The sequence below is a fragment of the Serratia sp. Ag1 genome (assembly GCF_000743355.1).
Lineage (GTDB): Bacteria > Pseudomonadota > Gammaproteobacteria > Enterobacterales > Enterobacteriaceae > Chania.
Map to the genome: position 1 here is coordinate 228,898 of NZ_JQEI01000016.1, position 57,671 is coordinate 286,568.

46 protein-coding genes (2 of these 46 only partly in view) are annotated in these 57,671 nt (G+C 52.8%); 23 read left to right on the forward strand and 23 right to left on the reverse strand.

Annotated elements, in window-relative coordinates; translation table 11 throughout:
* The 18 genes from IV04_RS11185 to IV04_RS11270 all read right to left on the reverse strand — a co-directional run.
* Positions 1-956, reverse strand: the 5' portion of a protein-coding gene (locus IV04_RS11185; protein ID WP_037397850.1) for a beta-ketoacyl-ACP synthase. The gene continues 274 nt to the left of window position 1, outside the view; the window shows 956 of its 1,230 coding nt (coding positions 1-956); it begins with the start codon at positions 954-956; its stop codon lies off the left edge, out of view.
* Entirely contained in the window at positions 953-1,684 is a 732-nt protein-coding gene (locus IV04_RS11190) for a 3-ketoacyl-ACP reductase FabG2 (protein WP_037397853.1), read from the reverse strand. The genes IV04_RS11185 and IV04_RS11190 overlap by 4 nt, the downstream gene beginning before the upstream one ends.
* Entirely contained in the window at positions 1,681-2,157 is a 477-nt protein-coding gene (locus IV04_RS11195) for a 3-hydroxy-fatty acyl-ACP dehydratase (RefSeq protein WP_037397857.1), read from the reverse strand. Before IV04_RS11195 ends, IV04_RS11190 begins: the two co-directional genes overlap by 4 nt.
* Complete coding sequence (locus IV04_RS11200; RefSeq protein ID WP_037397862.1) at positions 2,154-3,323, reverse strand: beta-ketoacyl-[acyl-carrier-protein] synthase family protein; 1,170 nt, start codon at positions 3,321-3,323, stop codon at positions 2,154-2,156. The genes IV04_RS11195 and IV04_RS11200 overlap by 4 nt, the downstream gene beginning before the upstream one ends.
* A 1-nt stretch (position 3,324) precedes the next feature.
* A complete protein-coding gene (locus tag IV04_RS11205; RefSeq protein WP_037397865.1) occupies positions 3,325-3,912 on the reverse strand; it encodes a DUF3261 domain-containing protein in 588 nt (195 codons plus the stop codon).
* A complete protein-coding gene (locus tag IV04_RS11210) occupies positions 3,909-6,227 on the reverse strand; it encodes an MMPL family transporter (RefSeq protein ID WP_037397868.1) in 2,319 nt (772 codons plus the stop codon). Before IV04_RS11210 ends, IV04_RS11205 begins: the two co-directional genes overlap by 4 nt.
* Positions 6,199-6,804, reverse strand: a complete 606-nt coding sequence (locus tag IV04_RS11215) for an outer membrane lipoprotein carrier protein LolA (protein ID WP_037397871.1) — start codon at positions 6,802-6,804, stop codon at positions 6,199-6,201. The genes IV04_RS11210 and IV04_RS11215 overlap by 29 nt, the downstream gene beginning before the upstream one ends.
* Positions 6,801-7,223 carry a thioesterase family protein gene (locus tag IV04_RS11220; RefSeq protein ID WP_037397875.1) on the reverse strand — a complete coding sequence of 141 codons (423 nt, stop codon included), beginning with the start codon at positions 7,221-7,223 and terminating at the stop codon, positions 6,801-6,803. The genes IV04_RS11215 and IV04_RS11220 overlap by 4 nt, the downstream gene beginning before the upstream one ends.
* 2 nt (positions 7,224-7,225) lie before the next feature.
* Positions 7,226-8,926, reverse strand: a complete 1,701-nt coding sequence (locus tag IV04_RS11225; RefSeq protein ID WP_037397878.1) for a glycosyltransferase — start codon at positions 8,924-8,926, stop codon at positions 7,226-7,228.
* Complete coding sequence (locus IV04_RS11230) at positions 8,917-9,270, reverse strand: hydroxymyristoyl-ACP dehydratase (RefSeq protein WP_037397882.1); 354 nt, start codon at positions 9,268-9,270, stop codon at positions 8,917-8,919. The genes IV04_RS11225 and IV04_RS11230 overlap by 10 nt, the downstream gene beginning before the upstream one ends.
* On the reverse strand, positions 9,257-10,618 hold the full coding sequence (locus tag IV04_RS11235; RefSeq protein WP_037397885.1) for an AMP-binding protein: 1,362 nt from the start codon (positions 10,616-10,618) through the stop codon (positions 9,257-9,259). The genes IV04_RS11230 and IV04_RS11235 overlap by 14 nt, the downstream gene beginning before the upstream one ends.
* On the reverse strand, positions 10,615-11,196 hold the full coding sequence (locus IV04_RS11240) for a hypothetical protein (protein ID WP_037397888.1): 582 nt from the start codon (positions 11,194-11,196) through the stop codon (positions 10,615-10,617). Before IV04_RS11240 ends, IV04_RS11235 begins: the two co-directional genes overlap by 4 nt.
* A 5-nt stretch (positions 11,197-11,201) precedes the next feature.
* Positions 11,202-11,453: an acyl carrier protein gene (locus IV04_RS11245; RefSeq protein WP_037397891.1), complete on the reverse strand. Its 252-nt coding sequence runs from the start codon at positions 11,451-11,453 to the stop codon at positions 11,202-11,204.
* Between the two features lie 10 nt (positions 11,454-11,463).
* Positions 11,464-11,721: a phosphopantetheine-binding protein gene (locus IV04_RS11250; RefSeq protein ID WP_037397894.1), complete on the reverse strand. Its 258-nt coding sequence runs from the start codon at positions 11,719-11,721 to the stop codon at positions 11,464-11,466.
* Positions 11,702-12,472, reverse strand: a complete 771-nt coding sequence (locus IV04_RS11255; protein WP_369794904.1) for a lysophospholipid acyltransferase family protein — start codon at positions 12,470-12,472, stop codon at positions 11,702-11,704. The genes IV04_RS11250 and IV04_RS11255 overlap by 20 nt, the downstream gene beginning before the upstream one ends.
* A gap of 41 nt (positions 12,473-12,513) precedes the next feature.
* Positions 12,514-13,236, reverse strand: coding sequence for a beta-ketoacyl synthase chain length factor (locus IV04_RS11260; RefSeq protein WP_037397912.1), 723 nt, complete (start codon positions 13,234-13,236; stop codon positions 12,514-12,516).
* A 76-nt stretch (positions 13,237-13,312) separates the two neighbouring features.
* Positions 13,313-14,371, reverse strand: a complete 1,059-nt coding sequence (locus IV04_RS11265) for a class I SAM-dependent methyltransferase (protein ID WP_037397914.1) — start codon at positions 14,369-14,371, stop codon at positions 13,313-13,315.
* A 78-nt stretch (positions 14,372-14,449) separates the two neighbouring features.
* A complete protein-coding gene (locus IV04_RS11270; RefSeq protein WP_037397917.1) occupies positions 14,450-14,839 on the reverse strand; it encodes a lipoprotein in 390 nt (129 codons plus the stop codon).
* 1,028 nt (positions 14,840-15,867) lie between these two features.
* Here IV04_RS11270 and IV04_RS11275 point away from each other — a divergent pair.
* From IV04_RS11275 to IV04_RS11295, 5 genes are read left to right on the forward strand one after another with little or no spacing between them, the layout of a single operon-like run.
* Positions 15,868-17,622: a DUF2138 domain-containing protein gene (locus IV04_RS11275; RefSeq protein WP_152562860.1), complete on the forward strand. Its 1,755-nt coding sequence runs from the start codon at positions 15,868-15,870 to the stop codon at positions 17,620-17,622.
* On the forward strand, positions 17,619-18,275 hold the full coding sequence (locus IV04_RS11280; protein WP_037397920.1) for a DUF1175 domain-containing protein: 657 nt from the start codon (positions 17,619-17,621) through the stop codon (positions 18,273-18,275). The genes IV04_RS11275 and IV04_RS11280 overlap by 4 nt, the downstream gene beginning before the upstream one ends.
* On the forward strand, positions 18,209-22,837 hold the full coding sequence (locus IV04_RS11285) for an alpha-2-macroglobulin (protein WP_197062163.1): 4,629 nt from the start codon (positions 18,209-18,211) through the stop codon (positions 22,835-22,837). The genes IV04_RS11280 and IV04_RS11285 overlap by 67 nt, the downstream gene beginning before the upstream one ends.
* Positions 22,838-24,478: a DUF2300 domain-containing protein gene (locus IV04_RS11290; protein WP_369794901.1), complete on the forward strand. Its 1,641-nt coding sequence runs from the start codon at positions 22,838-22,840 to the stop codon at positions 24,476-24,478.
* A gap of 35 nt (positions 24,479-24,513) precedes the next feature.
* Complete coding sequence (locus tag IV04_RS11295; protein ID WP_051916760.1) at positions 24,514-25,314, forward strand: DUF2135 domain-containing protein; 801 nt, start codon at positions 24,514-24,516, stop codon at positions 25,312-25,314.
* 217 nt (positions 25,315-25,531) lie between these two features.
* Here IV04_RS11295 and IV04_RS11300 read toward each other — a convergent pair whose 3' ends face one another.
* The 3 genes from IV04_RS11300 to IV04_RS11310 all read right to left on the reverse strand — a co-directional run bounded on the left by IV04_RS11300 (position 25,532) and on the right by IV04_RS11310 (position 27,246).
* Positions 25,532-26,473, reverse strand: a complete 942-nt coding sequence (locus tag IV04_RS11300; protein WP_037397929.1) for a nucleotidyl transferase AbiEii/AbiGii toxin family protein — start codon at positions 26,471-26,473, stop codon at positions 25,532-25,534.
* Entirely contained in the window at positions 26,466-26,861 is a 396-nt protein-coding gene (locus IV04_RS11305) for a DUF6088 family protein (protein WP_037397932.1), read from the reverse strand. Before IV04_RS11305 ends, IV04_RS11300 begins: the two co-directional genes overlap by 8 nt.
* Before the next feature lie 181 nt (positions 26,862-27,042).
* A complete protein-coding gene (locus IV04_RS11310; protein ID WP_037397992.1) occupies positions 27,043-27,246 on the reverse strand; it encodes a CopG family ribbon-helix-helix protein in 204 nt (67 codons plus the stop codon).
* Positions 27,247-27,519: 273 nt separating this feature from the next.
* On the opposite strand from IV04_RS11310, the gene IV04_RS11315 reads away from it, so the two are divergent.
* The 4 genes from IV04_RS11315 to IV04_RS11330 all read left to right on the forward strand — a co-directional run bounded on the left by IV04_RS11315 (position 27,520) and on the right by IV04_RS11330 (position 41,070).
* Positions 27,520-28,161, forward strand: a complete 642-nt coding sequence (locus IV04_RS11315; protein WP_037397935.1) for a glutathione S-transferase family protein — start codon at positions 27,520-27,522, stop codon at positions 28,159-28,161.
* Positions 28,162-28,610: 449 nt separating this feature from the next.
* Positions 28,611-30,290: a ShlB/FhaC/HecB family hemolysin secretion/activation protein gene (locus IV04_RS11320; RefSeq protein WP_051916761.1), complete on the forward strand. Its 1,680-nt coding sequence runs from the start codon at positions 28,611-28,613 to the stop codon at positions 30,288-30,290.
* A gap of 26 nt (positions 30,291-30,316) precedes the next feature.
* A complete protein-coding gene (locus IV04_RS11325) occupies positions 30,317-40,711 on the forward strand; it encodes a hemagglutinin repeat-containing protein (protein WP_051916762.1) in 10,395 nt (3,464 codons plus the stop codon).
* 2 nt (positions 40,712-40,713) lie between these two features.
* The gene (locus IV04_RS11330) at positions 40,714-41,070 is read left to right on the forward strand and encodes a hypothetical protein (RefSeq protein WP_051916763.1); all 357 of its coding nucleotides are present in this window, start codon (positions 40,714-40,716) and stop codon (positions 41,068-41,070) included.
* A gap of 42 nt (positions 41,071-41,112) precedes the next feature.
* On the opposite strand, the gene IV04_RS11335 is transcribed toward IV04_RS11330, so the two are convergent.
* Together IV04_RS11335 and IV04_RS11340 are read right to left on the reverse strand one after the other, a co-directional pair.
* The gene (locus IV04_RS11335) at positions 41,113-41,478 is read right to left on the reverse strand and encodes a type I toxin-antitoxin system SymE family toxin (RefSeq protein ID WP_235212861.1); all 366 of its coding nucleotides are present in this window, start codon (positions 41,476-41,478) and stop codon (positions 41,113-41,115) included.
* A gap of 74 nt (positions 41,479-41,552) precedes the next feature.
* A protein-coding gene (locus IV04_RS11340; protein ID WP_152562861.1) for an IS3 family transposase occupies positions 41,553-42,718 on the reverse strand; the annotation gives its coding sequence in 2 pieces (ribosomal slippage) (positions 41,553-42,454 and positions 42,454-42,718; 1,167 coding nt in all).
* Between the two features lie 526 nt (positions 42,719-43,244).
* Here IV04_RS11340 and IV04_RS24670 point away from each other — a divergent pair.
* The 14 genes from IV04_RS24670 to IV04_RS11415 all read left to right on the forward strand — a co-directional run.
* Positions 43,245-44,279 (forward strand): PilZ domain-containing protein, encoded by a 1,035-nt coding sequence (locus IV04_RS24670; RefSeq protein WP_051916764.1) that lies wholly within the window; start codon positions 43,245-43,247, stop codon positions 44,277-44,279.
* A 4-nt stretch (positions 44,280-44,283) separates the two neighbouring features.
* Complete coding sequence (locus IV04_RS11355) at positions 44,284-44,643, forward strand: hypothetical protein (RefSeq protein ID WP_037403884.1); 360 nt, start codon at positions 44,284-44,286, stop codon at positions 44,641-44,643.
* Between the two features lie 310 nt (positions 44,644-44,953).
* On the forward strand, positions 44,954-45,757 hold the full coding sequence (locus tag IV04_RS26555) for a hypothetical protein (protein ID WP_197062207.1): 804 nt from the start codon (positions 44,954-44,956) through the stop codon (positions 45,755-45,757).
* A gap of 4 nt (positions 45,758-45,761) precedes the next feature.
* On the forward strand, positions 45,762-46,319 hold the full coding sequence (locus IV04_RS11365; RefSeq protein WP_051916765.1) for a hypothetical protein: 558 nt from the start codon (positions 45,762-45,764) through the stop codon (positions 46,317-46,319).
* 253 nt (positions 46,320-46,572) lie between these two features.
* Entirely contained in the window at positions 46,573-47,175 is a 603-nt protein-coding gene (locus IV04_RS11370; protein WP_037403883.1) for a hypothetical protein, read from the forward strand.
* Between the two features lie 121 nt (positions 47,176-47,296).
* Positions 47,297-47,692, forward strand: coding sequence for a hypothetical protein (locus IV04_RS11375; protein WP_231566321.1), 396 nt, complete (start codon positions 47,297-47,299; stop codon positions 47,690-47,692).
* Positions 47,693-48,010: 318 nt separating this feature from the next.
* The gene (locus IV04_RS11380) at positions 48,011-48,454 is read left to right on the forward strand and encodes a hypothetical protein (RefSeq protein WP_037403882.1); all 444 of its coding nucleotides are present in this window, start codon (positions 48,011-48,013) and stop codon (positions 48,452-48,454) included.
* Positions 48,438-48,830 (forward strand): hypothetical protein, encoded by a 393-nt coding sequence (locus IV04_RS11385; RefSeq protein ID WP_037403881.1) that lies wholly within the window; start codon positions 48,438-48,440, stop codon positions 48,828-48,830. Before IV04_RS11380 ends, IV04_RS11385 begins: the two co-directional genes overlap by 17 nt.
* Entirely contained in the window at positions 48,817-49,209 is a 393-nt protein-coding gene (locus IV04_RS11390) for a hypothetical protein (protein WP_037403880.1), read from the forward strand. Before IV04_RS11385 ends, IV04_RS11390 begins: the two co-directional genes overlap by 14 nt.
* Before the next feature lie 155 nt (positions 49,210-49,364).
* Entirely contained in the window at positions 49,365-49,802 is a 438-nt protein-coding gene (locus tag IV04_RS11395; RefSeq protein ID WP_037403879.1) for a hypothetical protein, read from the forward strand.
* A 425-nt stretch (positions 49,803-50,227) separates the two neighbouring features.
* Positions 50,228-51,100 (forward strand): phosphorothioated DNA-binding restriction endonuclease, encoded by an 873-nt coding sequence (locus IV04_RS11400; protein ID WP_037403885.1) that lies wholly within the window; start codon positions 50,228-50,230, stop codon positions 51,098-51,100.
* Positions 51,101-51,248: 148 nt separating this feature from the next.
* Positions 51,249-54,761 (forward strand): type I restriction-modification system endonuclease, encoded by a 3,513-nt coding sequence (gene hsdR / locus IV04_RS11405; RefSeq protein WP_037403878.1) that lies wholly within the window; start codon positions 51,249-51,251, stop codon positions 54,759-54,761.
* Between the two features lie 77 nt (positions 54,762-54,838).
* On the forward strand, positions 54,839-56,425 hold the full coding sequence (gene hsdM, locus IV04_RS11410) for a type I restriction-modification system methyltransferase (RefSeq protein WP_037403877.1): 1,587 nt from the start codon (positions 54,839-54,841) through the stop codon (positions 56,423-56,425).
* Positions 56,422-57,671, forward strand: partial view of a restriction endonuclease subunit S gene (locus IV04_RS11415; protein WP_037403876.1) — the 5' portion only. It continues 91 nt past the right edge of the window; only the first 1,250 of its 1,341 coding nucleotides appear in the window; it begins with the start codon at positions 56,422-56,424; its stop codon lies off the right edge, out of view. The genes hsdM and IV04_RS11415 overlap by 4 nt, the downstream gene beginning before the upstream one ends.

A 57,671-nucleotide genomic window follows, 5' to 3' on the forward strand; every position in this document is an offset into this window, starting at 1 on the left:
GCCGCCGTAGCCTGGCTTTCTGCGATATCTCCCCTGTCGGTGGCGGTGCCGTGGGCAGAAATATAGCCGATATCACGCGGGCTTAAACCGGCCATCTGGAGCGATTGCTCCATGCAAATCTGCATGGTTTCGCGTTGCGGCTGTGTGATGTGTGCGGCATCGCAGTTGGTGGCAAAACCTATCACCTCGCCGTAGATCGTCGCGCCGCGCGCTTTGGCGTGCTCCAACTCTTCGAGGACCAGCGTACCTGCGCCTTCACCAATCACCAGTCCATCACGCTGTTGGTCAAACGGCGAAGGCGTCGTATGGGGTTCATCATTACGCTGGCTGGTCGCAAACAGCGTATCGAACACGGCGGCTTCGGAAGGGCATAACTCTTCTGCACCCCCGGCAACCATTACCGTTTGATAACCGTGACGAATGGCTTCCCAGGCATAACCAATCGCCTGGCTCCCCGAGGTACAAGCGCTGGAAGTGGGGATCACCCGCCCGCGCAAGCCAAAGAACAAACCGGTATTAACCGCCGTGGTGTGCGGCATCATCTGCACGTAGGTGGTGCCGGTAATATTATTGGTGTGCTTCTCGGTCAACATGGTAGCGAATTCGCTTACCGGGCCAGTGCTGCCGGTGGATGAACCATAAGCAATGCCGGTCTGGCCGTTGGTCAGCACCGGATCGTCAATCAGCCCGGCCTGTTCCAGCGCCAACTCGGTTGCGCGGGTCGACATCAGTGACACCCGGCCCATAGAGCGGATCCGCTTGCGGGTATAGTGCTCCGGCAGCACAAAATCATCGATAGGGGCACCGAGCAGCGTGTGCAGGCCCGCATAGATTTGCCATTCTGGCATTTTACGCACGGCGTTTTTATAGGCCAGTAACCTGCTGGAGACCGCCTGCCAGTTCTCACCAAAAGCGGTAACGCCGCCCATACCTGTAATTACGACGCGACGTGTCATAACATCCCCCCGTTGATGGAGATCACCTGACGCGTCACGTAACCTGCAATATCTGACATCAAATAGCTTGCCAGCCCGGCAACTTCTTCTGCCTGGCCCATACGCTTCATCGGGATCATGGCCATCGCTTCTTGCCGTGCGGCTTCTTCCATTTCGAGCATGGCAGTGTCAATTAACCCCGGAGCAATACAGTTAACGGTGATTTTGCGCTTGGCCAGTTCGATCGCCAGCGCTTTGGTGGCACCAATAATGCCCGCTTTAGCCGCGCTGTAGTTGACCTGCCCACGGTTGCCCATCAGGCCAGAAACGGAAGAAAGTGTAATAATGCGGCCACCTTTGCGCGTGGCAATCATTGGCATGACGCACGGTTGGATCACGTTATAAAAGCTGTCGAGATTGGTGTGGATCACCGCATCCCAATCGTCATCGCTTAATGCGGGGAAGGCGGCATCACGGGCGATACCGGCGTTGCTGACGATGCCATACCACGGCCCGTGTTCGGCCATGTCCTGCTCGAGCACTTCCCGGCATTGCTGGCGGTTGCCTACGTCAAAGCAGAGCAGGCGGCTTTGCCCGCCCGCCGCGATGATCGCATCACGTGTTTCCTGGGCACCGGCCTCATCCCGATGGTAGTGAACACCGACCACAAAGCCATCAGCCGCTAACTGGCAGGCAATGGCGCGTCCGATACCCTTACTGGCGCCAGTGATCAGAACTGAACGACTCATGCTGTATATCCCTGATTAAAAAGTAACGTTAATTCTTCCGGTGCGGGCTGAAAGGTGTTTACGCGGCCAGTGGCCAGCGTGTCATTCCCTACGCGGATAGCGCAGTCAAAACTACCGAAACGTTGATCCTGCATCAGTAGCTTGACCTGAATATCCAGAGTCGCGCCTGCGGGCAGGCTGCCAGCGGCGCAGATTAACTCTCTGGCCCCGAGAACCATACCGAGGGCGATGCTTGGCTGGCCCTGCTGCTGACGATGCCAACCCGACCAGACGCCGATGGTTTGCGCCATCAATTCCAGCGCATACCAACCCGGCAGGTTGCCCTGAGCGTCGATAAAGGGGGCCAAGACACCGTCTGGCGTGACCGTGACGCGGCAATGCGCCTCTTCATCGGCGACGCTTACTACGTCTGCCAGCAGCAGCATAGGCGCGTCGTGCGGCAGATAGCTTGCTGGCGGTAAATAATGACTCATGCAATTCTCCCCAGCAGGATGCTGGCGTTATTACCGCCAAAGGCGAAAGAGTTGGACAAAATCACCGGGCGCTCCAGCGGCGCGGCGGCTTGCAGCACGCCGCAGGCGGGTAATGCCGGATCCAGCGGCGAGCGGCTGAAATCCTGCGGCGGCAATGGCAGATGCTGTTGCAGGATCAACGCGCTGATCGCCGCCTCGGTGATGCCAGCGGCACCCAGCGTATGCCCGGTCAGGTGTTTGGTGGAGCTGCAAGGGACACTTTCACCGAACAGTTCCTGCACCACTTTGGCTTCAATCTGATCGTTGAGTAACGTGGCGGTGCCGTGCAGGTTAATGTAGCCCACCTCTGCGGGTTTTAACCCGGCCTCAGTTAACGCCTGCTGAATGGCGCGGATGGCCCCTGCGCCCTGCGGATGCGGGGCTGAAATATGGTGGGCATCGCTGGATTCCCCCACCCCTAACAGCGCGATGGGCTGTGGTTCGCGGGTCAACACCATCAGTGCCGCGCCCTCGCCAATGGTGATGCCGCAGCGATCGCGGCTGAATGGCTGGCACTGCGTGGTGGAAAGAGACTCCAGGCTATGAAAGCCGTTGATCGGCATGCGGCTTAAGGTATCGGCTCCACCGACGATCGCGATATCTGCCAATCCTGCTTCAATCAGCCTGCGCCCGCTGATGATGGCACGTGCGCTGGAAGAGCAAGCGGTGGAAAGGGTAAATGCCGGGCCATTCAGCCCCAGCCAGTGGCTAAGAAAGCGTGACGGATCGCCCAATTCCTGCTGTGCGTATTGCCAACTTGGGCTCGGTTCACCATGGAGCCGGTGTTCAACGTGGCGATCGCCCTCATCCAGCCCGGAAGTGCTGGTACCCAGCACCACGGCGATGCGATCGCGGCCAACGCGAAGAATCGCTTCATCCACCACCGGCTGAATTTGCGCCAGTGCGGCCAGTAATAGCTGGTTATTACGGCTGCGGTGGGCAGCAAAGTGGTCAGGGATGGCGGGGAGTTCACCTTCCACCCCGCCTAACATCGCCTGCGGTGGGTTTTGCAACCAGCCGGTGCGGTTACGCATACCGGGTGCGATACCTCGCTGCAAGTTGGCCGCGATCTCCTGAGCTGACTGGCCCAGCGCGTTAATCATGCCGACGGCAGAAATGTAGATCATCTCAGTCACCCAGATATTGAATGGTGATGTGGTATTTAAAGACGTGCTGCTGGATGCTGATCGGTTCACGTTTACCTTTACGTTGCAGATAAACAATCTCGGTGATCAGTTTGCCGCTGGCATTACGCAGCTCACGTTTATCGCCCTGATCGATCAGCGTCCAACCCTGTGGTAACTGGCTCTGCCAGGCGCTGATTGGCCAATGGCTGAGCATCACGTCGGCCAACACCTGGCTGGCGGGCGGGAGCTGTGGCACTACGATCGATTGCTCGGAATGGATACCTTGCTGATCATAGGTGACCAGAAACAGGCGGATGCCGACAGAAGAAAGCCCGGCCAAGGTTATTTTATTGGCATCGGCATTCAGCATCACCAGCAAGGATTGCGTTTGCCCATTGAAGCTGCCGGTCAGCAACTGCTGGGAATTGACCGCCGGGGTGATACCCGGTGCTGGCAGCGTGACGCGCACGCCAGGTTCAAGCCAGGCCTGCGGTGCGCTTGCCTCTGTAGAGTGTGGCGAGCGGCTGCAGCCGGTGAGCAACAGCACGCCGAGCAGGGTGGCGGCGTGCCAAAAATGCGGTTTTATCATCTCTTTCTCTCTTTACGGCTTGGCATGGCCAGTGGGGAAAGCAGGAAAGCGGTAAAGATGCCGCTCACCAGCACAATCCCGAAACTGCTGATCGCCTGTGTGGCACTAAACACCAGCATGCCCAGTGTGAGTAATGTGGTCATCATCGCCAGCGTGATCGCCAGCAATGAGGTCAGGGGCGTGCCGCGTGGATTGCTGAAAAACAGCGTGTAATTGATACCAATACCCAGCACTAACACTAGCGCCAGTAGCGAGAACAGGTTCACCGCATGGCCGCTGAAGGATAAAGCCGCCAGCCCGCAACTGAGCGAGAGCAACGACGGCACCAGGCTGATAAGCCCTTTACGCCAGCCGAGACGCAGCACTGCGCCACAGGCAATCACGGCCAGTGCCACTATCAGCAGGCCGGTGAGTACTGCGCGATAAAGGGCGAATAGCGCGTTGAAAGTGTTTTTGCGATCGACCCACGCCACACCCGACTGTTGGGCCGCCAGTGCGTTCAGCGCAGCGCTGTCCGTAACGTCTTCAACCGGCACTAGCACGCCGCTTTCACCGTTGGGCAACGTTAGCCACATCAGGCGCCAGCCTTCGCTGGCCGGGCTGACGAGCCAGTCTTCCACGGTCACCGGCATCGCTTGCAGATTTGGGGCGACCGCCGTGAGCCCTGCGCCTTGCAGCACGCGGATTGTGGCAGGGGCAGCCTGTTGCAGCAGGGTAAGATCCTGCTGCTGGCGCGCCAGAGAATTGAGTGGGATTGAACGAAAGCCGTGTAGAGTTCCTGCTTGGCGCGCCTGTTCCAGCGCTGGGGTGAATGCCTCCAGCCGTTCCAGCGTTTGCTGCGGCGTGCTGCTATAAACCACAAACCATTTCTGATCGACGCTTTGCCCGGTCAGGTGGGTAATGGTTTTTTCCTGCGCCAGAATGCCCTGCGGCAGCGCCTGCAATTGGGCAATATCATCATCGACGTGCAGCGTCGCGATCCCCGCCAGCGAGATAACGGCCAGCGCAGTGGGCAAACCCAGTGACAGCTTTTTGTCACGCCGCCAGGCTGCCAGCCAACGTAACAGCAACACCATAGCGGGAATGGGCCGCACCGGTAACTTACGGCATAACCAAGGGTGCCAGAAGATCACCGTCAGGCAAGAGGCACTCAGCCCGGCAGCGGCAAACACTGCCATTTGCCGGATCCCTGGGAACGGCGCGAGCATCATAATCAGATAGGCTGCGACGGTGGTCAGCAGGGCCAGCAACAGCGCCTGATGCACTTTATGCAGGCTCTGCCACGGCGTCACTTCGCCGCCATGCACCATGCGTTCGGTGAGATAATAGAGCGTGTAGTCGGCAGAGATGCCGATGATGCTCATGCTCATCACCAGCGTCATCAGGTGCAGTTCGCCGAACAGCAACAAGGTGGTGACCGTTCCGGCCAGCGCGCCGATGCCAACCGAGAGCAGGCACAGCAACAGCGGGCGCAGCGAGCGGAACACCGCTACAATCAGCATTATCACGCCAAGAATGGTGGCCACGCCCAGCGTAGAGATATCCTGCTTCGCCTGTTGGCTGGCATGCTCGCTATAAAACACGGTGCCGCGTGAGAGAAGCTGTGCCTGCGGATAATGCGCTGTCAGTTGCTGCTCCAGCGCGCTCAGCGTGGTGACGACCTGATGGGTTTGCTGCATATCGAACGACGATCCGGCCAGTTCACCGTGCAGTAAATACCAATAGTTGCCCTGTTCGTCCTGGGTGACCAACCAGCCATCCATCAAGCGCAGGCGCTGGCCGTTTTGTGCCAACGCCAACTGCGAACCCCGCATCAGCATCAGCGGATCGTTCTGCAGTTCTTTGCCGTTCACGCCGGAAAACGCCGAATAGAGCTGTGAGAGGATCCACTGTGCTTGGGCTTCGCCGCCGTTTTGCAGGCGCGCCCGCGTGGCATGATCGATCAGGCCATTGCGATGCTGATAGAAGAAAGCCCCCCAAGCCTGCTGGTTTGCAGCATCCATCGGGCCTTTGACTTCGCCCAAGGTGTTGGACTGCTGCAGGAGCCTGAGCCAGTATTGCGCCACAGCCGGATCGGGCTGTTTGCCGGGGCTGACCAGCCACACCAACTGTTTGTCCAGGCGTTGCATAAAGCCGTCATTCAACGCAGGTGGGATGCTGCCCAATGCCTGCTTGGGTAACATTGCCAGTACGCTGCTGTTGATCCGCGCCTGCGGCAACAGGCTCAACAGCAGGCCGAGTAACACCAGGCATACTGCCCCCCAGATCAGCGCCGGGCGTTTGGCGTTAGTGAGTGGCAAAACGTTGGCGTTCATCGTCGGTCAAGGCTGTGGGCGTGAGTCGGTGTTGAGAAAAGGTAATCGTGGTGCGATCGCCTTGCTTATCGTTCAATTGGATGGTTTCCAGATAGTGTTGCCCGGCCAGCTCAAGGGTGGCAAAGATTTTATCCAGCGGGGTAGTGATGGGGGTCAGGTTTAATGCCCAACGGCCTTCGCCTTTATCTTGGAAATCAATGCGGAAGTTCTGCTCCAGCACGTTGCGATCGGCCTGGAACAGCGCGCGCAACAGATGGTTGAACTGGAACATCTGCGGGTTATTCTGGGCGGTAATCACCTGCGGTGCCTGGCCGTTAATGATCTGCACCATGCGTGAGTCGTCCAGCATCAGCGTCATCGCAAACGGTGTTGTCTGATCCCACAGCAATCCCTGTTCGCGGGCGATCAGCATTTCCCCCTGCGAACGCAGGGGCTGCGGCAGGTCTTTAATGCTGCGGATCTGCTCAAAGTGAGCACGCACTACCGGTTGCTGGGTAAAGCGCTGCTGTAACTCATCCAGCGTGATGGCGCTGGCAAACGGGCTGAGCAGCAGGAGCAGTAAAGGCATCAGTCTCATGGCGTCACTCCCATACGTTCAAACAGAATGTCAGGGCAGACGAAGCACATCTCACCGCTCTTTTCTTCGACCGCCACCTGAATGGTGTAACCGGTGGTGGTGCGTTTACCGCTGGCGGCATCAAAAATCTGATAGGCAATGCGCAAGCGGTTTTCATACTCTTCCAGCGTGGCACGCACGCGGATGCGTTGCTCAAAAGTCAGCACGCTGCGGTATTTCACCCTGGTATCGACCACCGGCCAGACGTAGCCAGAGGCTTTCATCTGCCGATAACCGTAGTCGAACTGGTTCAGCAGCGCCTCGCGGGCGATTTCAAAGTAGCGGAAGTAGTTGCCGTGCCACACCACCGCCATCATATCGACATCGTGGAAAGGAACGGTGAGTTCTACTTCGGCAGTAAAGCGGGGATCGTTCAGCACCTTTACTCCTTATCTGAATGTGGATCAGGCAGTTGCCAGAAATCGAAAAAGTTAAACCAGTCGAGCGGCGATTCCAGCGCATAATGCTCGAGGCGTTCGGCATAGCGATCGACCGCCTGCTGCAACGCTGCCTGGCGATCGGCGCGCGGTAACAGCAGCGGATCGGCGAAAGGTTCACAGTGAAAATGCAGCTTCCCCTGCTGGCGCAGGGCGTAAATCAGTAACACCGGGCAGCGCAAGACCGAAGCCAGAATAAACGGGCCTTGTGGGAAGGGTGCTGGCTGGCCCATAAAACGGCTCCAGATCACGCGCCAGTCGCCGCCGCGTTGCCTGTTCACCGCCACACGATCGCCGACGATCGCCACCCACTCGCCGCGATCCAGCTTCTCTTTCAGCAGCATCGCGGTATCCGGGCCGATATTGCTTACCGGGATCAGGTTCAACCCGGCCTGCGGGGCCATCTCGGCCATAATCTGTTTAAAGCGTTGGGCGTTGTCGCTGAATACCAAGGCGTTGATGGTCTTGCTGCCTTGCAGTTGCGCCAGTGCGCGGCAGGCTTCGACATCACCCAAGTGTGAAGCCAGCAGCAACTTGCCGGTTGCAGAGGCAAGATCCAGCGTGGCTTCGGCCCCGGGAGCAAATACCACATCGCGCCCCAGTTGCAGTTCACCGCGCCAACTGGCGATTTTATCCAGCATGGCATGACCAAAACGCAGGAAATGCTGATAACTGGTGCAGTTGGCAGGGATTGGGCGTGAACGTGCGGTTAATTCGCTGCGTACCCGCTGGATCCAGCTCTGCGATGCACGGCGCGCGCTATGCGCACTGAGCCAGTAGGCGGCCACCACCGGGTAGAGCAGCAGCGCGAAGGCTTTGCGGCCCAGCAAGCGCCAAACGGCCAGCATGATGCGCATCCCCCATAATCCTTTCACCTCTTTCTGCTGTGCCCAGTGCAAACTGGAGCGGCGAAACAGCAGGGAAGGAATGCGCGGCAGCATGCCGAAGAACAGGCGGGTGTGCATCAGCGAGATGCGGCAGTTGTCTTTTAGCGCGTCAAAGTGCGACAGGCCATCTTGCGGGTAGGTGACGCGGGTAGGCACAAAATAACTGCCGTTGCCCTGCCAATAGAGGCGCACCATCACTTCGGTGTCGAAGTCCATGCGTTTACCGAGCGTGGTCTTTTGCGCCAACCGCAGGGTGGGGGCAATCGGGTAAACGCGAAAGCCACACATGCTGTCTTTTAGCTGGAAAGAGAGGGTCTCGATCCACACCCAGAAGTGGGTGATCCAGCGGCCATAAAGGCGTGAACGCGGGATGGAGTTGTCATAAATCGGTTGCCCGGAAATCAAGGCCTCGGGGTGCTGCTGTGCCAGCCCAAGCAACTGGGGGATATCTTCAATGGTATGTTGGCCGTCGGCGTCAACCTGCACCGCGTGAGTAAAGCCCCGGCGTGCAGCCTCTTGCAGCCCGTAAATCACTGCGGCACCTTTGCCTGCGTTGTGCGCAAGGCGTACCAAGGTGAGATCGCGGTGGTTGGCTGTCAGGTGTTCAAGCTGCTGACGCGTGGTTTCGTCACTGCCGTCGTCCACGATCAGGCAGGGTAAGCCAAAGGGCTGCAAGCGTGCGATCACGCGTGCCATCATGGCACCGTGGTTGTAGCAGGGGATCACCACACAAGGGTTGAAAGCGGCAGTTAACGACATAGCCGGATCTTCCCGCTGCTGGCGGTATGTTTGGTTTCACCGTCATGGCGCTGATAGCTGAAGGTTAAGATCTGCCGCTCTTCCTGCCAGTTCAGCGCCAGCGTAACGATGTTCCCCGGCAATAACGGTGCCTGAAATTTGACGTTTGGCATGCTGTGGAACTGAAAACCCGGTGCCAGCAGCGTCGTGGCGTAATGCATCACCCAGTCTAACTGTGCTACGCCCGGTAATAGCGGTTGCGCGGCAAAGTGGCCGTTGAACCAGAAGAGGGCCGGATCGAGCCGCAGGACGATTTCGGCCTGCTGTGGCTGCGCCTGATGGCGTTCGATTTCATGAGGTTGCATGAAATAACTCCTGTAATTGCGCATAGACACGCTTATTCATGCTGTTCACCGGGATCTCATCGACCACGCGCCAGTAGCGCGGCACGGTGACCGGTTCCATTTGCGGCAGCAGTGCACGACGCCACGCCAGTTCCTGCGCAGTGCCGCCACTTTGTTGCCATTGCTGCCGTGTGTGCTCATCAAGCACCAGCAGGGCACCAATGCTTTGACGGCCCGCGTGGGTGACCGACAGAGCGGCGGCTTCGCGCACGCCTTCCAGCTCTAACAGGCGCTGTTCGATTTCGCCCAGCGAGATGCGTTTTTCTTCAATTTTGACGACCCGATCGCGGCGGCCTTGCAGGCGGAAGCGCCCGTCAGCGTCAAATTGCAAAATGTCATCGAGCAACAGGCCGTTTGCCTGGTGAATCAGTGGTGAAATAGCGCGGAACGCGTCGCCTTCGGCGGTGATATTCACCCCTGGGAAGGGCTGCCAGGCAATGTCTTCCTGTTGGCGATGGCACCAGGCCAGAATCCCGGTTTCTGTGCTGCCATAAATTTCGTCAGGCCAAACGCCTAACCAATCGGCGGTTGGAGCCACATGCTCCCACGGCAGCATGCCACCGGCTGAAAGCACCATGGCTACCGGCGGTGGCGTGAGCTGGTGATCCAGACGTTTCAGAAACGCCGGGCTACTGATAAAGGCATAGCGATGCTCATGGCTCAACGCGGCCAGTTGTTCGGTGTAGTAAAGCATCGCGGCGTGCAGCGGCAACCCTAATGCCATCGGCAAAAAGATGCGGAAGGTCAGGCCATACAGATGCTGTGGGACGACAGAGGCCACTACGCGGCAGCCTGCGAGCCGTGCAGCAAAACGCTCGGCGAGTAATGAAGCTTCGCGATCAAGGCAGGCGATCGGTTTCATTACGCGGCGTGGTTGCCCGGTAGAACCCGAGGTAAACAGCTCGACGTAGCGGGTTTGAGCAATGTCCGGCAGCGGTTCATGGTGCTCAGCGCTTTGAGAGGCGGACTGGATCACGAGAGTGACACCGCTCCATGCCAGCGGGCGATCTGACAGCACGCCGTTAAACAGTGCCTGCTGTTCTTCCAACAGCGAAACCCGGCTATGCCCAGGAATCACCGGCGTTTTGCCCGCATGCAGCGCTGCCAGCAACGCGACGATAAACAGATAGCTGTTTTCGAAGCACAGCGCCCAACGTTCGCCGCTCTGCTGTTGCAAGGCTTTTACCTGCATGGCAACGTCATAGCGTAGTTGCCCCAGCGTCCAGGTCTGTTCGCCAAGCCAGGCGATCGGCGTGTCGTTCGGGCGAGGCGCGCTGAGCCATTGCGCCAGCGGGAGCGGTTGACTCATGCTGCTGCCTGTTTTATCACTCGGCGACGCACCAACCATTCGCCCGCCATCAATATTCCCATCAGCAGATAGGCCATCACGCCATTCCACGCCGTCCATAACCACATATCACCATACAGAGCGGTAAAAAGTGCGATCGCACCGTTCAGAATAAAAAACACACACCAGACTTGCGTCACCTTGCGGGTATAACGCACACCAGCCGGGGGCAGATCCGGTTCGCGCAGCCGAGCAAGGCGCTCGACCAGCGGCATTGCACTCCACAGTGATCCGCCGAATGCCACGAGCATCACCAGATTCACCATCACCGGGTAAAACAGCAACAGCTGGTGCGTTTTCAACAGGTAGCTCGCTATGCATAAGCTGATACCCGCCAACGCAACGCCCTGCACCACCAAACGCATCGGGCCAGACGTTTTGCGCACCTGGCGCACGCGCAAGAGCAGCAACAGTGCCATCAACGGCAACAGCCAATGCAGGCCGTTGTGCGCCAGACCAAACCAGATCAGGAATGGCCAAGCCAGCAGCATCAGCGCCGTGAGCAGTTGCACACCTAACCGTGAACGGGAACCACGCATGGGGGTTATTCTTCTCGCAGCAGGTTTTCTACGGCATCAACCACATCCTGCACGGTACGCACAGATTTGAAGGTTTCCGGTTTGATTTTCTTACCGGTTCTCTTCTGCAGATGCACGATCACATCGACGGCGTCGATGCTGTCCAGTTCCAGATCTTCATACAGACGAGCCTCGGGTTTGATGTCTGCAGGATCGATCTCAAACAGTTTGCTCAGAATCGCGGAAACTTCCTGATAAATAGCATGTTGTTCGGTCATAGCGGATATCTCAGGCACGTTGAGCGTGGATGAAAGCGGCCAGCGTTGCCACGGAGTAGAAATGCTGGCGCATTTCTTCACTCTCGGCGGAAAGCATGACGCCATATTGGTTTTTCACCATCAGGCCCAGTTCGAGAGCATCGATGGAATCTAACCCCAGACCCTCGCCAAACAGAGCCGCCTCGGTGTCGATATCGTCGGCGGACAGTTCATCCAGATTCAGCGTATTGATGATGAGGTTTTTAATTTCAAGGTAGAGCGCTTGCATTATTCATTCCTGACAAAGGGGGTAAACCTGGTGATAACAGATGCAAAAGATGCCGATTGAGCTGCCTTGCGGCCAACGCCGGTTCTTGCGATTTCGCATCAAAAAAGTGTTTTATCTGCACCCGCTCGTGCACCACCACCTGAAACAGGGGTTTTCTCGGCGGGATGTCATACCATCTGCTCTGTTTATCCAGCAGATGCTCGCTGCAGTGGATGCGTACAACACGCAAATCACTGCCGCAGCGTACGGCAATATTGGCGGCGCCACGTTGCAGCACCATCTCTTCACCCTGGCGCGTGCGCGTGCCTTCGGGAAAGATCAGGATCGTGTCACCTTGTGCCAGGCGCTGTTGGCTGGCGGGCAGTAACTCATCGGCCTGGCTATTGATCAGGTAACCCGCCGCGCGGATCACGCCGCCAACAAAGGGGTTACGCAATAAGGCGCTTTTCACCAGACAGTCCGTTTCGGGCATCACCGACGCCAGCAGCACGTAATCAATCAGCGTCGGGTGATTCGCCACTACCAGACAACCGCGCTCTTGGCGCAAAAGCTCAAGACCATCAATGCGATAGTCGAGCACGCCCAGCGTTTTGGCCACCGCAAGAAAAAAACGAAAGCTGGCGGCAATGCTGCGCCGGGCCAGGCTACGGCGTTTGGCTCCGTTGCGATACAGCACCAACAGCAGGTTAAACCACACCAGCGACAGCAGCAGGCCACCGATGCCGAACAGGGCAAAGCACCCGCCGGTCATCACCAAGCGCCAAGCCCAGTTGATGCGCGCATACAGGCCGCTCACGTTCGGCTCCAGTGCCACATCAACCTCTCGCCAGAGATCGTGAACGTTGGCGCACCGTTTAAGTAATGCCGTAAAAATTGCAGGCTTTGCGGCAGTTTGGGTTCTTCACCCGGGTTGCCAGCCTGACTGGCGCATTGCAAACACTCACCAGCCTCAAACACCAGTGCCACCGCATGGGCCCAGGTCGGCATCTTCTCCGGCAGGTCAGAGTGATAAAACGCGGGTAGCATGCCGTCAAAATCCACCATCAGTACCCGCTGGTAACCGGCTTGTAGCAGGCACAGCACTTCGCACAACCCTTGCTGGAAGGTATCAATACCGGCAGAAAGCGAAGAGGAAACCACCGGCTGCTGCGCCGCGATGGTCAAATGGCCTACCGCAGAGTTGTGCACGGACATGGTGAAATCGGTGGGCGAGACCGGTTGCTCGGTCGCCATCGCTTCCAGAATGCGGTAATTGCGCTCAAGCTCACCGTGGCGGCTGGTATACAGCACCGCATCGATCTGATGGCGGCGCAGCATCGCCAGCCCGCACTCCACCGCCAACCGGCTGCCGGAAGCCAGGCGACGCGCGGTCATCATAGGGAGTTCGGTCAGCTTGGCCTGTGGCGCTGCAGGTTCGATAGCCCCGTTGCCCTGTGACCATTGGAACCATTGCGCAGCATCACTCAACCCCGGTGCTCTGGCCTGCCAGTCGATAAGATTTAAGGCAAATTTCATCGGCGCGCATCCGCAGCAAGTGGGCGACTCTGCCAAGGTTGCAGAATGAGTGTGCAGCGCAAATGCTGCCGTGGGCTTAGTGTTTTTGACATATCAGTAAGGTATGCCCGACCCCAAGGTTATCGAAGCGCTTTTCTACCTGGAAACCGGCCATTTCAAGATAACGATAAAACTTCTCAACGCTATAAAAACGGCTATTGCCGTTCGCCATGCAGGTAAAGTAAAGCGATGAAGCATTCAGGCTGAACGAGGCGGCTTCAAATTTTTGCGCATCCCAGAACAGTTCCATGATGCACAGGTGTGCGCCCGGCTTCATCACGCTGCCGACCTTTTTCAACATGGTCACGATCTGTTCGGGCGAGAAGCAGTCAAGGAACTGGCTCATCCACCAGATATCAGCCTCGCCGGGTAGTGGTGAGTCGCTGAGCATATCGACCGCATGGAAACCGATGCGATGTGAGAATCCCGCTTGTTCAATATTCTCGCGCGCTAACGCAATTTGCTGCGGCAGGTCTAACAGGGTAATGCTGACGCGCTCATCATACTGGCAGCAACGGAGCGCCCATTTCCCGGTATTACCGCCAACGTCGTATATCATCTTGGGCTGGTTGGCAAAGATATGCGGCAGGGCGGCGTTAAAGGCCCCATCTGAATAGTAATGGTCAAAAGCGAACCAACTTTCACGTGCTGCCTGGGGTAATTGCGAGAGTGCAGGATAGATGGTTGGCCATTCGCCAAACACTTTCAAACCGGTGGGTTTACCTTCCTTTAGCGCCTGCTCTAAAGAAAACAGCCCCTGATAACAGACATCCTGGGTGAAATCCATATTCACCCGCGTCATGGTATCGTGGAGCAGAAAATGCCCAACTTTGGCAATGAAGTAACATCCGTCTTTGTGGGTAACGATACGTCCGCTTAATCCCATATCCAGCAAAACGCTAACGGCATATTCATTCACGTTGCTGTTGGCGGTGATCTCTTCAAGGGAAGCGCCACACTTTCCTTGTTTATCCAGATAAGCCAGTACGCCAGTGTTGCGCAGACAAAGTGCGGTCTGAAACAGCATTGGCGCAAAAGCAATACGCTGTGCCTCAGTAATGGCATCGAGTGCACTGAGCGTGTCCTGTTCGTACATGTGTTAAACAACCTCTTAAACCGGGTACTGATGGTGTTATTGGGCCGTACTCGGCCCAATTTTAATCAAGGCTAAAGATTACAGCCCGGCACCTGCTGACAGGTTCAACTGAATATCTTTATCGAGATTGAGTACCCAACGGTTGTAACTCTTATGAATCTTGCCACCGGAGGATTGCAGATTGAGGCTGTTGGCGTAGTTGATGGAATAGCTGGTGGCGGAATACGTGACACGAATTTCAGCCACGTGATCGCGCGTCTGCAAGCGGCCATTAATCACGCCTGGGCCTGCTTCGGTCATAATCCATTGGCGTTGAACGCCTGCTTTCAGAATCGCGGTTCTTACCTGGGCGTCGGTATGGCCCGCGCTAACGGTAGTGTTGACCTGTGCGATCGGTGCGGTGCGCGAGCAGCCAGCCAAAGAGCCAACGATAGCGAGAGCGACAAACCACTTGGCAGTTCTTTTCATAATACAATCTCCGTTTGTTCAAAGTGTACGTTCCAATTAAAATAACCAATAAAATCAACGGATTTAATTATTTATAATTACCGTCTATTATCTTCTATCATTTTAAAAGAAGTGATTATTATTCATACTCATCGTGGCTGGTCACGCGGTTAACGGGCTCTGGCTTGCCTGTCGCATACCCTCCGCCTTCCTGCAACTCGAATTATTTTGGGTATAACAGTTTAAAGTGGCTAAAATCGCGCGAGTGCGAGTAAATACCAGCAATTAAAGCGAGTTTGTATACCCAAAATAATTCGAGTTGCTTGTAGGCGGCAACTGAATGAAGCCCCAGGAGCTTACTCAAGTAAGTGACTGGGGTGAGTGAAGGCAGCCAACACCCAAGCAACTTGAAGTATGACGGGTATATATCAAAAAATGCTTCCTGAAAAATATGGTTACATGCTTTCCCCCATTCCGTCAACAGCGGCAACAATAAACAGTTTGCCCCAGGAACGGTATATCCTGCTGCTCAATCAGTAATAGATTGATAAGGGTTAAAATTTATCCAGGTGCTAAGTTTTTTTGCAAAACCTTTAGGTTGAAATAGCCATGAAGCCATATCAACGGGTATAGAGAAATATCCTAGGATATAGATTATGACGAGGTGAATAAGATAAGTCAGAGATTCTCAGACTTCAGTCCAGAATGCCAAGTGTTATTAAAATGAGAATAGCAACGTTAAAAAGTAAGACTAATCCGCAAATATGGTTAAAAAAAAACCATTGCATCCTGTTGCATCCAGCAATGCTAAGCCTATCACATGCGCTGAAAAATAAGATTATTTGTTGTTCGACTCAAACTCTAGAGGTGGGTATACTGCCGCAATAATCAGAGCTTGTAGGTTTAAAGTTATTTCATATTTGCAATCATAATAATATGACCTGCAAGTTACTATTAGAGTAATGATTTTGGCTTTTTGTTGATTAATCTATTGGCGCAAGCTATTCGAGCACTGCGTTATATTTTATGCCTGCTGTGGAACGGCCATAATGACTGTTGATAACAAGAATGTGACATCTGTGGCAAAACAAAGCCGCAGCAAATATGGATTTTGGGCAGTGGCTATTATTCTGGTGATTTCTGCTGCTGTCTGGGGTGTTCAGCGATTTTTAATATTACCGCATCAGGTTTCTCCTCCTAAAGAACTGGTCTGGCAGAATGATTTACAGATAGATCTCCGCCACCCTGATGTACTCATCGAAAGCGAATCTTTGAGCCGGTTGCCCAAGGATCTGCTGGCGATCCCGTTTCTGCGCGACACTCTGACTGAGGATCTGGTTTTTTATTACCAAAACAATGCCGATCGTCTGGGCATTGTCGGTAGCCTGCGGCGGATTATCTTCGAGCATGAGTTAACGTTGCGCGATAATCTGCTGGAAACGCTCCTCGACCAACCGGCCAATATTGCGCTTTGGCATGATGAACGCGGCAGGCTCGATCATTTTATGGCGGTGATTAAGCTGAGTGGATTAGCGCGCATGCTGGAGCCTTTGGCCAAGGTGGCGGCAGATGATACTCAACTGGAACTGATGGATTTTGCCCCGTTCAAAGTCGGCAATGAGACGGTCTCGGTTTATCACCTGCGCTATGGTGGTAATAAATCGCTGTTGTTTGCCAGCCACGGCGACAATCTGTTGCTGTTTTCTGATATTGCCATGCTGTATGACCAGCAGGCTCCTTCACAGGACTCCTCGCAGGTCGCCAGCGCGTTGTTGAGTGGTGGCACGCCCTGGCCGGAAAGTTTTGGCCTGAAAGCGCGTGATGCCGCCAGCGATAACGCTGCTGACAAGGCTAAAATGCCCCACCGTATTGCAGTCAGCGCCAACTATCTCGGCTTCGGTTATCAGCGCTTTATCCCGGCGTTTGCCGGTATCCGTTTTGAGATGCAGCCGCAAGGCTGGGCGAGCTATCTGGCGCTGAACGAGCAGTCAGCGGCGGGTAATGCCACCTTTGATTTCAGCCCGGTCTGGAAAACCATGCCGATGGGGGCGAGTTTCTGTGTGGCGCTGCCAGTTTCGCAAAGCGTACCGGAATACCTGCTGCAACGGGTCGACGCTATCAGCGATAACGCCAACTCTGCTGAGCAGGCTGATGCCTCGTCGCTCGCCATGAGCGGGATCAGCGGTTTGTGCTGGTATCCTGATTCGCATCTTTATACGCCGCTGTTTGTCAGCCGATTAGAAAGCGCGGCAGATGCGCAGCTCGATAAAAAGCTCGCTGCACTGTTTGAGACGGTCATCGGTGCCAGAGAGAAACAGCCGGTTCCGGTAGTGGCGAGCACCAGGAATCAGGCCCTTCTGTGGCAGCGCGAGGTGAGTTCCCGCTACGGTCAGTACCCGAGCAGTGAATCTGCGGTGCAGCAAAGCCTGGCGGGTAGCCGGTTCTTCCGGGTTAGTTTGGCGCGCCATGAGCAGACCTTGCTGTTTTCACTGGATGATAAGCTGGTGAACAAAGCCTTACAGACGCTGGATAAAAACTTCCCACCGATCGCCGATGTATTGCCGCAGCAGGCGGTGGTGCCGGTTTATATGGCTCCAGAAGCCTTATCTGGGCTGTTTAAACAGGAAGTGTTCGCCAGCCTGCCGAAGAACCTCGAGCCTATCTTCCATAACGCCGCTCAAACCCTGCTGTTACCCAAGTTGGCCGCTTTGGCCGGGCAGCAGAGTTATGCCTTGGTACTGCCTGCGAATACTGAAGTGGGGGCGGTCTGGCAATGGCTGCCACTGAAATGGCAGGGGCTATGAAGTTAACAGTGGTAAGGCTACGCGCGTTGTTCCTGCTGGGCATAACGCTGCTTTTCACCTGGCGGGCACAGGCTGAAACCCCGGTTGCGCCGCTTAATCCCGAGCAATCCAGTGTGTTTCGCGCCTGGTTTGTGCGCATTGCTGAAGAACAGTTGAATCAGGGGCCCAGTGCGCGCTGGTATCAGCAGGACTGTGCCGGGCTGGTGCGGTTTGCCGCTAACGAATCGCTGAAAGTTCATGACAGCAAATGGCTGCGCGCGAACGGTTTATCCAATCGCTATCTGCCGCCAGAGTTGACCATCACCCCACAGCAACGCCAGTTTGCCCAGCGCTGGCAGCAGGGGGGCGGCCAGCAAGGCCCTTATGTGGATGCAATCAAGCTGATTCAGTTCAATAGCCAACTGCTGGGCCGCAATCTGCATCAGGCACAACCCGGCGATCTGCTGTTTTTTGATCAAGGCGATGAGCAGCATTTGATGATCTGGATGGGGCGTTATATTGCCTACCACACCGGAACAACCACCCCGACGGATAACGGAATGCGTGCGGTGAGCATGCAGCAATTGATGAAATGGAAGGATACCCGATGGATACCCGACGAATCGAACCCCAACTTCATTGGCATTTATCGCTTGGGCTTCCTGTCACGATGAAAAAATTACTCCGCCATTTTCTGCTCTGCTTGGGGCTATGGTTGCCGATGGCTTATGCACAGGCTGAAGATAGCCTGCCAGCGAGTGATTACTCGATCCCTAAACAATCCTTTTTCCTGCTTTCGGACAGCAGTTTTGCCAGTGATGAAGTGGCAAAAGTGCGCCTGGAAGCCCCGGGGCGCGACTATCGTCGTTTTGAGGTGGAACAATACGGTGGGGTGGATATCCGGCTGTATCGGATCGAGAAACCGATGGAGTTCCTGAAGAAACAGAAGAACTTGCATCGCATCATGCTGGAAGGCCAGTACCAAGGCGAAGGCTTGTCCAACACTCTGTCGTATCTGTGGGATAACTGGTACGGCAAATCGCGCCGCGTGATGCAGCGAGCCTTCTCCTTTGATACCCGGCAGGAAGTGACCAACGCGTTGCCGGAGCTGAAAATCGGCGAAGCTCTGGCTGAGCCGAGCAAATTCGTGGTTCAACCCCAGTTTGCCCCGCTGAAAAACTTGCCGCTGATTAGCCAATTCCGTTACCCGTTGTGGGATGCATTGCCGATCCAACCGCCAGAACAGGTCAAAATGGAAGGGTCATCCAGCCGCTTTATTGAACCATTGCCGGGTAACGTCTATATCCCATTGGGCAAGTTGAAGCCGGGGTTATATCTGGTCGAAGCCTTGATTGGCAGCTACCGCGCCACTACGGTGGTGTTTGTGGCCAATACCGTGGCATTAAGCAAAATTTCTGGCAATGAACTGCTGGTATGGACAGCTAACCGCCATGATGGTCAAGCGGTGGGCGGCAGCCAGATCCTGTGGAGCGATGGGTTGGGCATTTTGAACAGCGGCCAGACGGACAGCAATGGCCTGCTGAATCTGCGCCATATTGCGCCGGAGCGCTCCTATCTGTTGGGCGAAGACCGTGAAGGCGGGGTGTTTGTCTCAGAGAACTTTTATTACGACAGCGAGATTTACGACACCAAGCTGTATGCCTTTACCGATCGCCCATTGTACCGCCCTGGTGATTGGGTCGAGGTTAAACTGCTGGGGCGTGAATTCAAGAACGCGCTGGATTCTGTGGCGATCAAGCCTGCACCTGTGAGCCTGACCGTGCTGGATGCCAATGGGACGGAATTACAGACGCTCAACCTGCAGATCGATGGCAAATCGGGGGCGCAGGGGCGTTTCCAACTGCCAGAGAATGCAGTAGCAGGGGGATATGAACTCCGTACTACCTATAACAATCAGGTCTATAGCAGTTCATTCCGCGTTGCCAGCTATCTCAAACCACATTTTGAAATCTCACTGGCGATGGCGAAAACTGATTTTCGCACCAACGAGCCGGTAACCGGTGACATCGTGCTGCTCTACCCCGATGGCAAGCCTGTAGCCAATGCGCGGCTGGATCTTAGCTTGTATAGCCAGCAACTCTCGATGGTGAGCAACGATCTGCAATATCAGGGTAAATTTCCGGTTGCGCTGAAAACGGCACAACTGACTACCGATGATAAAGGCCATGCCAAGCTGGATCTGCCAGCGGTAGATAAGCCGAGCCGCTATCTGCTGACCATTTTTGCCAGCGATGGCGCGGCTTATCGGGTCAAAACCACCCGCGAGATCCTGATCGAGCGTGGGGCATCCCGCTATGAGATCGCGGCGCCAAGGCGTTTCAGCCAGGTTGGCGAAGAAGTCGCGTTCAGCTTCCGTAATGTGCAAGGTAACGACACCGCTCCGGCCAGCTATGAATGGCTGCGGTTGGAAGATCGCCAACTTGTAACTGCACCGCTCCAGGCAGCGGATCGGCCTTTCACCATTGCTTTTGAACAACCGGGTACTTACACCGTGACCCTGAGAAGTGAGCAGGGCATGATCCTGGGGGCGACCAGCCATACGGTCAGCGGTCCAGGTGAAAAAGCCGTACCAGGCAGCGTCGAGATCGTGATGGATAAAGGCCAATATCAGGTGGGTGAAGTTGCTCAGGCGTTGATCACTTTCCCGGAGCCGGTTGACCATGCGTTGCTGACGCTTGAACGCGATAAGGTAGAAAAGGTTGCGCTGCTTGCCAGCGGTGCCGAATGGGTCAAACTGCAGCGCTTGAGCGAGACGCAGTATCTTGCGCATATCACCGTGCAGGAGAATTTTGCGCCTAACCTCACTTTCTCGGTTTTGTACAGCAAAGGCGGGCAATACAGCTTCCAGAATGCCGGTATTAAAGTCTCGATGCCCAGCATTGATATTGGTATCAAGACCGATAAAGCGGTTTACCAGCCGGGTGATGTGGTGACAGTGGCGCTGGATACCCAGTTTGCCGGTAAACCGGTGGCAGCTCACCTCACCGTGAGCGTGGTTGATGAAATGATCTATGCGTTGCAGCCAGAGATCGCCCCGACTATCGACCAGTTCTTCTATCATCCACGGCGCAATAATGTGCGCACCAGCGCCAGTTTGTCGTTTATCGCCTACGATTTGGCGTTGCCGGGCTCGCTCACTGCGCCTGGGCGCGCCAACCGTAGCGATCGCAGTGTTAAGGTGTTGGAACGTCCGCGCCGTGAGGATGTGGATACGGCGGCCTGGCAGCCGGATATTGTTACCGATGCCAACGGCAAAGCCTCTTTCAGCTTCAGCATGCCGGATTCTCTGACCCGTTGGCGGATCACCGTACGTGCCCAGAATCCGCAGGGGCAGGTGGGGCAGAAACAGGGCTTTACCCGTTCGGAAAAACCGCTGTATCTGAAATGGAGTGGGGCGACGCAGTTCCGCCAAGGGGATCGCCCGCAGCCAGGGTTGTTTATCTTTAGCCAAAACAAGCAATCGGCACCGGTAGAACTGCGCACGCGCTATGGCGATCAGAGCCTGACTCAGTCGATCACCCTGCATGAAGGGGTGAACTATGTCAGCCAACCGGTAGAGGCGATGCATTCCGGGCGCTGGCTCTCCGAAGTGGTGAGAAACGGCAAGGTGTTGGACACCTTGAGCGTTGACCTGAAAGTCATCGAAGATCACTGGTCGGTGCCGCAGCAGCGGGATATCCGGCTGCACGGTGGCAGCAATAACCTGAATCTACCCGCCGGGGCCTATGACGTTCGGTTGCGCATCAATGGCGATGCGCAATCGCTGTTCCGCAGTAGCCTGGACGATCTGCTCAATGAGCCTTTCGGTGGTGTGATCAATACCGCTAGCCGCTTGTTGCCGCTGAGCTTGGCCTACAACATGCTGGCCAAAGAGGATACGCAACGGGGCAATACCTTGCGGCAGATCATGCAGAATAACCGCCAGCGCCTGATGCAGATGGCAGGGCCGGGGGCCAAGTTCACCTGGTGGGGCGAGGAGGGGGATCCTGATGCTTTCCTGACCGCTTATGCCTACTACGCGGATTGGTACGCCAGCCAGGCGCTAGGCGTGGCGATTCCGGCAGAACATTGGCAGCGGTTGCTGGATGTGTATGCGCAGCAGGCGGACGAAATGCCGATGCTGCATCGTGCTCTGTTGCTGTCATTTGCGCAGGAGATGCATTTGCCGGTGACCAGTCTGCTACAGGGGCTGGCGGAGTCGCTGCCGAATGCGACAGCGGTGGAAGGCAATGCGCTGGCAGAAACCGACAGCCTGGTCATGGCGGCTCCCAATTCCAAATTGGGGTTGGCGGTGGCTCGGGTGCTGACCTATTCGCTGTTACAGCAAACCCCAGGTTACCGGTTGCAGGAGCAGGAATTGCAGGCGTTAAAACAAAGCCAGCAGTTTATTGCCTATAGCCAGCATCCGTTTGCTTATGCAGCGATCTGGCGTACCAGCGGTGCAGATGCTGAGCAGGTCGCTTGGTTTTTACCACAATTGCTACCGTCGCAGCCCGGCCCAGAGCGCGCGTTAGCCTTGGCTTGGTTGTATGGTTCGTTGGGCACTGCCGCACCGCCGGTTGAGTTCAACCCGGGAGCGGACTGGTTAGCGTTACAGGGGACTCTCGGTGAGCGCTACTGGCAATGGGGAGGTAAAGAGCCTGTGCCACCGCTGGAACTACCGGCTGACTTGGCTCAACCCATTGATATTTCTGTCAACTTCAGCCTGCCGTTGAGCGCCGCTGGTATCGAACAGGCAAAACAGCCGCTGCCGGTTGGCATCAGCCATCGCTTACTGAAGTTGGTGCCTGGTGATAAAGCCTTTGAGTTTACGGTACTCCCGGTTGCGCCAAATGAAGCGCTTGCCAGCGATGCGCTGTATCTGGATGAAGTGACGTTAACCAATAAAAGCGATAGGCCGCAGCGTTATATGCTGCTTGAAGTGCCATTGCCACCGGGTGCAGACGTTGAACGTACCACCTGGGGGATTACGGTATCAGGGTTGAGCGGTAAGAATGGCATACCGTTGGAAAAAGCGCGTAATGAAATGGGCCAACTCTCCTATATAGTGCCGGTTGATGAACTGGTAGAAAGCAAAGTCTACCGGCATCTGATCCGTTTCTCACAGAAAGGGGAGTTCCTGTTGCCACCAATCCGTTACTCGCGGATGTATGCGCCGCAAGAGGCCGCAACGGAAAACAGTAACGGCCGCCTGAAGACCGTGACGGTAAAATAATTGATGTGGCGCTGGTGGTGGCTGATGTTGCCTGCGGTTGCATTGGCGGCTGAGCCGCAGATGCAACTGGCACTGCGGCAGGGGCAGGAAAATCAACTGCTGATCCTGAATCAGGAGCGGCAGCTTGCTCAACAGCCGTTGCCAAGCACGCTCACGACCCCGTTGGGCAGTATCTGGAAGCTGTTAGTGTATGCCTATTTAGTGGATACCCAGCAGCAGGAGCCAGATTATACCTGCAACGGCAGCCAGCCGCAGGAAGAGGTTTACTGCTGCGACGTGGGGCAGAAAGTAGCGCGCGATCGGGCTTTGGTGCAGTCGTGCAGCCTCTATTTTAGCCCCCAGCGCCTGCAACTGGATCCACAATTGTGGGCCAGCTACTGGCAACGACAACAGAGCCCCGGTTGGTTGCAGGATTTAGCTCAACTACAGCCTGCTAAACGAGTTCCGGTTGCTGAACTGCTGGGGGTTTTGGCTACGCTGCCTGGTCAGCAACAGGCGCGTAATGTGCTGTTGGAGGTGTTGCTGCCTGCTGAGGGCAAGCTGGTGGGGCAATTGGGCAGTCGGTTGCGGATAAAAACCTGGAGTTGGCACGACGAGCAGGATCCCGAACAACGTCAAGGCGGGTTTGCGGGGTGGCTGATGGACGGCACGCCGTTATGGGGGCAAGGCTCAGGGACCAGCAAAACGGTCCTGCAAAATTATGCCGAAGTGCTGAATCTTGTGTTGCCGCAGGCACAACCCGCCGATCCGCTGGGGTGTGTGGTAGTGAGAATGTTTGAGCGTTACCCGATCGTTGCCGTACGCCGTAGCGGTGCGCCAACACCGGTCGAACCGGGTGCGCTGCGTGGGCGCTATCAGGTTGAGTTCAGCAATGGCAATTACCAGACGATCGAAAGCCAGGGCGAACTGTTCTTACGCGCGGATGCTGGCCGCTTGGCCCTGACGGCTCGCCTTGAGCGGGAAGAATATGTCGCTCGGGTATTGCAGCGTGAGGCGGCAGCCCAACCAGTTGAAGCAGCGAAAGCGTTGGCGGTGGCGATCCGTACTTACCTGCTGCAAAACGCAGTGCGCGCTGGGGAATGCCTGACGATCGCTGACAGCAGCGCCGGCCAGCGTGTCGCCCCGGAGCCTGCTACGGCGGCGGCGCGAGAAGTTGCTGCCTGGAGCGCCGATTTGGTATTGGCCGGTGCGCCAGTGACTTACCATCTCGATCAGGCAGGTAGTAATCGTTTGTCGTGGCAACAGGCGGTGTCTCAGGCCCAACAAGGGATGCGCTATGATGCGATTCTGGCCCACGCTTACCCACGTGCCAACTTGGGGCGCTGGGATAAACCAGAAGCGGTATGTCAGGCAATGCCGGAAGCCGAAACATGGTTAGCAGGCCAACAGAAACGCTGGCGTGAAGCCTTAGACGCTCAGCCGGGTTACGCACCTGTGGGGCAGTTCACCGTATGCCGGTTACTTTCCGGTAAGCCCCATGTTGATCGCATGTACAGCCGTATCTATGTTCGGGATCTCTATTCACTGCAAGACCGGCTGGATTTGACTCATGAGTATTTACACTTGGCGTTTGCCGCCCACCCACGGGGGCAGGATGAAGAGTTTGTTGAGCAGCTTGCTCGCCATCTTCTGCTGGACTAGGGCAAGAGTTTTACTAAAGGATTTAGGGTCATTCTATGATTATTAATCGGTTGTGTTGTATAGGTTCGTCATTGCTCATGGTTGTGGCTACCTCAGTATTTGCTGAACAGCGCGTTGAGATTGATACACCGCTTGCCGGGTGGCATAGCACTTCTGGCGAGGGGGCTGAGTTTTCGCAACAGGTTAACTATCCGGCATCGTCGGTTAACTCTTCGGCTACTCAGGCGGCACAGGCGCTGATCAGTGGCCAAATTAAAGATTTCCCCAAACCGGCTAGCCAGGCCAAACAGGAGCCGGGGCGGCTGATTGTGAATGGTGTCAGCATGCCGCTGAAAATTCAGGAAGATGGCAGTTTTAACCGGCCATATATCTTCCCGCAGGGCAGCAACGGGGTTGAAGTACGCAGCCCTGACCGGGCAGCCAAGCATCGAACACAGTTTTATGCGCAAAGAGGTAACGGAGCGATACCAGCTCGTTTGCGCTTGGTGCTTTCATGGGATACGGATAATACCGATCTCGATCTGCATGTGATAACTCCCGACGGTGGGCATGCCTGGTATGGTGGCCGACAGTTGGCCAATGGCGGTGCGCTGGATGTTGACGTGACTACCGGTTATGGCCCGGAAATATTTTCCTCACCAACCCCTCAAAACGGCCAGTATCTGGTTTACGTAAACTATTATGGTGGCAGGGGGGAAGAGATCCTGACCACGGCACAACTTACGATTGTGACTGAAGAAGGTACTACCGACGAGAAGCAGGAAACCGTGGTTGTGCCAATGCGTAACCCCGGTGAATTGACGTTGGTAAAAAAATTCAGTTACTCAGGGTATTAGGTTGACCGAAGAGGCATGAGAGTAGTATGCACCACGGGTGTCTATTTTCATGTTTATGGTGGAGGTTGGACTAAAATATACTAGTTAAATCAATTTGTTATATTGATTAAATTTAAAAAATCACATTATGCCAACGCTTTAAATCCTTGATTTTTGGGACTCGAAGCGGGACAGAGTTGGCGGTTAAGATACCCATAACTGACCATAGCATGGGCCTCTAAACTTCAAGCACGCTTAATGCGGTTTGGCGGAAACAAGTATAAGCCTCTTCCCACGAAACATGGGTTTCACCGAACACCATTGGCGTAACGAACTGCTGATAGCGTTCCTTATAAACAGGATTGCTCGCAAGTTCTTCCAACCCCATTTTCAGTTCTTCAACAGGCGACTCGCAGAATTCAGGATACTGAGCACCATAACGTTCAATATCCTGCTCAATGCATTCCTGCACGAAGTGCTTTAAAATGGGAACGTCAGCACCTTTTTCTCTGACAATACAAAAATTGTCGTAGATATGACGCACCAGTGACTCATCCACTGCACGTTCCACATTACGCATACTTGCAGCCGTTCTGCGCATTATTGAAATCAGCTTTTCAACCTGCGTGCTGGCGATAGTTGCGCAGGGAAAAGCCTTCACTACTTCACCCTTCTTTGTAAGATCCATTACCAATGAACGGTTTTCCACAGCCTCAAGCAAATCCGTTTCCATCAGTTCTAGTTTAATAAATGGCCTTAAGCAGGGAATTTGTGCATATTCCTGTGGGTAGCGCACCGAAATTTCATTATAACGATATTCATCACGAGTAAGCTTTGGATACGCTTCATCCATGCGAAACGTTCCTGAGGCTGTCATTGTTTCGAGAATGGTCTGAATAATACCCCTGCGAATATTTTTACGCTGGCCTCTGGAAGATTGCTGGGAAAAACCGGCGACAGGGACGAGCTTTATGTCCACATCTTCCGACATCCTGTTCAAAGAGATACCCGCTTTTGACAATGCTGTACCACCGGAAAAAACTAGCTGATGCGTGTTAAAGTGCAGAGGCTGGAGCAATCGCAATAACTCAACGATGTAATAATCTTTTTCTACAATTGCAACTGATTCAATGCCCAGAGCATCGGCAACGTCCGGGAATAGCTTTGTTAAATCATCCATTTAGTTTGCTATTCCCTACTGACAATGCTCTCTTAAAACGTGGTGAGGTTTTGATTTCCAGTGATGCAGGGATCTGGGTGGATTTACCGCTATTATAGGCGTTTGTTGCTCCTACCAAGCGGTAATCCACTTTCAGACGTTCCAACGCCTCAATCACTACTGCAGCAGAACCTCCGGGAGCAGCAGGCATCAACTTACCAGTAATCGCATTTTGCCGCGCTTTGGTATAGACGCCATAACCTACTTTCAACAGTTGCCCTTCCTTCACCAGTTCACGCAGTGCTCTACCAATTTGATCGTAGCCAGCAAGATCTTTGAAATCGTCACGAGTGAAAACATAACGCTTTGAGCGTTTCAGTCGTGACTGAATACGATCTTTTGTGGTCATGCTATCCTCCTTTGGTCGTTTCTTAATCATAGCAAACATACGACATTTTTAATAGCAAACATACGACAACCAACCCCGATTTTCTCGCGTATGCCAAACACGTAAGATGTAGAGCGCGTTAACTCTGAGTTCGTAGTGCATTTCACAGTTACCGACGATCAGACGATGCACTTTCCGTGGTTCATACCTTGCCAGTGCTGGCCACATCAGCCAGGCCTTCCAGGATCATTTGATGGCAATGCTCTTCCTGCTCAATGATCGCAGCCAAGGCCTGTTTGACGATCCAGCCACGGGAACGATCATAGTTAGCAGCCAGTTCGTCGATCTTCTCTGCCATTTCAATAGGAACATGAGCAGTAATGACGCGTGTTGGTGATTGTGCCATGACGAGAAATCCTTATGATTAAAACTGAGTCATAGTAAATCAAAGGTGGGGAGGTAGCGCTGAGATCGGGCAATTATTACCAATTCAGCCCCCTGTCTCTCTAACCGGCTCCAGCCCGCATTGATACCTGGGAGTATTTATAGCTCAGTCATTGCGCGTATCCCCTGTTCTTTGTTCATACATAAATAAATTGGTAACACTGCTGTCGGTTTCTGACACTGTAACGATAGATACTCCGCCATGTTATTCACTGCAACCTAAGGACGCTTTAACATGAATGATGCCAAAATTACCCTCTATACCCATCCCATGTCTCGTGGTCGCACGGTGCGCTGGTTACTGGAGGAGTGTGGTGCCTGTTACGACACTGTGGTGCTTGATTACGGCCCTAGCATGAAAACCGCCGAGTATCTGGCTATGAACCCCATGGGTAAGGTGCCAACGCTCACACATGGGGACACGGTGATAACCGAACACGCCGCTATCTGCACCTATTTGGCTGATCTGTTCCCTGAGAAGCAACTTGCACCCGCGCCAGGCAGCCCGGAAAGAGCGGCATACTACCGCTGGCTATTTTTTGCCGCTGGTCCCTTGGAAGCGGCTTTCACGGGTAAGTTGTTCGACCAGTTGGCACCTCCTGATAAATCGTTCGTGGTGGGTTACGGCAACTATGAATTAACAATGAACACCCTGGAGTTTGCTATTAAACAGGGGAGGCCTTACTTGTGCGGTGAGCAATTCAGTGCTGCAGACGCCTATCTGGCGGCCTGTATTCACTGGGGTATGCATTCCGGTGGCATTGAAAAGCGGCCAACCTTCGAACACTACATCGAACCCATCCTCCAACGGCCTGCCTATATACGCGCTGGCGCTATGGATGACGCACTGCTGGCCCAACATCCATTCCCTGGCTAAAGCTGATATTGTACGCTCGCCCGTTACTCCGCCCGAAGGCTTGAGCCAAGTCAATTGCGTTTGGTTTTATCATTCGGGCCAGACAGGGCCTGTGCTGTATGTCGTCAAGTCAGCACTCAATTCGTCATTTACGCCTGACGGTCGGTTAATCACACCGTTTGAATTCAGGATTGCAGGCAACGTGCAGGTTTTCATCGATACCTTGGCGATATGCTCCTCACCGCAAGTGGATCAGAAAAGACGGCGACACTGATGCCCACAGGCACGTATTCATAAAAGAAGAGACGTTATTCAGGCTGCTACAGCCTCAAGCCGAGCTAATCTATTATGGTCACTAAAGCAACGCATTTTGTCTTGGGTTGCTTGCTTTCTGTTCAGTGGCGCGGGATAATCCTCAACATAACTTGATACATTTCTTATTATTTTCGACACCTTCTCAGGGATTATTCATGTTGGCATGCAGGAAGCAGGCGTGGCGCTTTTGTGCGCTCGTGGCAGTGAGTTGTGCAGTCTTTCCGGTTTCAGGCGCGTTTCTCAGCCCCGCCGACCGCGACACCATCCAGCAGCAACAGCGTGACCTGCTGCAGCAAAACCAGCAACAGCGCCAGCAACTGCAACGCAGCATTTCTCCTACGCGCCCAGAAGCCCCGCCCGTTGCGGCTGAGGGTGGCCCCTGTTTCACCATCAATACTGTTCGTCTTGAGGGGGCCACTCACCTGCCCGCCAGCGCGCAGCAAACGCTCACGCACTCTTATCTCCAGCGCTGCCTGAATCTGGCGCAGATACAGACCCTGGTACAACAGGTCTCCGACTGGTATATCGCACGGGGCTACATCACCAGCCGCGCGTTCCTCACCGAGCAGGATCTGTCTGGCGGGGAACTGAAACTTCTCGTTCTTGAAGGCCAACTGGAAAAGATCCAGTTGGATAAACACGATGACCGCATGCTGAAGATGGCGTTCCCTGGCCGGGTGGGCACTATCCTCAACCTCCGTGATCTCGAACAGGGCATGGAGCAGATCAACCGCCTGCGCCAGCAACCGGTCAAGATTGAAATCCTGCCCGGCAGTCAGCCGGGCTATTCGGTGGTGAACCTGACCGCCACGCCGGAATTCCCGGTGATGCTGGGGCTGGGGTTCGATAACAGCGGGCAAAAAAGCACCGGCACCGGGCAGATCAACGGCTCGTTGACCGGCAATAACCTGCTGGGGTTGGCGGACCAGTGGTTTGTCTCCGGCGCACGCAGCAGCGATTTCGCCAACGATCACAATGCCCGCAGCGTGCAGGCCGGTGTCAGCCTGCCTTACGGCTATTGGTTGGCGGATTACAACTACTCTTACAGCGACTACCTGTCGACCATCAACAATCAGGGTTTTGACTGGCAATCCAGCGGTGATAGCCAGACGCACCGCTTCAACCTGTCGCGCGTAGTGTTCCGCAACAGCGAGATAAAAACCGGTCTGGCGCTCGGCCTGACGCACCGCATCAACCGCAACTACCTGAATGACGCTCGGTTGGAAAGCAGCAGCCGCAAGCTCACCAGCGTGTCGCTGGGGGCGACGCACAGCCAGAAGCTGTGGGGCGGCTTTGCCACCTTCAATCCGACCTACAGCCGTGGCGTACCGTGGCTGGGGGCGGAAGACGACAGCGGCAAAAGCGACGATGCACCAAGGGCAGAGTTCGATAAGTATTCACTTTCCAGCAGCTATTACCTGCCGCTGGCGCAGGACTGGACCTACCTCACCAGCGTTTACGGCCAGTGGTCGCCGGATCGGTTGTACGGCAGCGAACGCCTGACTATCGGCGGCGAAAGCTCAGTGCGGGGTTATAAGGAGCAGTATCTGTCTGGGGATAACGGCGGTTACTGGCGTAACGAGGTCAACTGGTCGCCATTCAGCCTGCCATACCTCGGCAACATCACCCTATTGGGTGCGGTGGATGGCGGTTACCTGCGCCACGACTCACAGGATACCTATGCCTCCGGCACGCTGTGGGGCGGCGCGGTGGGGCTTGGCAGCCGCAACCGCTATGTCGGCAGCCAGTTGACCGTCGGTTGGCCGCTGTCGCACCCGAGTTGGCTGGAGCCGGACCGGGTTTCTGTCTATTACCGCATCAGTATTGTTCTTTAATTAATTTCCAGGGAAAGGGTTAACACATGAGTCAGTCAACGGATCGTCCTCTGCATGCCACCCAACGTTGGCTGAGCTATGCCCTGTGTACCCTTTTGGCGTGGCAGCCGGTGTTACCCGCGTTTGCCAACGGCGTGAGCGTCGCCGAAGGCAATACTAAACTCGATCAGGCCGCCAACGGCGTGCCGGTGGTCAATATTGCCACGCCCAATCAGGCCGGGATTTCCCACAATAAATACAACGATTTCAACGTCGGGAAAGAGGGGCTGATCCTCAACAATGGTACCGATCGGCTCACTCAGAGCCAACTCGGCGGCCTGATCCAGAACAACCCTAACCTGCAAGCCGGGAAAGAAGCCCAGGGCATCATCAATGAAGTGGTGACGCCGAACCGCTCACAACTGCAAGGCTACTTGGAAGTGGCGGGCAAGCAGGCCAATGTGATGGTGGCCAACCCCTATGGCATCACCTGCGACGGCTGCGGTTTTATCAACACCCCGAATGCGACATTGACCACCGGCAAACCGGTATTGGGTGCCGATGGCAGTTTGCAGGCGCTGGAAGTGACCCAGGGGGCGATCAGCATTCAGGGCCAAGGGCTGGATGCCAGCCAGAGCGACAAGTTCGCGCTGATTGCCCGTGCCACTGACCTCAACGCACAACTTCATGCCAAAGACGCGGCCATCACGCTGGGTGCCAACCGGGTGGATGCGCAAGGCAATGCCACGCCGATCGCCGGTCAGGGCGAGGTGCCGAAAGTGGCCATCGACACCGGTGCCTTGGGCGGCATGTATGCCAACCGCATTCACCTGGTGTCCAGTGAAACCGGTGTCGGCGTCAACCTCGGCAACCTCAACGCCCGTGATGGGGATATCCGCCTTGATGCCAACGGTAAGCTGACGCTGAATAACGCGCTGGCGCAGGGGAGTTTAACCGTCAATGCGGCCGATATTGCGCTCAGTGGCAGCCATCAGGCCGCTCAAAACGTTGCTTTGAACAGCCAGGGCCAATTGGCACTGAGTAACACCTCGGTGAAAGCTGGTCAGCAGATCGCACTCAACGGCGGTGAACTGGCGCTGGAGCAGACCACGCTCAGCGCGGCGAAAGACCTTCAGTTGAACGCCGCAGGTCAATTGAAAGCGACCAGCAGCAGCCTGATGGCAGGCACTGACGCACAAGGTAACCTGACTACCACCCAACGGCTAACAATAAAAGCCGGTGAACAGCAGTGGCTGAACAGCCAACTCGGCGCGGGGACGGTGATTGCTGAAGCTCAACGCAGCTTGATTTTGGATGGCGGTTCCCAACTGACCGGGTTGAACGGCGTCACGCTGCAAGGCGGCGCAGTGAACCTTGCGGGGCAAGCTAGCTCTGGCGGAGATTTCATCCTGCAGGGCAGCAGCTTGCAAAGCACCAGCGGTAGTGTGCTGAGCGCACAACAGGATATCCAGTTCACTTTCAGCGGTAACGCGGATTGGCAGGGGCAACTCACTGCCGGGCGTGACCTGACGCTGCAGGCCAATAGCTTGAATAACGCAGGCCAACTGGCCGCCAACCGTAACAGTCAGATAACTGCACAGGCGCTGAATAACAGCGGGCTGTTGCAGGCGCAGGGGAGTCAGACGGTTAACGTTGGGCAACTTGACAACAGCGGCCAACTGCAATCGGCGGGCGCGCTGACGCTGAATGCCGACGCGGCCAATAACCGTGGGCTGATTGGCTCACAGCAGCCGTTGACACTGACGGTGCGGGATACTCTGAACGTGAGTGGTTCGCTGTATACCGTAGGGCTGCTGAACGTACAGGCCGGTGAGTTCCTGCTGGCAGGTCGTGCGACCGGAGTTCAGGGTGTCGCTATGATTGGCAACCTGCAGACCACGGCAGGCTCGGCGTTACTGAGCGCCGGGGATATCCGCTTGCAGGGTGACCAATTCCTGCTGAGTGGATTGCTGTCGAGTGATCGCACACTGATGATAACCGGTAAACAACTCACCACGGGTGAGAACGCACAAAGTCAGGCTCAAATCGGCCTGGTCTTGACGGCGACAGAAGGCGCACAGCTTGCCGGGGTGTTTACCACGCTGGGGGATTTGGTTTTCAGCGGTGCGCAGGTTGCAAACCGCGCCGACATGATTGCCCGTACTATCGACTGGCGCAGCGACAACTTAAGCCAGCAAGGCCGTATTCAGGCCGATCAAGGCTTGATGCTAGCGGTCAAACAGCTCAATCAGCAAGGGGCTTTGCAGGCGGGGCAACAGCTTACCTTGCGCGGTGACGCCCTGATTAACAGCGGATTGATCGGTGCGCCGCAGTTGGAGCTGGCGTTTACTCGCAGCCTGGATAACAGCGGTTCGCTGGTGGCAAGCCAAGGGCTGACGCTGGATGTGCCTTCACTGAACAACAGTGGCACCCTGGCAGCGAAGACGCTGACATTAAATACCCAGAGCCTGGACAACCGTGGGCTGATACAGGCCGAAACCTGGGCCGATATTGAGGCGCAAACGCTGACTAACCGCCTGGAGGGACGTTTGCTGGCGGGGGAAACCCTGGCCTTGCACACCGGGCAACTGAGCAATGCAGGCAAACTGCAGGCTACCGACCTGAATGTGGAAACACAAACCTGGAACAACACCGGCAGCGCTTTGGGTATTGACAGCGTGACGGCGAAAGTCACCCAGACTCTCGACAACGGCGGGCAGTTGCTGAGCCAGGGGCCGATTGCGTTGGATACGGCAGCACTGAGCAATAGCGGAAAAATCCTCAGTGAAGGCCAGCTCACGCTCACTGCGCAACAGTTGACCAATCAGGGCGAAGCGCAAGGCAACAGCACGCTGTTGAGCGTCAGCCAACTGACCAACAGCGGCAACCTGATCGGCGTTGAACGGTTGGTATTACAACTGCAACAGGATTTGAATAATGCGACCCGCGGCCAGTTACTGAGTGGCGGTGAACTGACGGTGAATGCGGCGGCAGTGAGCAATGCTGGAGTATGGCAAGGCGAACAGATCCTTCTGGCAGCGCGCCAACTGGACAATACCGGTACGCTACAGGCGAATAAACGCATTCAACTGGATCTGACCGGTTCCCTCCACAGTGGTGTGGGCAGCCAGATTGTGACTAACGGCGAAACGGCGCTTAACGCGCTGGCCTTGGTCAACCAGGGCAACTGGCAAGCGACCATGCTGTCGCTGACAGGTACCTCGCTGCTCAACAGCGGTGTGATTGCCGGAGTCAACCAGCTTAAGACCGAGATGAGCGGTAACATCGGTCAGCAGACTGGCGGGCAGATACTGAGCAATGGCACGGCCACCCTGAAAGCCAGTCAGGTGGATAACCAGGGACATATCCAGGCCGGAACGCTGGCCATAGAGGCGGCAGAGCTCACCAACACCGGACTCCTACTGGGGCAGGCGGCGTTCAGTGCGCAACTGAGCGGTGTGTTCCGTAACCTGGCGGTGGGTGATGTACGCAGCCAGAACGGGCTGCAACTGACGGCGGCAGGGCTGGATAACGCGGGTTCTTTCCAGAGTGCGGGTGGCAGTACGTTAGTGCTGACCGACCCGGTGCTCAATGCGGGCACACTGGTGGTGGGCGGTGCCTTGTCGCTTCACGCCCCCAGCCTGACTAACAGTGGGTGGTTGCAGACGGGCAGCCTTACCTTTAACGGTAATCAACTGGATAACAGCGGTACGCTGATTGCAGCGGGCAATAGCGGGCTGACGCTCACTGTGTTCAACAACCTGGGTATGCTGCAAGGCGAGAGCCTGCAACTGAATACCGGCAGCCTGAACAATACCGGTACGTTGCTGGCAACACGGCAGATGACGGTGCAGGCGCAACAGGTCGATAACGGGCAAAACGCCAAGTTGTTCAGCGCGGGCGATCTGACGCTGGTGAGCGGTGTGCTCAGTCAGTTTGGGCAACTGGTGGCGCTGGGCAATATTGCGGTGACACTGAATGATGCGTTTGCACAACAAGGTACCTTGGCGGCAGGGAATGCGTTAAGCCTGTCCAGTCAAGGTGACATCACGCTGACCGGCACCACACAGGGCCAGAGCCTGGCGATTTACAGTGGTGGGCAATTCACCAACGCCGGTACCGTGCGCGGTGGCAACGGTGACGTGCGGATTGATGCAGCCAGTATCACTCAACATGCCGGTTCCAGCCTGCAATCCGGTGGCCTGGTCCAGTTATTCAGCGGCAGTGTCATCAATAACTATGGCTTTATCGGCACCGCCGGGGATGTGCTGCTGAGTGCAGTGAGCCAACTGTTCAACAGCGGTATGCTGTACAGCGGTGGCAACATGCACCTGCTGGCGGACCGTATCACCAACCAGTACGGCGATATTCTGGCAGGCAACAGCCTGTGGATGCAGCGCGATGCTGTGGGCAATGCCAACAGCGAAATCGTCAATACGTCTGGCACCATCGAAACCGAAAACGGCGATATCACCCTTAACACCGCGCATCTGCTGAATCAGCGTGATGGACTGAAGATCGAGTCTACTTATACCGAATACCTTGCGCCTGAGCAGCTGTATATCGACGTGAAACTGGTTGATATGGATGTCAGCGATCTGGGTTTTTACATGACGGACAGGTGTGTCAGTGACAATGTCTGTTACAACATTTACCGGCTGGCCTTTAAAAAAGCACAGGATGAGAAAACTTTTCTTGTGAGTGAGTCGGGGCTGTCGGTTACTGCCAACGGCGGGGCAGGCCGTATTGCCTCGGGGCGGGATATGCGTATTGAGGCCACGACGCTGGAAAACAATGCCAGTGACATTCTGGCACAGGGCGCAATGGCGCTCTCCGGTAACCTGCTGAATAACACCTCGGCGGTGGCGGGCAAGCAGTCTGTCTATCACGTTTATCGATATCGCATTGAATGTCTTGTTCTGAGCTGTTTAGAGTCTGAGCCGGTTCTTGCCTATGGTTTTTTAGACTTTGGTTACAGGCCTTCCTGGAGAACAGAACCTTTCACTTATGAAGACATCCTGGCTCTGGATTATGATTCAGAGGACAGGATAGCGCGTTATGTCTTGGCTGATGCCCCTATTTATGTCAACAGTCCCGGGGACGCCGTTTATCGCTCTGTGATCCAGGCCGGTGGTGCTATCACCGCAAACTTCGCGCAAGACATCAGCAACACCACGGTTTTTGCCAATGCAGGTGGGTTCAGCCCTACGCTGGCGACGCCTACGCTCGATAGCTTGCAGCAACCGGGCAACGTTGAACGTCCACAAGCACAGGAACTGGCCGGTGACCCAAGCATTGCCGTGGGCACCCCAGCCTGGAAAGACAACCTGCAAAGTGCGCTGAGTACTCTGGGGAACAATGCGGCAGACCTGGCGGACTACCCGTTGCCGAACGGCAGCGATGGCCGTTTCGTGCCGAACCCAGATCCGAACAGCCCGTACCTGATCACCACCAACCCAAAACTGAACGGCCTGGGGCAGCTTGATAACAGCCTGTTTGATTCACTGTACAGTCTACTTGGCCAACAGCCGGGCAGTGCCCCGCAGGAAAACGACAGCCGTTACACCAACGAATCACAGTTTATCGGCTCGGCCTATTTCCTTGACCGCCTGAACCTGCGCCCGGATTACGACTATCGCTTCCTCGGGGATGCCGCTTTCGATACCCGCTATATCAGCAACGCCGTGCTGCACCAGACAGGCCAACGCTATATCAACGGTGTCGGTTCTGATATGGCGCAGATGCAATACCTGATCGACAACGCCGCGCAGGCGCAAACCGGGCTGGGCCTGAAGTTTGGTGTCAGCCTGACGCCGCAGCAGGTCGCTGCATTAGACAAGAGTATCGTCTGGTGGGAGCCGGTGACGGTCAACGGCCAGACGGTACTGGCCCCGAAACTGTATCTGTCGAGCAAGGATACGGTAGTACTGAACGGCAGTGTGATCAGCGGTAACCAGGTGAACCTGAATGCGGGTAGCCTGACCAACAGCGGCAGCACCCTTCAGGGTGGCGAACGCCTGAACGTGAGCAGCCAGGGGGCGATCAACAACCTCAAGGGTGGGCTGCTCGATGCGGCAGGTTCACTGCAACTGAGTGCTATCGGCGATATCAGCAATATCGGTTCTACCATCAGCGGCAACCGGGTGGCATTGGAAAGCCTGGATGGCAGTATCATCAACCAGACGCAGACACGCCAATGGGAAGCGCAAGGTGCAACGGGCGGCGGGTTGTCACAAAGCCTGTCCCTGTCGCACACGGAGGTCGGTGATATCGGCACTATCCGGGCGGGGGACTCGTTGAGCCTGAGTGCCGGAAACAACATCGATATCCTGGGAGCGACAGTGACCTCTGGCGGGACAATGTCCCTGTCGGCGGGTAACGACGTCAACATGCTGGCGAACAGCACCTACGATGCCGACAAGCGTCAGAGTTGGGGGAGTGTAAAAGAGAGCGAGGCGCGCAGCAGCCAGGCCAGCGAAGTCAGCGCCGGTGGGGCGTTGGTGGTGAATGCAGGCCGTGATGTGAATGTGGTTGCCAGCCAGGTGGGCAGCCAGAGTGATGCTACCGTGGTGGCCGGGCGTGATATCAACCTGCAAACACAGGAAGAGAGCACGCGGCAGAAAAACAACAGTGACGAGCAGCGCAGCAACGGTGCGACACGCAGTACGCTGACCAGCGGCGGTGATTTGACGTTGGACGCCGGGCGGGATGTGAATTCGCAGGCGGCCGCGATGGTGGCGGATAACGACGTCAGCCTGAGCGCCGGGCGCGACGTGAACCTCACTGCCCAGCAAACCAGCCAGTACAGCGAAAGCAAAGGCGGTAAACGGCAGCAGGTGGACGAAGCCATTCGCCAGCAAGGCACGGAAATTGCCAGCGGTGGCAACACCACGATCCGCGCCGAACGCGATGCAACCTTGAATGCGGCACAGGTGCAGGCCAGTGGTGACGTGGCGGTGAGTGCCGGGCGGGATATCACGCTCAACAGTGCCACCGAAAGCGATTATCACTTCTTCGAAGAGACCAAAACCAAGGGCGGCTTCCTGTCGAAGACCACCACCCATACGGTGCGGGAAGACTACGCGACGCAGGAAAAGGGCTCGATGCTCAGCGGCAACAACGTGTCGTTGTCGGCCGGTAATGACCTGACGGTGAAAGGCTCTGCGGTGGTCGGTGACGGCAATATTAATCTAAAAGCAGGTAATAACGTCGAGATTGTGGCCGCCACCGAAGAGCAATCGAGCTACCGGCTGGATGAGAAGAAAAAGAGCGGTGTGTTCAGCGGTGGCGGACTGGGCTTTACCATCGGCAGCACCTCATCACGCCATCAGGTGAACGAAGACGGCACCACTCAGAGCCAGAGCGTGAGCACCATCGGGTCGACCGGTGGCGATGTCAACATCGTTGCGGGTGGCAAAGCGCATATCGGCGGTGCGGATGTGATTGCCAACCAGAACCTGTCGGTGACCGGTGACAGCGTACAGATTGACCCTGGTCACGATATCACCCGTCGGGATGAGACCTTTGAGCAGAAGAGCAGTGGCTTGACCATCGCGCTGTCTGGCCCGGTGGGCAGTGCTGTCAACAGTGCGGTCACCACCGCACAACAGGCAAAAAAAGAAACTGATGGGCGCTTGGCCGCCTTGCAAGGGACCAAAGCGGCGCTGTCAGGTGTTCAGGCCGTGCAAGCCGGGCAACTGGTGCAGGCGGAGGGCGGCGATGCGGCGAGTATGGTGGGCGTCAGTGTTTCATTGGGTTCGCAGAAATCGTCCTCTCAGCAACATCAGGAACAGAATACCGTCAGTGGGTCGACACTGACGGCGGGCAATAACCTGACGGTCACTGCCACTGGCCAAGGAAATTCGGCAAACAGCGGCGACCTCCTGATTGCCGGTAGCCAGCTCAAAGCCGGTGGTGATACCACGTTGGATGCGCAACGTGATTTGCTGCTACTGGGTGCAGCCAATACGCAAAAAACTGAAGGCAGCAACAGCAGCAGCGGCGGCAATATTGGCGTCAGCCTGGGCGTGGGTGGCTCGGGCAGTGGCTTGAGTGTGTTTGCCAACGCCAACAAGAGTCAGGGTAATGAGCACGGCGACGGCACCTTCTGGAGCGAAACCCTGGTCGACAGTGGCGGTACGCTGTCGCTGCACAGTGGCCGCGACACGGCACTGGTGGGTGCGCAGGCCAGCGGTGACACGGTGAAGGTGGATGCAGGGCGTAATCTGACGCTGCAAAGCCAGCAGGACAGCGACAACTATGATGCGAAGCAGACCAGCGTCAGTGGCGGTGTCAGCGTGGCGGTGGTGGGCGGCGGTGGCTCGGCCAACCTGAGCATGAGCCGTGACAAACTGCACAGCAACTATGACAGCGTGCAGGAACAGACGGGTATCTACGCGGGTAAGGGCGGCTTTGATATCACGGTGGGTGAGCATACGCAGCTCGACGGTGCAGTGATAGCCAGCACGGCAGACGCGGATAAAAACCGGCTGGATACCGGCACACTGGGCTTTAGCAATATCCATAACCAGGCAGACTTCAAGGCCGAGCATCAGGGCGGTAGCCTGAGCTCTGGTGGCCCGGTGGGCTCTGACCTGCTGAGCAATCTGGGCAGCCTGGCGCTGTCGGGGTTGGGTAACAGTGGGCATGCAGAAGGCACAACGCAGGCCGCAGTCAGTGATGGCACTATCATCATCCGTGACCAGGTTAACCAGAAACAGGATGTGGCGGACCTGAGCCGGGATGTAGAGAATGCCAACGGCAGTATTGCACCGATATTTGACAAAGAGAAAGAACAAAACCGGCTGAAGGCGGCGCAACTCATCGGGGAGATCGGTGCACAGGCGATGGATATCGTCCGGACACAAGGGGATATCAACGGGCTTGAGGAAGCACTAAAACGTCACCCTGAGTTGAAAGGTAATGCTGAAGAGCTACGTAAAACCGATGCCTACAAAGCGGAGATGCAGAAATACGGCACGGGTAGCGACTTGCAGAAAGCAGCACAAGCCGTCACAGCTGCGTTGCAGGGCCTGGCCGGTGGCAATATGGCCGCCGCCATTGCCGGTGGGTTAAGCCCGTATGCAGCAGAGCAAATCAAGAAGTACACCGGGGATAATGATACAGCCAATGTGCTGGCGCATGCTGTGTGGGGCGCGATAGCGGCAGAGATGAGCGGCAACTCTGCGGCGGCTGGCGCTGCGGGTGCAGCAGGTGGCGAACTGGCCGCACGTTATCTGGCGAGTCAGTTGTACCCTGACGTGAAACCCGAAAACCTGAGTGAGGAGCAGAAGCAGAGGATCAGCGCACTGGCGACCTTGGCGGCAGGATTAGCGGGTGGTGTCGTGGGCGACAGCACGGCAAATGCGGTAGCAGGAGGCCAGGCTGGGAAGAACGCGGTGGAGAATAACTACCTCAATGCCAACGATAAGATCCTCAAACAGCAACTGGAAGCCAAACTGGCGAATGGCACGATTACTGATAGTGAAGTAAAAGATCTGGCTAACCTGACACAAAAGGATGTCGTCAGCGATGCAAATCTGAAGAATGCCTGTGCCAGTGGGGCCAGCGCAGGTTGTATCAATGAGATAAAACTGGCGCTGGCTGCTAAAGAAAGCTATCAAGGTTATGCGGAATACCAGACCTATTACGACTTACGCGACCAGTTCCCAGAGGAAATGGCGAAGTTCGGCGATTTAATCGGGGACTACTCGCGTGATCTGCTCAAACTGGTAGACCAGGGTTATACGCCTGAACAGGCCAAGGCCAAGATGGCACAGGATGTTGCCTACGCAGCCAAATATCAGAAAGCCATTGATGAGATACCTGAATGGGCCAAGATAGCAACAACCATCCAGGATACGGTGGGGATGGTTTATGGTGCCAAGGCAGCGGGGGTTAGTCTTGAGAGGTTGGCTACAAATGGGGTTGCGGGCAGCAAAGCACCTGTACTAACAAAGAATACAGATGGAATTTATGAAGTTAAAAGTAATTCTACTCCTTTAGAAGGGCAGCAACGCTTAAATACACCTGATGTAAACGGTAATGGGAAATATAACCCAGCAGAGGCAGCGGCGGCTGCAAGGTTGGAAGGTGTTCTTGGGCCGTTGGAAAGAGCGCCTGATACAGGTGGAAAAACAGCTGATTTTATTATTAGCACCGGGCCTAATGCTGGGAAAACGGTTGACTTTATGTATACGACAAAGAATTTGTCTCAGAAAGAGATTGATGGGATTAACAAATTTTTTGAAAAAAATATGACTACCCCCTTAAAGACGGGAGACATTCCAGGAGGCCAGAAACAAATTCTTGAGCATCTGGAAAAAGCAGACATAGTTCCTGTTGATTTTACAGTGTTAACACCATCAAACCAGAAGGTTTTTATGGACTACATAAAAACTTTACCTAAAAATCAACAAAGTAAAATTATCATTATGAGGTGATTATGGGTTCTTTCGTTAACGTGGGATATAAGCCACCATATAATGACAGCTATCAAGGGAAAGGTCTTACCATAGGCCTTAATAGAACATGGTCTAATGCTTTAGAGGTATTGTTTGACGATGCTTTGCAGGAACGTTATCCAGACATGCATGAAAAGATAATGTTGTATTTACCATTAGATCAAATAACGTTAGCTGAGTTGGAAAAAGAGGAGTTCAATGTGGCTGTAAAAGCTATTCGGGAGTGTATTAACAGCCGAATAGAGCCAACCCAAGGCCAACTCTTCCAGAAGCGAGTATGGGAAGAGGAAATAGAGCCCCTTATTCAGCAAGATGAGCGTTATCAAAAACAAAGTTAAGGTAAGGTAGGAACCCCGGCCAACTGGCCGGGATTTTTGCTTTTATGATTTGAAAACATCGACTTCCCGCCGCTGCAACCGGAGCACGCCAAGCGTAGCGACCACTTCCAGTTGTTCAGCACTGGCTATGTCGGACTCGGTGAGCCAGTCGCCGCCAATGATTATCTCGCCGTTCTCCCGTACCCAATCCACCCCTAAATCCTGCCGCTGTTGGCTGGCTTCGCAAAGTGCTTCCCAGGTGGCATCGTCGGTGACGACAGTGATCCAGAGTGTGTGATGCTGGAGCGTCAGTTGTAACGGCGTACCGGTGGTAAATCCCAATACGGCCAACGCGCCGCTTGCCAGTGTCAGTTCCGGGATCGGTTCAGGGGTAAAAGTGTAGTGGAGCAGTAATACCGGACACCTCAATAGCCTGTTAATTTAATGACAGCTAATTGAGGTAATTGATAATGACTCAACCTAAACTGTAGTGGATCACAAAATCAGGACACCTTCGTAGCCTTTTTCCACTGCTCTTCGTATTCACAGGGTGGTAATCCCCCATTGTGCCGATGGGGACGTACTGTGTTGTAATAACTTTGTATCCATTCACCGATATCTCGTACCGCATGATGGATATCCATATAACCCCCTACAGGCAGCCATTCACTTTTCAGGCTTCGGAACACTCTTTCCATTGGTGAGTTATCCAGGCAGTTACCCCTGCGGCTCATACTCTGCATCACTCCGTTCCTCCACAGTAACTGCCTGTATTTCTTACTCCTGTACTGCCCTCCCTGATCCGAATGAAACAGCAGCCTCTTTTCCCTTGGTCGCGTCTCCAGTGCATTACGCAAGGCTCGACATACCAGCTCGGCATCCGGGGATGACGATATGGCACTGCCCACTATCCGACGGGAGTAAAGGTCAATCACCAGTGCCAGGTAGCACCAGCCACCATTGACTTTGATATAGCTGATATCTCCACTCCACACACGATTGGGCTCCGACGGCTTAAACTGCCTTTTCAGTAAGTCTGGCGATGCCAGTGACGTCTCCCGTTCACCACGGTAACGAGGCTTGCCGGGTTGGCGACTCGCCAGACCACATTCCTGCATCAGCCTGCGGGCCAGCCAGCGCCCCACGTTATAACCCGACTGACGCATCAGCAGACTCAGTGTTCTGCTGCCGGCGGCTCCCCGGCTCTGTTGATGCAATTCCCGCACCTGAGCACGCAGTTGCAGACGTTTTACATCAACCCGCGAATTCAGCGAAGCAGAGTAAACACTGCGCCTTATTTTGAGCAGGCGGCACAATTCGACCACCGACCATTTTGTTTTCAGCCGTGTGATTAACGCAAAGATTTGATGGGGAGCTCGCTCATCAACACGGCTGCCTGCTTTAGTATTTCTTTTTCCATTTCCAGCCGTTTAATCTGCGCTCTGAGCGACTGGATTTCACGTTGCTCTGGTGTCAGTGCAGGATTGTCCGGCGTCACCCCGCTGACTTCTTCTTTGTACTGGCGTATCCATTTACGCAATTGGCCGGGGTCCAGCTCCAGAGCGCGTGCAACCTCGATGGTTGACCGCTGATACTTAACGACCTGCTCAATAGCTTCCAGTTTGAATTCAGGAGAAAAACGGCGTTTGGTCTGTTTAGGTTGAGTCATTATCAATTACCTCAATTAGCTGTCATTAAATTAACAGGCTATTGAGGTGTCCGGTATTACTGCTCCACTACACCCCTCAATCTGTTGTCGGCCTCCGCTTGAAGGGCTTTATGCCCGCCCGGCTGCATCTGGCTGAGCGGGGTCGCACTGCGTTGCTCCTTCCTCGCTCGCTCGCCCGCTTCCGCACCCGCCCTGGTTCTGTGTGGTCATGCAAAATCAACACCCGGCTCTGGCAGGTGTGCGCCAGAGCGCTGTGCTGGCGCTTGCGGAGGCTCGCCGCCCCGCACCTGGCAGGCGCTTCGTCGGCCACAGGCAAGCTGTGGCCTCCTCAGCCCCGCGATGAAAACCCGGAAAAGCGGTAATGGCAGCGGCTGACGCCGCTGCTATGATGTGGGTGCAGTTGCTCTTTAACAGTGCTGGGGAAAGTGTGATACCGGGCGTAAAAGTCGCGTCGGGGCAAAAAGTTGCGAGTGTGAAAAAGCACTGGCGAAATGGGGTTGTAACTGACTGACAGCACAGGGAAAAAGTGGTTGCGGCGGTCAACTTCACGACGGAAGAAGTTGTTGTGGAGAATAACTATCTGAGCAGCACGGAGAAGAGCCGCCAGACATATCTCAACAACAAACAGAACCTGACACCAGAAGAACAGAAAGATAAGGAGGCGTTAAATCGCAAGGATCTGGAAAGTGATCTGGCTGCTTACGCGGCCTGCAGTGGCAAAGGTGGTGACTGTCAGGCAGAAAGAGAGAAAGCGAAGGCCGCGCAAGATACCTACTTCAACCAGACTTACCAGAACCCGAAAGAGGCTCAGGCAGGTTATCAGCAGATAATGAACTTGCTGAACTCTACAGACCCGAATGCGAAGGAAGTGCTCAACGTTCTGGAAGGGTATACGCAGGCGTTTATGTCGTTCGGTTACACAGAGGAAGAAGCCAGAGCGAGAGCAGGAGCCTATGTGGGTTCAATGTACATCGCGGGTGGTGTGAGTGCTGTAGTAGCATCAGGTGCACTGACGAAGCAGTTCGGGAAGGATGTTGCGCTCAACAATAAAGGCTCGGCTTCAGGGACAACAAGTTCACTTGTTAAGAACGCAGATGGGATTTATGAAGTAAAAATAAACTCAACGCCTCTAGAAGGCCATGACCGACTTAATACACCGGATCTGGGGGGCAATGGTAAGCTAAAACCGGCTGAAGCCGCATCTGCAGCACAATTAGAGTCTACTCTCGGTACAATGGAGCGTTATACACCTTCGCCTGGAGTAAAATCAGGAACTTCACCTGATTTTGTGATTACGTCAGGCCCAAATAAAGGTAAAACTGTCGATGCCATGTATACGACTGATAAACTGTCGCAGAAAGAAATAGACGGATTAAATAAGTTTTATGAGAAAAACATGAGTACTGGTAGTGGAAGAGATGTTATCCAAGATCATTTGCAAAAAGCTGACTTTGTGCCTGTTGACTTTAGAGTGCTAACGCCTGCTAACCAAAAAATCTTCATGGATTATATAAAAACACTGCCTAAAGTACAGCAAGACAAAATTATCATTATGAGGTGATGGTATGGGGGCGAGTTTATTTATCGGTTGGAATGATAATGGACAAAGAGAAAGTAATTTTCAAAGAACCGGAGGCTTTGTTAACGGGAGTTATTGGGATGCCTTTGGGGATCTGCTAGATGCTGTTTTTTTGCCCGTGCACCCTAAACTGCATGAGGTGATAAAATCTGAGGAAGGTGAATATCTAAAGTTTTATTCATTTGTTGAGTTAGATAAAGAGGACTTTAACAAAGCAGTTAAATTAATCAGGGACTATCTTGTGAAACAACAAACCCCAACCGAATGGCAAAAGATGGCAGAATTGGTGTGGGAGGAAGTTGCAGAGCCTTATATTATCCAAGATGAACGTTATCAGCCTGATTAATGGGCAAATAAAACCCCAGTTTCAACTGGGGTTCCAACATTTAAGCCCCAAACCGTCCCTCTTCTCGCCGCTGCAACCGTATCACACCGGGTGCAGCGGTCACTTCCAGTTGTTCAGCGCTGGTAATGTCGGACTCTGTGAGCGGTAATGGCAGCGGCTGACGCCGCTGCTATGATGTGGGTGCAGTTGCTCTTTAACAGGTTGGGGAAAATGGCGTGACGGGCGTAAAAGTCGCATCGGGGCAAAAAGTTGCCGGTGTGAGAATGCACTGGCGAAAGGGGTTGTAACTGGCTGACTGCAAAGGGGAAAAGTGGTTGCGGCGGTCAACTTCACGACGGAAGAAGTTGTTGTAGATAATAATTTCCTGAGTCAGGGAAGCCCACAGAAATACACCGATAAGTACAAAGGATGTAACGGAAATGCGGATTGTGAGCAGACTATCCGTAAGGATATGGCGCAGGAGTCAGCAGAGAATATTCAGAAGCTGAAATCATGCTGGGATGCCGGTGACGCAGCCTGTGTTGCAGATACACGAGCAAAGATAGAACTTAGTGATAAAGCGTATACTGAACTGCGCCAACAAGACAACATGGCCGGACGAGCTTATGAAGACTCGGCGAAATGGTATGCTGATATTATTGATCAGTGTGCTGGTAAATGTGATTGGCTAGAAGCATCATTGCTGAAGACCGGAGCTGAAGGGTTAGGTAACTTGGCTTATGGTGCGCTGGGTGCGGGGAGTTTGCCGAGGCCGGGACAAACTTTAAGCGCGAATGATCTTAAGGTTGCCAGCGAAATTAGTAAGGATATAGCATCTGTTGGGAAGCAAACAGACATTGGTTTTGCTGCAAAGCAAACTAAGAAAAGTGCAGGACAAATCGTTGTCAAAAATATAAATCAATCTGAGGCAATTGAAAATTTATCTGCCAATGGTTATATCAAATCAGTTTCGAAAGATGGTTCGGTTACCGTTATGACGAAGGGTGAGAAGGTATATAGATTCTATCCATCTTCAACTGGAGGTGGGATCGCTGGTGCTGAATCTGGTGTACCGTCTGCCTCTGTGTCAGTAAATGGTAAAATCATTTCTAAATTACGTTTCCCAGGAGAGTGATGCCATGACTATCGAGCATGATGATGCAATGACTCGACTTAAAAATGTCGTAAGGCTTGGAGTTAATCTTCCTGCTCACGTTTTTCACAAAAAATTTTCAAGATATTTCTTTTTTGATAATGATATCTGTACATCTGACGATTTGATTAGTGTGACTAAACTAATCATCAGAGAGTCTTTGGGACATGACTTAATTGCGAACGTTTTCGCTAGTTCAGATTTTAAATACTTGGGCGATCTGTATATGAATGAAGATTGGGTCGCTAAAATAGCTTCCTTAAGTACTGAAATGAATAACTCCGGTGATTATGGGGGCCTAATTATTTTAGATCAGGAAAAACAATGGGCAATTTTCCAGAAAACCCCTGTTGATGAGGGCGTGTTAGGGTTCAATAGCAATAAAAAATTAGAGCCCATAAATAATTTAATTTATGATAACTTTGTTGATTGCAAGAACTTTAAAGAATGGCTTGAAGAAAAGACATCACAACATGCTGAATTAGTTAAATGTATGGGGAGAGACTATTTAATGAGCATAATGGAAAACTATAGGGAAGCATAATTGACATATTTCCTACTGTTGACTATTATTAAAAAATCCCGACAACTATAATCGCAGATGTAAAGACCGCGCTATAACAGGGTATTAGATTGCTCTTTAACAACGTCGGAGAAAATGGCGTAACGGGCTGAAAAAATGCGTCTGGGTAAAAGTTTTTCGAGCCCAAATGAACAGGGAGCAATTAAGGTGCGAGATAGGCTAATGGAGCAAAACTTATAAAAATATCGAGCATTAACGAAAGAGGAATTTCTGAATGAATTTAACAAATGATTATCAGAATTTACTCGATGCTATTTTTAATGGTGATAAAGATATAGCTATCTTTGTTGCGGATGGCGCTCATTACTACCTTTTTGATAGTAAAGATAATTATTGCATCGATGTTAGGCCAGAATATAAGGCGTATATAGCTAAAGGATGGATGAAAGAGTCTCTGTATGACGAGGCAGTCAGTTCATTCAGAAATGGAGTTCCTGTATTATCTAAGGATAGCTTTAAAGATTACATAGCCAGAAATGATGTTGCTATTTATACAGTTGACTGGATGAGATCATTCTTCACATTGGGCAGATCTGACGAGCAGCTTGTCAGCTTTTATGATTATGTTGAGCGATTTTTATCTACATTAACAGACCCAGTGTCAGTTGAGTGGGATAGCTGGAGAATGCGGCTACCTAAGTTTTATATCAATTTTGACAAAAAAATTTATCGCAATACTGATTGGGATAGAAGTCATGAAGCGTTCGTACCTTCTGATTGGAACGCTCAAGCAAATAGTGATTTTGGCTTGTTAGTACCAGACAAAGAGCAATACTGGCTTATTAATGGCATGAATTTTTGGAAATTACAGATGTAAATGGTGAAATCCCGGCCTCAGTGCCGGGATTGCTTTATGAGTCAGCCAATATTCATGCGGCCTGGACGTTTTTACCTGACGGTTCAAAACGATTGTCAACAGTACAAACAGGAGCATTCAAGTGATGATGAATCCAAATCAACCAGATCTAAAAGAGCTATTTGATGGATTAAACAGTTATCTAGTGAATGGCTATGTTAGTGAGCTTTCACCTGAAGATCCTGCGAAAGATGCGTTTGATTATCTCAATGCACTTTACTTAATTAATCAGCATGAAGGGCTTGTTTTTTGTAGATTAATTTTGGAATCAGAAACGTTATATAATGATTTTCTAAGAGCGACTTGTTTGTCTTATCTGTTATTGTCTGAAAGTAGTAGGCAGTATGCATTTTCATGTTTACTTGAAAATAGCAAGAATTTATCAATCCCGGTACTCAAAGAGGCTATTTTTTATTTTTACTGTGCCAAAAATGAGACAGAACCTCACCCTTTACCAGATGGGCTTTTTAAAAAATAATGGAAAGATATCAAATGGTTAAATACGATCCTGATGCGAATTTTTATCACCTGTATGAAACGTATAACGATTTTGTTAAGGCTTACTCATTGGATGGTTGATTAGTGACAAGAACTTGGCCAAATTGGTCGTGCTTTTCTTTATTAATCATTTAGATTTCAGTCAATAGTTGCTTTTTCTGTTCGAGAGAAATATTTTCCAACCCATGTATATAGTGAAACAAACAATAGCACCGTAAGCTTAAGAGTTTTACCTAATGGAAAGTATGAGTTCGATACATTGATTCCAGAGAAATCATCTAAATTCTAGCGGGGGGATATGGAGATTATTGGTCATAGTATAGAGGAGTTTAGAACTAGAGCATTCTACATTGATAAATCTCTAGTTTTTCCTTGTATTTTATTATTTATCAAGATAGACAAAGGTGGATGGTTTTCCCTAACAATAGATGAGGGGAAATGTATCGTTTCCTTAGAGGAGTCAGAGCCTAAGAGTATTTCCTTGCACGAGATCACTGACTCTTTCGCTTATCCGATACAAAAAGTTGACATGCTCAATAAGTATGCAGGGAGAAAGTTGAAAAATGTCATGGAATATCGACTAACAAAAAAAGATGATTTATGTATTGGTATATATCTTCAGTTTGACTCTGGTGGCTTAAGTATCATTGAAAATGACGGGGGGCTTTCTTTCTTTGATGGGGTATGTGATGAGATACTAAACGAGTCACAATTGATGAGTTCATATGATAGCCTATGGTGAAACTCATATTGAAGGTGATCCCCCATTTTTAACGGAAGTGATAGTGGCTTCTGTCAGAATTCATGCGGCCTGGACGATTTTTTCAGACGACCTTAATTTATATATGTTATTGATAGAAAAGGAAATTTTATTTTTTGGATACGATCTGGTCAAAGAATGCCACATCTTACGTTTATTTGGAGGGAAAAACCCTCAAGTTTTAGGTGCTGGGATCGTAGAAATACGAGGGGGAAAAATTTATTCTGTAGATAATGCATCAAGTCACTTCAAACCAGGTACAGGTTCCCTCGAGGCCGCAAAAGATGCTTTTGGTAAAATACCTGATAATTACTTCAGCAAGGACTTTAAAGGATACAAACCTTATGGCGAAAACTGAGTTTAAGGGGACTTTTGGGATTTACCCCTGGTTTAATGAGTGTGGAGATACACTCATTAAACCTCAATATCTTGAGGTTGTTAAAAATTTGTCCCCATATGGAAAGGTTTTTTATTGTTCTGAAGAGAGTGATGCTTACATTACATTAAACTATGGTGACTTTTATTTTGAGGTTAAACCAGAGTTATACCAGGTGGTTGACAATCCACTACTAAATATGGGGGGTATTGTACAGGTAGTAACTTCATTACCCCAGAAAACTGGAGTTATTACATCTGTCGAATGGCATAGTGGCAAAGGAGAGCCTCTATATTATCTGACGATTAATGGAAAGAAATCATCGAAGCGATATTTTTCATCAGATTTAGCCAAAGTATAATTAATGACACTTTGGCACAAAATCCGTTAATGGTTTAACGGAAACATCGATTGTAGTGTCTGGTGAGGGTGGGTTTGTCAGAGTTTATGCGATCTGGACGTTTTACCTGACGGTTCAAAACGTTTATCTACAGTACAAACTGGAGCATTTAAATAATGGATGAACTATTAAGTTTTTATAATAAAAAAAGTGCATCTGATTTAATTAAGCACTTGGATAGTTTTCTTGATAACGGGTACTTGGAAGAAAATTCTTTTGAATACCCTAATGATGAAGCCTTTTATTGTCTTTTATCTCTGTCAAGTAAAGATCAGAAATCGTTTAATATTTATAATAAAAAAATATTGGATGACAAAAAATTTTCCAGTGACTACTTGAAATCGACTTGTTTGGAGAGTTTGTATTTTCACGATCAAAGGGAATTTTTTGATTATGTTAATAATAACTTAAGGGGTATGGGGGCGCCCACACTTTCCAAATTCCTAGATATATTGATATTTATCTCAACTGAAGAATCTGTCAGAGAGTTTTTTGTTAATAATCAATACTCAATCAACAAAAAAGTTCAAATGTTAAAAAAAATATCCAGATGAATATAGATTTTATAAGGTGGAAGAAAACTTTTTAAAACTGAAATCGAAGATGGAGTTTTAAATTGTTGAGGGCGTTCTTGGATGTGGTTTGTGGTTAAAAAGTAAACTTCCTGAATTTCAATCATTGAAAATGACGGGGGACTTTCTTTCTTTGATGAGGTATGTGATGAGATACTAAGTGAGTCACAATTGATGAGTCCATATGATAGCCTATGGTGAAACTCATATTGGTAATCACCACGGATCATCCACATTTTATTCTGCATGCTTCCCTACTTATCATTCAGTTGGCGTTATCGATAAGCTTGAATAATAGCGCTCTTACTGACCACTTACTATTTCAATGGCTTGTGATGCAAGGGAATATTGAATCCCGTCACTTTTGCGAGCATGATCGCAACAATATTGTTTACTGGGATAACCGCATGATAACCAGCAAGGCACTGCAAACAGCGATTTCCAACCTGACTGTTTGGCGCAAAGGCGATCAGCGTGCACCACATAAGCCATTGTTACTGTTGTATGTACTTGCACAGTATCAAAAGGGCCATGAGAGAATGTTCAATTATGGTGAAGAAATTCATCAGCCACTGCTGGAGTTGCTCCATAGTTTTGGCCCACAGCGGCGCGAACATTACCCCACCATGCCGTTCTGGCGCTTGCGCAGTGACGGTTTCTGGGAATTACAGAACGCTGAATTTTGCAGCCCGCAGAAAGGTAATAAAGAACCACCGAAGCGCGAAATCATCGAGCATGGCGTGCTGGGTGGTTTTGATGAAGAAAGCTACCAGTTATTACGCAGTAAACCCACGCTGCTAAACAAACTCGCACAGCAAATCCTGAGTGAACATTTCCCCGATAGCATACAAGAATTACTCGCTAACCGTTTAGACTTGCAGCTTAGTGGTACACGCAAAGTACGTGATCCGGCGTTCCGCCAAACCATCCTGCGTGCTTACAACTATCAATGCGCTGTTTGTGGTTATAACCTGCGACACGACAGCACACCCGTTGGCCTTGAAGCAGCACATATCAAATGGAAGCAATACGGCGGCCCTTGTACCGTAACCAACGGCCTGGCGTTATGCTCATTGCACCATTCGGCCTTCGACATGGGAGTGATTGGGTTTGATGACAGCATGAAGCTACTGGTTTCAGAAGGCGTAAACGGTAGCCAAATGGTTGAACGGCTGTTTTGGGATTTCGCAGGACGGGGGATTTTACTGCCAAAAAGTGCAGAACATTATCCACTAGAACAGTTTGTGGAGTGGCACCGGGGGCAGGTGTTTAAAGCATGAATCAAATGATATCCACTTAATGGTTGCGTTTAAGCATTATCCAGTTGCTGTGACGTTGGTCATTGCCCAGGAAGATACGGATAGCTAAGATAAAAAGTTACGGGCTTAAATGTATGGAGAGGCCCGCACAGCGATGGATTAATATTTAATGATGACTAAATCCAATTTTGAGTTCCTGAAGGGCGTCAACGACTTCACCTATGCCATCGCCTGTGCGGCGGAAAATAACTACCCGGATGATCCCAACACCACGCTGGTTAAAATGCGTATGTTTGGCGAGGCGACGGCTAAACATCTTGGCTTGCTGCTGGATATCCCCCACTGTGAGAATCAACACGATCTTCTGCGTGAACTGGGCAAAATTGCCTTCGTTGATGACAACATCCTTTCTGTATTCCACAAATTGCGCCGAATTGGTAACCAGGCTGTACACGAATACCATAACGATCTTGACGACGCCCAGATGTGCCTGCGGCTCGGTTTCCGTTTGGGGATATGGTACTACCGTCTGGTGACCAAAGATTACGACTTCCCAGTTCCAGTTTTTGCTTTACCTGAACACGGAGAGGATCGCTATCACGCCGAAGTCCTGTCGCTCAAACAGCAACTGGAACAACAGACGCAAGAGAAAGCACACAGCCAGACCGAACTGGAAGCGCAGCAGCAGAAGTTAGTCGCGCTCAACGGCTACATTGCTATTCTCGAAAGTAAGCAGCGGGAAACCGATGCACAAACCAAAGCGCGCGTTGCCGCGCTGGAGGCCCAGCTCGCGGTAAAAAACGCCGAGCTAGCGAAACAGACCGAACAGGAACGTAAGGCGTACCATAAAGAGATCACCGATCAGGCCACCAAGCGAACGCTCAACCTTAGCGAAGAAGAGAGCCGCTTTCTGATTGACGCGCAGTTGCGTAAAGCGGGCTGGCAGGCGGACAGTAAAGCGTTGCACTTCGCCAAAGGTGCGCGCCCGGAGCCAGGTGTCAATAAAGCAATTGCCGAGTGGCCAACCGGCAAAGATGAAACGGGTAAGCAGGGTTTTGCAGATTATGTGCTGTTCGTCGGCCTCAAGCTCATCGCGGTGGTTGAAGCGAAACGTAAAAATATCGACGTTCCCGGCAAACTCAATGAGTCGTATCGCTACAGTAAATTCTTCGATAACGCGTTCTTACGCGACACGCTGCTGGAGCACTACGCCCCCGACGAAGTACACGAAGCTGTACCAGCGTATGAAATCAGCTGGCAGGACACCAGCGGCGAACAGTGCTTTAAAATCCCCTTCTGCTACTCCACCAACGGGCGTGAATACCGTGCGGCGATGAAGACCAAAAGCGGCATCTGGTATCGAGACGTTCGATATACCACCAACATGCCGAAAGCGCTGCCGGAGTGGCATCGCCCGGAAGAGTTGCTGGATATGCTAGGCAGCGACCCGCAGAAACAAAATCAGTGGTTTGCCGATAACCCCGGAATGAGCGAGCTGGGCCTGCGCTATTATCAACAAGATGCCGTTCGCGCGGTAGAAAATGCCATCGTTAACGGCCAGCAAGAGATCCTGCTGGCGATGGCTACCGGTACCGGTAAAACACGCACCGCGATCGCCCTGATGTTCCGCTTGATCCAGTCCCAGCGTTTCAAACGCGTCCTGTTCCTGGTTGACCGCCGCTCGCTCGGCGAGCAGGCGCTGGGGGCGTTTGAAGACACGCGTATAAATGGCGACACCTTCAACAGTATTTTTGACATCAAAGGGCTGACGGATAAATTCCCAGAAGACAGCACCAAAATTCACGTCGCCACCGTGCAGTCGCTGGTCAAACGTGCTTTGCAATCGGATGAGCCTATGCCCGTTGCACGTTACGACTGTATCGTCGTCGACGAAGCACACCGTGGCTATATTCTCGATAAAGAGCAGACCGAGGGCGAACTGCAATTCCGCAGCCAGCTTGATTACGTCTCTGCCTACCGCCGTATTCTCGATCATTTCGACGCGGTGAAAATTGCGCTCACAGCAACCCCAGCGAAGCATACCGTTGATATCTTTGGTGAGCCGGTTTACCGCTACACTTATCGTACAGCGGTAATCGACGGTTATCTGATCGATCAGGATCCGCCAATTCAGATCGTTACCCGCAACGCGCAGGATGGTGTTTACCTCTCCAAAGGCGAGCAGGTTGAGCGCATCAGCCCGCAAGGGGAAGTGATTAACGACACCCTGGAAGACGATCAGGATTTTGAGGTCGCCGACTTTAACCGTGGCCTGGTGATCCCGGCGTTTAACCGCGCTGTATGTGGCGAGCTAACCAAATACCTTGACCCTACCGGACAGCAAAAAACGCTGGTGTTCTGCGTCACCAATTCCCATGCCGATATGGTGGTGGAAGAACTGCGTACCGCGTTTAAGGAAAAGTATCCGCAACTGGAGCACGACGCGATCATCAAGATCACTGGTGATGCCGACAAAGACGCGAAGAAAGTGCAAAGCATGATCGTTCGATTCAACAAAGAGCGGTTGCCCAATATCGTGGTCACTGTCGATCTACTGACCACCGGGGTGGATATCCCGTCAATCTGTAATATCGTGTTCCTGCGCAAAGTAAAAAGCCGCATTCTGTATGAGCAGATGAAAGGCCGTGCAACGCGTTTGTGCCCGGCAGTGGCGAAAACCAGCTTTAAGATTTTCGACTGTGTCGATATCTACAGCACGCTGGAGAGCGTCGATACCATGCGTCCGGTGGTGGTGCGTCCGAAGGTGGAACTGCAAACGCTGGTCAACGAAATCACCGACTCTGAAACTTACAAAATCACCGAAGCGGATGGTCGTAGTTTTGCCGAACACAGCCATGAACAACTGGTAGCGAAGCTCCAGCGCATTATCGGCCTGGCAACCTTTAACCGTGACCGCAGCGAAACGATAGATAAGCAGGTGCGCCGTCTGGATGAACTATGCCAAGACTCAGCGGGCGTTAACTTTAACGGCTTCGCCTCGCGCCTGCGGGAAAAAGGGCCGCACTGGAGTGCCGAAGTCTTTAACAAACTGCCTGGTTTTATTGCCCGTCTGGAAAAGCTGAAGATAGACATCAACAATCTGAATGATGCACCGATCTTCCTTGATATTGATGATGAAGTGGTGAGCGCTAAATCGTTGTACGGCGATTATGACAAACCTGAGGATTTCCTTGAGGCCTTTGATGCACTGGTGCAGCGCTCCCCGAACGCGTTGCCTGCATTGCAGGCGGTAATCAATCGCCCACGCGATCTCACCCGTAAAGGGCTGGTGGAACTTCAGGAGTGGTTTGACCGTCAGCACTTTGAGGAGCCTTCCCTACGCAAAGCATGGAAAGAGACGCGTAACGAGGATATCGCTGCGCGTCTGATTGGCCATATTCGCCGTGCGGCAGTAGGCGATGCGCTGAAACCGTTTGAAGAACGCGTCGATCACGCGCTGGAGCGAATTAAGGGCGAAAACGACTGGAACCACGAACAACTTAGCTGGCTTGACCGTTTAGCTATCGCGCTGAAAGAGAAAGTAGTACTCGACGACGATGTGTTCAAAACCGGCAACTTCCACCGTCGCGGCGGGAAAGCGATGCTGCAAAAAACGTTCGACGATAATCTCGACAACCTGCTCGATAAACTCAGTGATTACATCTGGGACGAACTGGCCTGACAGGGTATTATCCCCGGCAATTGCTTCTTCTGCGGCCCCGATAAATGCGGGCCGCTGCTTAATTCACGGAACCCCAAATGAACAATAACGATCTGGTCGCCAAGCTGTGGAAGCTGTGCGATAACCTGCGCGATGGCGGCGTCTCCTATCAAAACTACGTTAACGAACTCGCCTCGCTGCTGTTTCTTAAAATGTGTAAAGAGACCGGGCAGGAAGCGGACTACCTGCCGGCAGGCTACCGCTGGGATGATCTGAAATCCCGCATTGGTCAGGAGCAGTTGCAGTTCTACCGTAACCTGCTGGTGCATCTGGGCGCAGACGAGAAAAAGCTGGTGCAGGCGGTATTCCAGAACGTCAACACCACCATCACTCAACCAAAGCAGTTGACCGAGTTGGTGAGCAATATGGACTCACTGGACTGGTACAACGGCGTGCATGGTAAATCCCGCGACGATTTCGGCGATATGTACGAAGGGCTGTTGCAGAAGAACGCCAACGAAACCAAATCTGGCGCGGGCCAGTACTTCACCCCGCGTCCGCTGATCAAAACTATTATCCATCTGTTGAAACCCCAGCCGCGCGAAGTGGTACAAGACCCGGCAGCGGGCACGGCGGGCTTTTTGATTGAAGCCGACCGCTACGTTAAAGCGCAGACACACGATCTGGATGACCTTGATGGCGATACCCAGGATTTCCAGATCCATCGCGCGTTTATCGGCCTGGAACTGGTGCCCGGCACCCGCCGCTTGGCGCTGATGAACTGCCTGCTGCACGATATTGAAGGCAACCTCGATCACGGCGGCGCTATCCGCTTGGGCAACACGCTGGGCAGCGATGGCGAAAACCTGCCTAAGGCGCATATTGTCGCCACCAACCCGCCGTTTGGCAGTGCGGCGGGCACCAACATTACCCGCACCTTCGTACACCCGACCAGCAACAAACAGCTGTGCTTTATACAGCATATTATCGAAACGCTACACCCTGGCGGTCGTGCGGCGGTAGTGGTGCCGGATAACGTGCTGTTTGATCGAGTTGGATTGGAAATCCGGCGAGATTTAATGGATAAATGTCATCTGCATACCATTCTGCGTCTGCCGACCGGTATCTTTTACGCACAAGGCGTGAAGACCAACGTGCTGTTCTTTACCAAAGGCACCGTCGCCAATCCGAATCAGGATAAGAATTGCACCGACGAGGTATGGGTGTATGACCTGCGTACCAATATGCCAAGCTTCGGCAAGCGCACGCCGTTTACCGATGAGTATTTACAGCCATTCGAGCGCGTTTATGGTGAAGATCCGCGCGGCTTAAGCCCGCGTGAAGAGGGTGAATGGAGCTTTAACGCCGAAGAGACGGAAGTTGCCGATAGCGAAGAGAATAAAAACACCGATCGGCACCTGGCCACCAGCCGCTGGCGCAAGTTCAGCCGCGAATGGATCCGCACGGCAAAATCCGATTCGCTGGATATCTCCTGGCTGAAGGATAAAGACAGCATCGACGCCGACAGCTTACCGGAACCGGATGTGTTAGCGGCAGAAGCGATGGGTGAACTTGTACAGGCGCTGGGTGAACTGGATGCGCTGATGCGTGAACTGGGCGCGAGCGATGAGGCAGATGCGCAGCGTCAGTTGCTGAATGAAGCGTTTGGTGAGGTGAATGGATGAGTGAGGGGAAATTGCCGGAGGGTTGGGTACCGACTCAATTGTCTGCACTAGGTCATATCGTCACAGGGAAAACTCCCAGCACTAAGGAGCCATCAAATTTTGGAGGTGATATTCCTTTTATCAAACCCGGCGATCTTGAACTAGGTGGCAATATCATGACAACCACCGATACTTTGACGGCCAAAGGGCTAGCACTTGTACCAACACTTCCTGCCGATTCAATCGTTGTAACCTGCATTGGAAACTTGGGAAAAGTTGGAGTTACCACTAAAAGATCAGCCTCTAATCAACAAATAAATACATTAATCCCGTCACAAAGACTGAATGTTAAATTTGTTTATTTCCAAATTTTGACATTAAAGGCATGGTTAGAGTCTCAATCAGCGGCTACTACAATTGCTATTGTGAACAAGAGCAAGTTCTCTAAAGCGCCATTTAAACTTCCGTCGATATCAGAGCAAAAAATCATCGCTGAAAAACTCGATACGCTCCTGGCGAAGGTAGGCAGCACCAAAACTCGCCTTGAGCAAATCCCGCTAATCCTGAAACGCTTTCGTCAGGCTGTGTTATCTAATGCCATTAGTGGCAAACTAATTAGGCAAAATTTTGAAAAAAAATTAACCAAACTTAATTCATTCGTATCTATAGATATTGGGAGTGCGTTTAAAAGCTCAGAATTTAGCGATGATGGTATTCCGTTACTACGTGGACAGAATATTGAGCCTGGAGCATTACGTTGGGATGATACTAAAAAATTCCCTATAGACAAACTTAAAAAGCACGCTCATTTATTTATAAATGAAGGGGATGTTATATTAGCAATGGATCGTCCAATAATATCAAGTGGATTAAAAGTTGCTAAAGCAAAAAAAAGTGATCTACCTTGTGTTCTAGTTCAACGAGTTGCCAAATTTAAAGATTTCAAAAACCTAAATCCTGAATATTTATATTTATTGTTGAATGATTTATCTTTCATAAATTATATTAAACCAAATCAAACTGGAAGCGATATTCCGCATATCAGTGGCAAACAAATTTTAAACTTTAATTGTGTTATTCCCCCCCTCCCCGAACAACACGAAATCGTCCGCCGTGTCGAGCAACTGTTCGCCTATGCCGACACCATTGAAAAACAGGTCAATAACGCGCTGTCCCGTGTCAACAACCTGACCCAGTCAATCCTGGCAAAAGCGTTCCGTGGTGAACTCACCGCGCAATGGCGGGCAGAAAACCCGGATTTAATCAG

Bases quoted from the DNA above. Each gene is read 5' to 3' on its own strand.
- IV04_RS11190 (WP_037397853.1), bottom strand. From the start codon at position 1,684: ATGAGTCGTTCAGTTCTGATCACTGGCGCCAGTAAGGGTATCGGACGC.
- IV04_RS11195 (WP_037397857.1), bottom strand. From the start codon at position 2,157: ATGAGTCATTATTTACCGCCAGCAAGCTATCTGCCGCACGACGCGCCT.
- IV04_RS11200 (WP_037397862.1), bottom strand. From the start codon at position 3,323: ATGATCTACATTTCTGCCGTCGGCATGATTAACGCGCTGGGCCAGTCA.
- IV04_RS11205 (WP_037397865.1), bottom strand. From the start codon at position 3,912: ATGATAAAACCGCATTTTTGGCACGCCGCCACCCTGCTCGGCGTGCTG.
- IV04_RS11210 (WP_037397868.1), bottom strand. From the start codon at position 6,227: ATGAACGCCAACGTTTTGCCACTCACTAACGCCAAACGCCCGGCGCTG.
- IV04_RS11215 (WP_037397871.1), bottom strand. From the start codon at position 6,804: ATGAGACTGATGCCTTTACTGCTCCTGCTGCTCAGCCCGTTTGCCAGC.
- IV04_RS11225 (WP_037397878.1), bottom strand. From the start codon at position 8,926: ATGTCGTTAACTGCCGCTTTCAACCCTTGTGTGGTGATCCCCTGCTAC.
- IV04_RS11230 (WP_037397882.1), bottom strand. From the start codon at position 9,270: ATGCAACCTCATGAAATCGAACGCCATCAGGCGCAGCCACAGCAGGCC.
- IV04_RS11235 (WP_037397885.1), bottom strand. From the start codon at position 10,618: ATGAGTCAACCGCTCCCGCTGGCGCAATGGCTCAGCGCGCCTCGCCCG.
- IV04_RS11240 (WP_037397888.1), bottom strand. From the start codon at position 11,196: ATGCGTGGTTCCCGTTCACGGTTAGGTGTGCAACTGCTCACGGCGCTG.
- IV04_RS11245 (WP_037397891.1), bottom strand. From the start codon at position 11,453: ATGACCGAACAACATGCTATTTATCAGGAAGTTTCCGCGATTCTGAGC.
- IV04_RS11250 (WP_037397894.1), bottom strand. From the start codon at position 11,721: ATGCAAGCGCTCTACCTTGAAATTAAAAACCTCATCATCAATACGCTG.
- IV04_RS11255 (WP_369794904.1), bottom strand. From the start codon at position 12,472: ATGACCGGCGGGTGCTTTGCCCTGTTCGGCATCGGTGGCCTGCTGCTG.
- IV04_RS11260 (WP_037397912.1), bottom strand. From the start codon at position 13,236: ATGAAATTTGCCTTAAATCTTATCGACTGGCAGGCCAGAGCACCGGGG.
- IV04_RS11265 (WP_037397914.1), bottom strand. From the start codon at position 14,371: ATGTACGAACAGGACACGCTCAGTGCACTCGATGCCATTACTGAGGCA.
- IV04_RS11270 (WP_037397917.1), bottom strand. From the start codon at position 14,839: ATGAAAAGAACTGCCAAGTGGTTTGTCGCTCTCGCTATCGTTGGCTCT.
- IV04_RS11275 (WP_152562860.1), top strand. From the start codon at position 15,868: ATGACTGTTGATAACAAGAATGTGACATCTGTGGCAAAACAAAGCCGC.
- IV04_RS11280 (WP_037397920.1), top strand. From the start codon at position 17,619: ATGAAGTTAACAGTGGTAAGGCTACGCGCGTTGTTCCTGCTGGGCATA.
- IV04_RS11285 (WP_197062163.1), top strand. From the start codon at position 18,209: ATGGATACCCGACGAATCGAACCCCAACTTCATTGGCATTTATCGCTT.
- IV04_RS11295 (WP_051916760.1), top strand. From the start codon at position 24,514: ATGATTATTAATCGGTTGTGTTGTATAGGTTCGTCATTGCTCATGGTT.
- IV04_RS11300 (WP_037397929.1), bottom strand. From the start codon at position 26,473: ATGGATGATTTAACAAAGCTATTCCCGGACGTTGCCGATGCTCTGGGC.
- IV04_RS11305 (WP_037397932.1), bottom strand. From the start codon at position 26,861: ATGACCACAAAAGATCGTATTCAGTCACGACTGAAACGCTCAAAGCGT.
- IV04_RS11310 (WP_037397992.1), bottom strand. From the start codon at position 27,246: ATGGCACAATCACCAACACGCGTCATTACTGCTCATGTTCCTATTGAA.
- IV04_RS11315 (WP_037397935.1), top strand. From the start codon at position 27,520: ATGAATGATGCCAAAATTACCCTCTATACCCATCCCATGTCTCGTGGT.
- IV04_RS11320 (WP_051916761.1), top strand. From the start codon at position 28,611: ATGTTGGCATGCAGGAAGCAGGCGTGGCGCTTTTGTGCGCTCGTGGCA.
- IV04_RS11325 (WP_051916762.1), top strand. From the start codon at position 30,317: ATGAGTCAGTCAACGGATCGTCCTCTGCATGCCACCCAACGTTGGCTG.
- IV04_RS11330 (WP_051916763.1), top strand. From the start codon at position 40,714: ATGGGTTCTTTCGTTAACGTGGGATATAAGCCACCATATAATGACAGC.
- IV04_RS11355 (WP_037403884.1), top strand. From the start codon at position 44,284: ATGGGGGCGAGTTTATTTATCGGTTGGAATGATAATGGACAAAGAGAA.
- IV04_RS11365 (WP_051916765.1), top strand. From the start codon at position 45,762: ATGACTATCGAGCATGATGATGCAATGACTCGACTTAAAAATGTCGTA.
- IV04_RS11370 (WP_037403883.1), top strand. From the start codon at position 46,573: ATGAATTTAACAAATGATTATCAGAATTTACTCGATGCTATTTTTAAT.
- IV04_RS11380 (WP_037403882.1), top strand. From the start codon at position 48,011: ATGGAGATTATTGGTCATAGTATAGAGGAGTTTAGAACTAGAGCATTC.
- IV04_RS11385 (WP_037403881.1), top strand. From the start codon at position 48,438: ATGATAGCCTATGGTGAAACTCATATTGAAGGTGATCCCCCATTTTTA.
- IV04_RS11390 (WP_037403880.1), top strand. From the start codon at position 48,817: ATGGCGAAAACTGAGTTTAAGGGGACTTTTGGGATTTACCCCTGGTTT.
- IV04_RS11395 (WP_037403879.1), top strand. From the start codon at position 49,365: ATGGATGAACTATTAAGTTTTTATAATAAAAAAAGTGCATCTGATTTA.
- IV04_RS11400 (WP_037403885.1), top strand. From the start codon at position 50,228: ATGATAACCAGCAAGGCACTGCAAACAGCGATTTCCAACCTGACTGTT.
- hsdR (WP_037403878.1), top strand. From the start codon at position 51,249: ATGATGACTAAATCCAATTTTGAGTTCCTGAAGGGCGTCAACGACTTC.
- hsdM (WP_037403877.1), top strand. From the start codon at position 54,839: ATGAACAATAACGATCTGGTCGCCAAGCTGTGGAAGCTGTGCGATAAC.